This is a genomic window from Franconibacter helveticus LMG 23732 (genome assembly GCF_000463115.2).
Classification (GTDB): Bacteria; Pseudomonadota; Gammaproteobacteria; order Enterobacterales; family Enterobacteriaceae; genus Franconibacter; species Franconibacter helveticus.
Genome location: NZ_AWFX01000029.1, coordinates 1 through 56,395, shown reverse-complemented (window position 1 = coordinate 56,395; position 56,395 = coordinate 1). Strand labels below are relative to the sequence as shown.

Here is a 56,395-nt window from a genome sequence, read left to right as displayed (position 1 = left end):
GCTGGCGCGCGCTGGCGGGCTTATTTTTATCAATGGACTGATGCTGGCGCTGCCGCTGGTCACGCTTTTGTTAACGCTTAATCTCGCGCTTGGTTTATTAAACCGCATGTCGCCGCAGCTCTCTGTATTTGTGATTGGCTTTCCCGTTACGCTTTCTGTAGGGATGATGGTCATTATTGCGCTTATGCCGCTTATCGCGCCATTTTGCGAACATTTATTCGGTGAAGTATTCAATTTACTTTCCGAAATTGTCAGCGAAATACCCGCCAATAATTAACCATGAAAACTAAATGGCCTTTTGAGGATAATCCTAAAAAGGAAAATATATTTTCCCGCTGAGCTAAAGCGCAGCGGGGAATTAAAGATTCTACTCCGCTCACAACTCGCAACATTTACTTTACTTTAAGAACAATCCTGGCAAATTATACCTAACTTTACGGGATAGTGGGTCCGCCTGAATGACTTCCCTGACGCTGTTCCAGGTCGTCCGGCCTGCTTACCGAATGTTGCTTATGCACTTTTTATCTCGTAATTGCTGGTCTTCTTTGAACGGCGGTCGTTCTCAGGCTGGTGGTAAAGCAATCGTTGTGCTTTAACGGATAACGCGTTTAGTGAGGGTATGCTATGTCAACGATTATTATGGATTTATGCAGCTACACGCGGCTTGGTCTAACCGGCTACCTTGCCAGCCGGGGCGTCAGGAAGCGGCAAGTGTGCCATGTCGAAACGGTTGAAGCGCTGGAAGAAGCGTGCCAGAGCAGACAGCCTCATGTGGTATTTATTAACGAAGACTGTTTTATTCATGATGCGCCAAGCAGTCTGCAAATAAAGCAAATCATTAATCAAAATCCCGGTACGTTATTTATTGTGTTTATGGCGATTGCCAACCTGCATTTTGATGAATATCTCCGGGTGCGTAAAAATTTACTGATTAGTTCGAAGTCGATTAAACCAGAATCGCTGGACAGCATTCTTGGCGAATATCTGGCAAAAGATATGCAGTGCATCAGCCATATTAATTTGCCTACACTTTCGTTAAGCCGTACTGAATCAAGTATGTTACGAATGTGGATGTCGGGACAAGGTACGATACAAATTTCCGACCAGATGAATATTAAAGCAAAAACCGTTTCATCACATAAAGGCAATATCAAACGCAAAATCAAAACACATAATAAGCAAGTTATTTATCATGTCGTGCGTTTGACCGATAATGTGACAAACGGCATTTTCGTTAATATGCGCTAAACCGCTTCTGTACCCTACACGCTATTTTTCGCTCAGGCTCTGGCCTGGCACAACGCGACACGCTTGCAAGGGCTTACGCCCAACAGCAAACCGCCCTCCTGAGAGGGCAGCGTTGCTTAGTCCGCTTTTTCGACAAAGATGCCGTCCGGGTGGCCTTTTTCATTAAAGAACCAGATGCCCATCGGATAGTCCTCCAGCGATACCAGATACATCGTTCCTTCGTTGAATTCTTCAATCGCCAGCACAACACCCGGGCGACGCGGGCCCCCGTCCGTTTTCACCGTAACCCGATCGTTGATGTTCATACTTGCTCCTCTTGTTTCTCTTCGTGCCAGTTTAGAACAAAAAGCGCCGCCGGTGCGATATTTAGCCGCGCTGGCGAGCGTCTATACTTAACAGGATGCACAACCGGAGGGTGACGGCGATGAAAACGACGAAGCCAGAAAGCGACAGCGCGCATCGCGATGTCGGGGTGGATGTGGATGCGTTGCTGGCTGCCATCAATGAAATCAGTGAAAGCGAGGTAAAACGGGTAGATGGCAGCGATGACCCGCAACGCGTCAGCGTGGACGGGCGCGATTACCACACTTACACCGAGCTTGCCGAAGCGTTCGAACTTGATATCCAGGATTTCAGAGCCAGCGAACTAAACCGCTGAAATAAAAAATCCCGGCCTGGGGAGGCCGGGATAAACTTGCGAATGCAAGAAGCACGTAAAATTCGTTACACCAGGAAATCTGATGTCGGCCACCACCATATAGGCAATTTTTTTGCATGACAAGGATATATTTAGGCGGCAAATAGTTCGTTTCTACTATTCAGCATAGTGATTATCACGCCAGGCCTTGCCGCGGGCTGTTAGTCTGGAAACGATCCCAGACATTCAAAAAAATGCCTGCAAAAAATTTAAGACTATTCCTGGCAGGCGCGTTGTTTATGCTTAGCGGAGCGCTTTTAGCCAGATGCGCTTTCTCAACAATATAAGGAGCCGACATGCCGCAACTCTCGCTTAACGATGCCCTGCTGGTGGTCACCGACCTCGACGGCACGCTGCTTGACCCGCATACCCACGAATGGGAAGCCGCGCAGTCATGGCTGACGCAGTTGATTAAGCATCAGATCCCCGTCGTGCTTTCCAGCAGCAAAACATCAGCGGAAATTATCACTATGCAGCAAGAGATGGGGCTAACCGGCTTGCCTTTTATCGCTGAAAACGGCGCGGTCATTCAGCTGGATGAAAGCTGGAGCGATGCCCCTCACTTTCCGCGCATGCGGTGTGGAACCGATCATGAAGCGATACTTATCGTTATCGAGAAGTTACGGCAGCAACATGGCTACAAGCTGTTTAGCTTTGACGACGTGGATGATAAAAACATTGCGGACTGGACCGGCCTTAGCCCAAAAATGGCGGCGCTGGCGCGGCTTCTGGAAGCGTCGCAAACCCTTATCTGGCGAGATACTGACGAACGGCTTGCCGCGTTTGAAAAACAGCTTAACGAGACTGGCCTGGTGCTACAGGAAGGCGGTCGCTTCTGGCACGTGCTGGATGCCCAGTGCAGCAAAGGCGAAGCGATTAACTGGCTGAAATCGCAATACCAGCAGCGGGAAGGAAAACGGCGCGTGACGCTGGGCCTGGGCGATGGTCCTAACGACGCTTCGCTGCTGGATAATGTGGATTACGCCGTGGTCGTAAAAGGATTAAGCCGCCACGGCGTAATCCTTAAACACGATGATCCGCAGCGAGTTTACCGCACGCAGGCAGCGGGGCCAGAAGGCTGGCGCGAAGGGCTGGACCACTTCATCGGGCGTGAATGACATATTGTCATTCGTGGGCGCAAACGCGATTGCGTCCACTCTGCTTCGCCCGGTAAAGCCTGCCGTCTGCTACCGACTGCAACAGTTCGAAATCATAATTTCCCTCTTCTTTCGCGCCGCTAACGCCAAGCGAACCGCTTATGCGCAGCGTCTTGTTTTGCGCCACCAGAATTTCTCGGGCGTTGAGCCTTGCACGGATACGTTCGGCGACGCGCTCAGCCTCAGCAACGGTGGCGCCCGGCAGCATGATGCAAAACTCCTCGCCCCCTACCCTGCCGGCAATATCCTGCGCTCTGAGCGTCTGGCTCACCAGAACCGCCGCATGGGAGAGCACCCGGTCGCCCGCCTGATGGCCAAACCTGTCGTTAATACTTTTAAAGTTATCGAGATCGAGCTGAATAACGGCGTAGGGTTCATTTTGTTCGTGACAGCGCAGGGCCGCTTTCTTTGCCCGCTCAAAAAAAGCGCCCCGGTTGAAAAGCCGGGTCAGGGTATCGTACCAGGCGCGCCATTGCAGGTGATTTTGCATCTGGTACATGCTGCGCACCATCCGGCGGATAATCACCCATGAAAAAATCAGCATGCCGGTAAAAAGCAGCCACAGCAGCGCCAGCACCAGCGTGATTTTGCCAAACTCGCCTTTGGCGCTTTGCGACAGCGTATCCACCCGCACCAGCACCCCGTCGAAATAACGTAAACGCGCCCAGCTGATGAAACGGGTGCCCAGCCGGTAATCGCCTTCCGTCGCGTGTTTCATCATGCCGGCAAGCTTCGCTTTTTGTTCGGCGGTTAACAAATGCGCCCGGTTAACGGTGGAACGCGTGGCCGCAATCACCTGGAAGCGGGAATCATAAAGCACGACATCGGCATCGTGATCTTCCTGAAGCGACTCCAGTAAGAATTGCGTCATCGCATCGACGGTAAAATCCATCGCCAGCACGCCGTACCAGCGCTGTTCATAATCCAGCGGCACACTGGCGGTCAGCGAACGGGTGGCGTGATGAACAGGGGACTGACTGTGCGTCCAGCGCACCGCGCGAGAAGGGTTATTGCGTTTCGCATGAGCAGAAAAATAGGGATGGTTGACCAGGCGGTGATAGTGGCTGCGAATGCGCGCCTCTTCCTGCTCCTGCGCCCGCGGGCTTAAATAAAAACCGGCGCGGGAGGTATAAAAGAGATGGCGCTGCAACCCAGGGTCTGCGCTTGCGCTGTCCAAAAGATAGCTAAACTCGGAAGCCGCCGACAGTTCCCGGTTCAGCCAGGCATCTTCTCTTGTGAGAAAGGCGTTCTGCTCAACATAAGCGTCCGATACGCCGCGCAAAGGAACGCCGCGTTGGTTATTTACGTTGAGTAGCCAGCCCTCGTTGTTACGCTGCGTCGAAAAGGTTTGCAGCGCGTCATCGGAGGGTTTGATAACGGGCACCGCCAGCGCCTCTTCCATCGCGGCGCGGTAAAACAGCAATCTGTCGACGCCATACTGCAAATGCCTGTCGAGCGCGGCGGCGATAGTGTCGAGGCTATTGCGCTGGCTTGAGAGATACGCATTTTCCAGCACCGCCAGTTCGCGCCAGGTCAGGAGCGTGGAACAGAGCAGAACGATGGTGAAACAGAGGTTCACGACCCGAATGGGATGACGAAAGCGGACTGGACTGAATTTCTTTTCTGACACCAGCAGGCTCCCTGCATCGACAGGCTATTCCCGGTTCATGAGCTTTATCTGGCTTATTTTACCGGATAGCGCCCTCTTTGCATCCTGCCGCATGCGCAAACCTGACAATAACGCCCGGCGCTGACCGGGCGTTTTCGTTAACGGCGTTCTTCACGCATCCGCTTTTCACCAGGAATTAATTCCTCTTCGCGGAAAGCTTCCCGCTGCACGCCGTAGCCGTCATACCAGCGGCACTCTACCATGCCGCTGGAATAGCCGGTGACGACCATGCTCGGGCCGCCGTTTTTACGTTTTACTGCATCGCTGACCAAAAAGACCATACCTGCCTCCTTTTCAGGGGTGAAATCTTTTACAAGATAGTAAAAGAACGCAGGAATTGCCGGACGCGAAGCGTGTAAACCAGAAAATTCTCAGTGTGCCGTTTTACCCCGTAAGCGGTTAATCCCTTTTACCACGGCCAGAACCACCGCGCCGACGATAAAACCCAGCACCAGGTTCATCAGGGTAGGCACAATCGCAGCGGCAAGATCGCCGCCCTGTTCCGCCCAGTGTTCGATCGCGTGATGCACGGGCGTAAAGCCGTGCACCACAATGCCCCCGCCCACCAGAAACATCGCCAGCGTGCCCAGTACCGACAGCGCTTTCATCAGCCACGGCGCGGTCACCAGCAGCCCTTTGCCGATAGCCTGCGCAAGTGTTGATGTTTTATCGGAAAGCCAGTATCCCAGATCGTCAAGCTTTACAATAATGCCGACTATCCCATAGACGCCGACAGTCACCACAATGGCGATACCCGCCAGCACCAGCACCTGATTCATCAGCGGCGCTTGCGCCACGATGCCAAGGGTGATGGCGACAATCTCAGCCGAAAGAATAAAGTCGGTGCGAATCGCGCCTTTGACTTTGTCGCGCTCGAAGACTTTAGGATCCTGGCGCGAAATAGCTTCCAGCCTCTGCTGACGGGCTTCGGGCGTCTCCTTATGTTTGCGCGCTTCAATGCTGTGCAGCACTTTTTCCACGCCCTCATAACACAGAAACGCCCCGCCAACCATCAGCAGCGGCGTGATAGCCCAGGGGGCGAAGGCGCTGATAATGAGCGCCAGCGGCACCAGGATCAGCTTATTGAGAAACGATCCTTTCGCCACGCTCCAGACCACGGGCAATTCGCGGTTAGCGCGAACCCCGCTGACCTGTTGGGCATTCAAAGAAAGGTCATCGCCCAGCACACCGGCGGTCTTCTTTGCCGCCAGTTTACCCATCATTGAGATGTCATCCAGCAGCGTGGCGATATCATCCAGCAGCGTTAAAAGACTACTTCCAGCCAAAATAGTTATCCTTAGTTTTGCAATCGAAAAGGTAAGTATGGAACAAAAGCCTGAGCGCGGAAAATTCTCCATAAAATCAACAAAAAATTCACCAAAAATAAACAATTAAAAACCTCGCCTCGGCAATCGTTTTCGCGTTCACTATAAGGGTTCTTTATTAATGTCGTGAGGGAGTATGCGTTTCGCCAAAGTTCTGCCGCTACTGGGCGCGCTTTTTGCGCTTTATATCATCTGGGGTTCCACCTACTTTGCTATCGCTATCGGCGTGAAAAGCTGGCCGCCATTTATGATGGCCGGGGTCCGCTTTTTATCAGCAGGCGTTCTGCTTATGGCTTTTTTACTGCTGACCGGCCACAAGCTGCCCGCGCGTCGGCCATTGCTTAACGCGGCGCTGATCGGCGTGCTGCTGCTGGCGGTGGGAAACGGATTTGTTACCGTAGCGGAGCACCAGCACGTTCCTTCCGGCATCGCCGCCGTGATGGTGGCGACCGTGCCGCTGTTTACGCTGGTTTTCAGCCGCCTGTTTGGCCTGCCGACGCGCAAGCTGGAGTGGTTCGGCATCGCCATCGGCCTTGCGGGCATCGTGCTGCTGAACAGCGGCGGCAACCTGAATGGCAACCCCTGGGGAGCGCTGCTGATTTTAATCGGCTCGCTCAGCTGGGCGTTCGGCTCGGTCTATGGTTCGCGCATTGAACTTCCCACCGGCATGATGGCGGGCGCCGTTGAGATGCTTTCCGCAGGCATCGTGCTGATGGCCGCCTCTTTGCTGAGCGGTGAAAAGCTGACGGCGATGCCGGATCTCTCCGGTTTCCTCGCCGTGGGCTACCTGGCGATTTTTGGTTCGGTTATCGCCATCAACGCTTACATGTACCTTATTCGCAACGTTTCGCCCGCCATTGCCACAAGCTATGCCTACGTAAACCCGGTGGTCGCGGTATTGCTCGGAACCGGCTTTGGCGGCGAAAACCTCTCTCCGGTGGAGTGGCTGGCGCTGGGGATTATTATTCTGGCGGTACTGCTGGTTACCGTGGGGAAATATCTGCTGCCGGTAAAGCCGACAGTGGTGGCGTGTGAGGTGGAGAAATAGTCTCAGGCGGGCGGCGCTGGCCGCTCGCGCTCAAGGGCATGGATGCCAAGGGTATCGATTTCCGCCCGCAGGCCGCCGCTGCAAATCCACTCCTCCAGCCTTTCGCGAAGCGCGTCGTCCGCAAGCTTCGCCCGGCCCCGCAGGGCGCACTCCCAGACCACCAGCACCCGCCAGCCTTCATCGAGCAGCTGTGAAATGTCCCGCCGGTCGCGTTCCACGTTTTTGCCGATTTTGTCGAGCCAGAAATCAGTCCGGGTGGCGGGCACTTTGAAGAGATAGCAGTCGTGATGATGCCAGAAGCAGCCGTGGGTAAAGATAATGCAGCGGTATTCGTCAAGAATGAAATCGGGCTTGCCGGCAAGCGAGGCGTCCTGCACCCGAAAGGCAAAGCCCGCTTCGCCAAGCAGGCTGGCCAGACGCTTTTCAATGGCGGTGTCGCGCGTGGCGATGGCGCGCATGTTTTTACTGCGTATCGCTTTGCTGTGCACATCCGCCATAGGGTTACTCCTGTCGCTGTTTTACCGCCTGCAAAATACGGGGACGAAGCAGTTGCGCTACCGCCGCGAAAACAGGCACGACGACCGAATTGCCGAACTGGCGGTAAGCCTGTGTATCAGAAACCGGGATGCGAAAGCGGTGTTCATGCGGCTGTTCAAAACCCATCAGGCGCGCGCATTCGCGCGGCGTTAAGCGGCGCGGCCGACGCGCCTGGTTCTGCGGGTGATCAAACTCTTCTTCACCGAGCGGTTTATCCCAGCCCCGGTCGACAAGAATTTCCGCGCCATCTTTGTAATAGCGGGCGGAAAGCGTTCGCGCCACGCTCTGCGGATTAAGCGGGTCAACCAGGCCAAAACCAAAGCCATTGCCTTTCGCCTGATGCTTTTGCGCGTAACGATAAAGATATTTCCACAGCGTTGGCGTCAGCACATAGCGGGCATCGACGGTGGGGTCGAGCAGTTCGCCAAAAGCGGGGCGCCGGGCGGGATAAAAAGCAGGTAAATCGCGCAGACTAAAACCATCATGAAGATGCAAGTCGCGGCGAAAACCTACCAGCACAATGCGCTCACGGTGCTGCGGCAAAAAATGACGGCCATCGATGATTTTCGGGTCGCCCTTGCCCATCTCGTTTGCGTCCGCCACTTCATAACCCAGCTCATCCAGGGTTTCCATGATAATGCGGAAGGTTTTACCTTTATCGTGGCTCTTGAGGTTCTTCACGTTTTCCAGCACGAAGATGGCCGGACGCTTCGCGGCGATAATGCGCGCCACGTCAAAAAAAAGCGTGCCCTGGGTTTCACACGCGAAACCATGGGCGCGGCCCAGCGCGTTTTTCTTCGACACGCCCGCCAGCGAAAAGGGCTGGCAGGGAAAACCGGCCAGCAGCACGTCGTGGTCGGGCAAGGTGGCCTGAATATGCGCGGCGGCGTCATCATCATTAACATCAGCGCGGTGGCTTAATGTTACATCGCGAATATCTTCGTTGAACCGGTGCGCCTGAGGGTCGCAATACCAGTTCGCTTTATAGGTGCGAACGGCGTGTTTGTTCCATTCGCTGGTGAAAACGCACTGTCCGCCGATAGCTTCAAAACCGCTGCGAATGCCGCCGATGCCAGCAAAAAGATCGATAAAACGAAAAGCATAATCGGGGTGATGTTTCGGCGGCTGCGGCAGCAACGCTTCGAGCGAAGCCTGTTCGCGCGGCGTCAGGCGCGAACATTGCGCTTCGCGCGTAAGCTCGCGTTTCAGTATGGCCCGGCTCCAGGTCTTATCGCCGACCTCGTTGAGCCGCGCCACCAGCGTTTTGACGTCGTAAATCTCAAGTAATTGCGACAGCAAAGGATGCCTGACGAGGGAGAGATCGCCCTCGTCAATAACAAGTTGATTTTCCAGCATTGCGTTAGCCATACAGAACGAATATCTGACAGAGTAACACAAAACAGACCGCCGGGGCGGCCTGTGCGTCTTCAGGGCAACAGTCTGCTGAAGCGGCGCAAGACCTCGTCATCCAGCTGGCGATATTCGCCTTTCAGCTCGGCGCAAAGTTTCGCCATATAGTGTACGAGGAAATCGGCGTTGTAATGCGCAAGCGCCCTGCCCGCCTCGGTCTGCATGGTGTCCGGAAGGGTAAGCAGCTTTTTCTGGAAATGGTCGAGCGCCCACGTTACGTCGTCTAAGTCTCGGTGCATTGCCAGCGGATCGTCGCCATCGAACAGCGCGCGCCCTAAAGCGCCTGATGTATAAAAAACTCGTGCCAGACCTATCGCGCCTAACGATTCCAGCCGGTCCGCGTCCTGCACAATTTTCGCTTCCAGCGTCTGGGGGGCGATACCGGCGCTAAAACTGTGCGCCTGGACGGCATGAGCGACGCCGTCATAAAGCGCGTGCGGAAAATCAGGAAAATGTTCGGCCAGAATAGCCAGCGTTTGCTGGGCGGCGCGGGTAGAGGCCAGATGACGTTCAGGGTGATTTTTCGGCAGGTTCACAACATCATGAAAATAACAGGCGGCCAGCACGACCAGCCGGTCCGCCTCGCTTCCTTGCATGATCTGCTGCGCGGTTTTCCAGACGCGGCGAAAATGCGCCACGTCATGCGCTTTGTCATCCTGTAACCAGCTCTGGTTGAACCAGGCCTCGAACCGCTCTTGCCAGTGGGATAAGGTCATAAGTACTCCTGATTGCGCTGCGGGCCCGTTTACTATTTGTAACGCAGATCACAAGATTAGCAAGACGTAGCCTGCGCCCTTGCTTCGCCCGGCGCGACTATTGACATTCAACCAGCCGGGCCGCGTTCCGGTGCGAGCCCGGCCAGGGTATCAGAGACGCCTGCCGATCCTGAAGCAGTTTTGTTGCAATAGTGTTACCAACCGCAACGTTATTAAGCCTGTCGCGTTTGTACGCCTTCGCCGTTCCGGACAAGCAAGAAGACGAACCTATTTAGGGCAGTTGCCCTGTGTTGAGGACGCTACGCAGCAATCCGTTAAAGGCTAAAAAGCGATAAAAACTGCAAGCCGTGAATCTGTTTACGCTTGCGGCATAATAAATGCGAAGCTCAATAATAGATTCAATTAATGCTTAGATATATTAAATACAAAATTAATATATATTTTCTCCTAATTAACCATCGCTTCCATGCTGCCTCACAGAATCTTTTTCAGATACCCGCGCTTTTATGGATAGAATCTTTTCGGCATTTAATTGCCATGTTATTCATGAAATTTATGATTATAAGGATATTGATAATGAAAAGAAAAGTTCTGGCATTGCTCGTCCCCGCGTTATTAGTGGCTGGCGCTACTCACGCTGCTGAAATTTATAATAAAAACAGCAATAAACTGGATCTCTTTGGCAAAGTCGACGCGCGTCATACTTTCTCCGACAACCCGGGAGACGATGGCGACGGCACTTATATGGAGTTTGGTTTTAAAGGCGAAACGCAAATCTCCAGCGAACTGACCGGCTATGGTTTGTGGAATTACAAAATCATGGCCAATAATGTTGAGAACAACAACACGTCTTATAACAAGCTTGCTTACGCAGGCCTGAAATATGGCGAATACGGCTCCTTTGACTACGGCCGTAATTATGGCGTGATTTATGACGTTGAAGCCTGGACGGATATGCTGCCGGTCTTTGGCGGCGACTCTTACACGTATCATGATAACTACATGATTGGTCGCGGCAACGGTATGGCGACCTACCGCAACACCGATTTCTTCGGTCTGGTAGACGGCTGGAATTTCGCATTGCAGTACCAGGGCAACAACGAAAACGAAGGCAATGGCAACGAAGGTACCGGCAACGGCCATGACGACCTCGCCAACCAGAATGGCGACGGTTTCGGTCTTTCTACCTCTTATGATTTTGGTTCAGGCTTCGCGGCAACTGCGGCATACTCCACTGCCGACCGTACTACCGAGCAGGTTAATTCCAGCCGTAATAACGGTATTGTCGCAGGCGGCGAGCGCGCTGAAGCCTGGGCAACCGGTCTGAAATATGACGCCAATAATATCTACCTGGCGGCTACGTATGCCGAAACCCGTAATACGACGCCGTATGGCGACGCTGGCGGCATTGCCAACAAAACCCAGAACATTGAAATCGTTGCGCAGTATCAGTTCGATTTCGGCCTGCGTCCGTCACTCGCTTTCCTGCAATCTAAAGGCAATGACCTGCGTTACGGCGGCGAATATACCGATAAAGACCTGGTTAAATATGCTGACGTAGGCGCTTCCTGGTACCTGAATAAAAACTTCCTGACCTATGTTGATTACAAAATCAACCTGCTGGATGAAGACGATAACTTCTACCGCAACAACGGCATGGCGACCGATGACATTCTTGGCGTCGGCATGGTTTATCAGTTCTGATTTACTCTGCGTTTTTTCAAGCCCGCTTTATGCGGGCTTTTTTATTGCCGGTAAAACCAGATGGTTAGCCAGGCGCTAATCGTGACGCAGAATGTTTTCCGCTGCCGGTAAATATCTCAGCGAGAAATAAAAACGGTCTTTGGCGCAGGGCGAGTGCATTTTCAGCAGCGACTCAATTTGCCTGCGCGGTTTTGGCCGCGCGCTGAAAACGCGGCCAGGGTTCGCTGTAAAAATCTCATAGACAATACCGCTGGCAGACGCTGTTGCTTCACACCCGGCGCTGCGGTTTATGTAAATCTCGCGCTGCGCCGCACTCAGCTTGCCGGTACCGCCGCCATCCTGCACCAGAACCTTAACGCCGGTGTTTTTGATCCCGGCGAGTAGCTGGTTATATCCCTCCGGCGACATGTTGCCGGCAAAAAAGCTGCTGATATATACCGGCTTATCCGCAACGGAGGTAAGCAAGCGATGGGCGTCACGCAGCCATGTCAGCATCGGCACGCGGGCGGCCTGCTCACGCCAGTTATGATCGTCGATTTCGGCGCTGATGTACCAGCCGTCGGGCTTAAAACCAGGCTGTTGCGTCCACAGCTTTGCCTGCGCCAGATCCTGCGCCAGCAGACGGTTCAGGTAATTGGCCAGCGCCGCTGGCGGCTGCTTCTGACGGTTAAAAAAATCGGGGTCAGCATACAATCCCAGAATGACTTTCAGGCCAGCCTGCTGCGCCGCCTGCGCTTTTTTAACTAAGGGCGCGCGCGCTTTCTCATCCTGGAACGCCTCGCCATAGCGCGTCCACTGGATAACCACTGTGTCAAACTGCTGCTGGCGCAGCGTCTGCATTAATGACAGCCACTGCGCGTCGCTGACCGCATTATCACGAAGCTGCGGCTGCCAGAAAATGCCCTGCATCGCGAAGGATGGCGCGCTAAACAGGATAAGCGCGAGTAAACAAGAGAATAGCCGGATCATTTACCAGTGGACTCCCAGAGTAATGAAGGCATTGTTACGCTCGCCTGCATGCTGGTTAACGGTTTTCAGGGTGCGCTGATATTCAAGCCCCAGGCTGATTTTGTGCGGCCAGGCGTCATAACCTGTTTCGCCGGTCCAGATATTCCAGCGCACGCCCACGCCGCCGGTTTGCGCGCCCCGCGTTTCGCCGTCACGATAGCCATTGGCTTGCAGGTGCCCATAAGGCTCCAGCGTCTGCCCGTGCGCTACCTTCTGGTGCCAGCTGATGCGGTAATCCGCAGTCCACGCCTGAATGTCCTGACGGACATACTGCGCGCCATCGAGATAAAGGTTATTCGCGAACCAGCCAGCACCGGCCGGGTGCCATTCATCGCTAAAACGGCCATTATTGAAAAAAGAGGCGCTGGCGCGCAGCAATGTATCCGCTTCGCCGTGATGCTTATCGAGCGGCGCCTGCTGTTCAACGGCGAGGAAGAAAACGGTGTCGCGTAAGGGCTTCCAGCGCACGCCTGCGCCGAGCATCGGATTTTTCACCGGCATTGCCACGCCAGAACCTGCCGTGTCGGCAAAGAGGCGGCTGTAGACCGAAAGTAAATCTCCCTCGATCAACTGATTCCGCCCAAGCCTGTACTCGGCTTCAAACTGGCCATAGCTGCGATAACTTTTTCCCGGTGATGCGCCATTAACCGCGTTATTCGCTGAATTTACGGCGCCCGACCGCAGCCCGAGCGTGCTGTCAAAGCTAAAGCTCCAGCGGCGGGCGATATCTTCATGCAACCGTCGGAAAGCGAATCGCTGTTGGGTTTGCTCAGCCGACAGTGGTCTAATTTCCGCTTCGTTATCGATGTCATCCACCGCCTGGCGGGCGTAATGCCTGGTTGCGGCTACATCATCCAGCCGCTGGCTGACATAAGCAAGCTGGCGGATAAGCGCCGGGTCGTCCGGCATCGCTTTCAGCGCCAGCTCAAGCTCTACGCGCGATGCCTCTGCCTCACCCTCATCCCACAATGCATACCCGAGCGCAGCCCGGCTTGTGGCGTTGTGCGGGTTGATCGCCAGCGCCTGGCGTAAATCGTCCACCGCCGCAGGCGTGTTGCCCGTCTCACGGTAGAGCTGCGCGCGCAAAACATAAGCGCGCTCAGAGGGCGCAATCGCCAGCGCGCGGTTTACATCAGCAAGCGCCTTTTCCGGCTCTTGCGGCAAATAACGCTGCGCATGCAGCCACCAGTAATTTTCACTGTTATCCATTCCGCGTTTTTGCGCCTCCTGTAGCCACGAAGCGACGCTCTGGCTCTCGCCTGCCGCCTGCGCTGTATTGGCGGCGGCGATCAGGTCTTCGTTGCGCATCTCCACAAGGGGAAGTGTTTTCCAGGCGCGCATGGCGGCGGCGTAATCCTGGGCCTGGTAAGCCTGATACGCGACGGCCCGATGGCGCCAGCTATCCGGCGCACGCGCCTGCGCCTGCTGCGCGGCATAAAGCGCCATACCGGGCACGTCGTCACGGTAACAGGCGGCAAGCTGGCTCCACGCGGCGGCATCATACGAAGGCGATAAATCCCCCAGAAGCTTGCGCACCGACGCGCAGTTTTCAGCAAGCCAGGGCAGCTGGCTTTGCAGTTGCCGCTGGCGAAAAGAGGCTAACGGCTGCGACAGCTTCGCCTTTTGCGCTGCCGTCGCCCAGTTCGGGTGAGCCCGCAGCAAGCCGATAAGCCGCCCTGTTAACGCCTCAGCCGCTTCTTCATCGCCCGGGAAAGGGTAAGCCTGCACTAAAATATGCGCCGCTTCCTGGTCTTGCCCCGCTTTGATTAGCTGCCAGCTAAGCGTATCCAGACGCTGCAAATTCTGCGGCTGGCTGGCGTAGAGCTGTCGCGCCAGCCGCAGCGTTTCCGGCGTATTGTGGGTTGCCAGGCTCAGCGAATAACGCGCCTGCGGCAAGGCGTTTTCCGGCACGCCGGCGAGCAACTGCCGCGCCGTGCCATACTCTCCCCGCCTGATTAAGCCGGGCAGCGTTTCCCCGGCGATGAAGAGGCGGTTTTCGTTAAACCGCGCGCTGTACTGCGCTAACGCTTTTTCAGGCTGAGCGCTGTAGCGCGACAGCAAATAAAGCCAGCGTTTTTCTTCTTCTGGCGTCTGAAAAACAGGCTGGTGTTGCGCGAGATAGTCTTGCAGGCGCGCGCGCTCTCCTCTTTGCTCAAGCGTGGTCGCGTAAGCAAGGGAATATTCGGGGCTGGTGAATAAGCCCTGCGCTTGACGCGCCTGAAGGCGCTCATCGTTTTTCCCGGCAAGCAATACAGTAAACCATTGCTGCTGCTCTGCCGCGCTTAAGCCGTGCTGCTGCTCGCGCTCGCTGAAAAGCGCATCCGCCACCTCCCACTGGCGCAGGTAGATAGCACGTTGCAAAATAGCGTTTCGCAGCGTTTCACCTTGCGGTGCAGATGCAAATGCCGGGTCCGTAAGCTGCGCCTGCGCCACTTTCAGCTCCCCCAGACGCAGGGCGTTTTGCCCCACCTCGCTGCGACAGCGAACGTCAGGGGCGGCATCGCATTGCTGAAGCTGGGCGTGCAATGCCTTCACCGTCGTGACCGCCATGGGCTCAACCGGTATCGCCGCCAGGCTTTCTTCAAGGCGCTTATCGCCAGGGTGATGTTTTAGCTGTTCCGTCAGTACAGCGTAGGCTTGTTTGTTGTGCCCAAAATGACGAAGCGCTTGCGCCTGATAAAGCGTAAGCGCAACGTTATGCGGCTCGCGCCGGCGCACCTCTGCAAACTCACGCAGCGCGGTTTGCTCATCATTGTTTTTCTGCGCCCTGATCGCCTTTTCAAGGTGCGGATAAATCACAAAATGGCGATAGTCGCTTAGCCCAAGCGCTTCGGCGCTAGTTTCGGTGATCGTCGCCTGCGCCAGCGCGCCGCCGCTTAACGCCGAAGCGATAACCAGGCTCAGCAGGCCGGGCATAAAGATTTTTTTCTTCATGATGCCTGCTCCAGCGCTGCCAGTTGCCGGGCCGTCAGGCCCGCTTCGCCAAGCAGCGCCTGCATTGACAGCTGCAACTCCTGCTGGCGGGTTAGCACGCGCTCCAGCGTTTCCTGGCTTATCACCCCTTCCCTGACCAGAAATGCGCCCAGCGGCAACTCGCTGCGTTCGTGGCGCAGCAGCAATGCATTGATGGCGGAACTGTTGATATGGCCAAGCGTGGTCAGCACTTCAGCAAACAGAAACTGATGAGGCACGAAGCGGCGCCAGATAGCTTCGGATTGCGCCTCGCTCAACCATCCTTTCTTCACCGCTGCCTGCAACAGGCTGCGATCGTCCTGCCCCCGGCGACGGGCGTACCAGTGACGCAAACCGGTGACGACCTGCCCTCTTGGCACAATCACATATTCCACATCACACTTCAGCTTGCGAGAGAGCGCCGCCAGAGAGACGGGATCAATGCCTTGTTCGCTGGCCACCACCATCACGCCCCGCGTTTTTCTCAGCGGCAATATGGCGTAACGCAATGCCACGGTCGCAGGCACGCTTGCGATCAGCGATTCAGGAATGTCCCACGCATCGATGGACTCAGCGCGCACGCCATTCTGTTCCGCCAGCGCTTGCGCCAGCTGGGTTGCGGTAATATAGCCTTGCAGCATGAGCGAGCCGCCAAGATGCAGCCCCGGAATACGGTCGGTCAGGGCCTGCTCAAGCTGCGTTTCCGTGAGGATCTGGCGCGCAATAAGGATCTGGCCCAACGGACGCAGGGCGCGAGTCTCGCCGGTAACGCTTGGAAAATCATGCGTGGTTTTATCCCAGGCGACGCGTCTTGGGTCGCCATGCTGAATAACCTGTCTGATGGCGCGCCAGTTGGCCATAAAGTTGACCAGATTGCCCCAGAAAAGCCGCACGATGGAAAGTAAACCCTGTCCCAGGCCGTAATAGATCGTCACGAAGATAACGCGTTGAATAATGCGGTTCGCCATCAGGGCGAAGTTCACCCACAGCAGCGTGACCAGCCACGGCCCGCCGGTAAAAATAGAGAGGAATTGCCACGCGTCCGGCCAAAGCCGCTGATAGAGCCACAGCGCAACCAGCTGGATCATGATTATCATCGCGGCAAAGCTCAGGAAATTGCTGATAGCGCCTTTTCTGTCGCGCCAGAGGAAATAGTTAAGCGTTGGGCTGTCGCTCCACTTATGGGTTTTGAAGCCCTGAAAAACGATGCCGATTATCCAGCGCGATTTCTGGCGCACGGCAGTGGTGAAAGTGTCCGGGAAATATTCACGCACGCAGATAACGTTTGAAGAGCGTCTGCGTTGCAGAAAACGGCGCGCAGAGTTGTGTTGCGCCTCGTTAACCACAGGAAAGCGAACGAAAATTTCCGTCATGCCCTTCGCCTTGAGGCGAAAGCCGATATCGTAATCTTCCGTAAGGCTCTGAACGTCAAAAGCAATGCCGTCACCATCCGCCAGCAGCGCCATGACGGCGCGACGGCTAAAGCAAGTCCCGACTCCCGCGCTCGGCACCTGCCCGGCAATAGCTTCCCGCACCGGCACGTCTTTACCATGCAGTTCAGCAAACTCATCGATATAAGACATGCTGGTAAAATGATGCCACTCGCGCTCAAACGGATAAACGGGGATCTGAATGAGATCTTTACGTTCGACCAGATAGTTAAAAAGGCGTAATTCAAGCGGTGAAATAACATCTTCCGCATCATGCAAAATAAAACCTGAAAAGGTGAATTTCGCGCTGCGCTCAAACTGCGTTATCGCATCAAGAATATTATTCAGGCAATCCGCTTTACTGGTCGGCCCCGGACGGGCGCAAACCACTTTATGAATATTGGGAAAACGCGCGCAAACTTCATCCACATCCCGCTGGGTATCAGGATCATTAGGATAAGTGCCGACGAAGATATGGTAATTTTCATAATCCAGCGTGGTTGCCGCAAGCTCCGCCATATTGCCAATCACGCCAGTTTCATTCCAGGCGGGCACCATAATAGCCAACGGCTTTTCATCCGGGGAGTAAAGTTCCTGATAACTCATCGGTTTATGGCGGCGATACACCGTAAGGGCGCGGCGCGCTTTGCGAAGCCAGTAAACAATATCGATAAAAATATCGTCCAGGCCGCTGATAAGCATCATTATCGCCAGCGCGATGGCAATATACTTAAGGCCATAAAGGTAGGTAGCAAAAATATCAACCAGACCATTCATAGCGCCGCCATCGTTTTATTCATGCGCTGATGCCTGATGTTGCCCTGGCTGTTTGTTATATTGCAGCTATTCATTATTTGTTAATTCACATTATTGGTTTATTTATGCGGTTAGCATTAACCGTATAAATAATCTGTTTCGCGCTTAACTGTACATGCATTTCCCGGATCAAAATCCGTTTTAAGAATGTGCGCGCCGCAGGGTGCCGCTTTCATTAGGGGATTATTTCCCCCGTAACTAAAAGCGTGCTTATAACCTTCCCTCTTGTCCGAAATAATACACCTGTTAGCACTTTAGTACTAGATTTGAACAAGGACGGCATACCGTGTAGGGGTAAAAAGGTAAACAACGTGGCACCTGGCTGCGGAACGATGCGGCAACGCACAGCGTCAAAACATAAATCTGGTTGATTGAAACGTATACAAAAGCGGCATAAGGTAAGCCAGCATGAAAAGCCTGCGAGGCGTAAAAGGCGTCGGGGAAGTGTCGCGGTTTCTCTCAACGAGAGTTTTATCACTGAAAAAACAGGCGGTAAGTGTTTGAATAGTGGCGGAGAGAGGGGGATTTGAACCCCCGGTAGAGTTGCCCCTACTCCGGTTTTCGAGACCGGTCCGTTCAGCCGCTCCGGCATCTCTCCGTTTTGATGGTTGCCATGATGCCAGGTAATTTGGCATTTTAACAGACCTCGCCCCTTCGATTTTGTTCAAGTGACGACTTTGCGAGCAGATAAGATGATTAAGTGGCCCTGGAAAGCAAACGACGATGCGCAGAATGACCCGATGCCATGGGAGCAAGCGCTCGCCATCCCCCTGCTGGCTGGTTTAACGGCGGATGAACAAAACAAACTGGTGCGGCTCGCCGAACGTTTTATTCAACAAAAACGGCTGGTGCCGCTACAGGGTTTTGAACTCGACTCGCTGAAAACCGCACGTATTTCTCTGCTCTTTTGCCTGCCGGTACTGGAATTGGGCCTGGAATGGCTCGACGGATTCCACGAAGTGCTGATCTATCCGGCGCCTTTTATTGTGGATGATGAGTGGGAAGATGATATCGGCCTTGTCCACAGCCAGCGCGTGGTGCACTCGGGCCAAAGCTGGCAGCAGGGGCCGATTGTCCTTAACTGGCTGGACGTGCAGGATTCCTTCGACGCTTCCGGTTTTAATCTGGTCATCCATGAAGTGGCGCACAAGCTCGATGCCCGCAATGGCGACCGGGCAAGCGGCATTCCTTTTATACCGCTGCGCGAAGTAGCCGGATGGGAACACGATTTACACGCCGCGATGGATAATATTCAGGATGAGATAGATCTGGTGGGTGAAAACGCCGCCAGCATCGACGCTTATGCGGCAACCGATCCGGCGGAATGCTTTGCCGTTCTCTCGGAATACTTCTTCAGCGCCCCCGAGCTTTTCGCGCCGCGTTTTCCCTCACTCTGGCAGCGCTTTACCCAGTTTTACGGCCAGGATCCGCTTCGCCGGCTGCGGCTTTGCGAAACCAGCGGCGAACATGTCCGGCGCCAGATGCATTAAGCTGCAAACTGGCTCATTAATAACCAGTTGAATCAACGCGTTAAATTTTGCGTTGACACTGCGAAGGGGCGCTATTACTATGCGCCCCGTTCACACGATTCCTCTGTAGTTCAGTCGGTAGAACGGCGGACTGTTAATCCGTATGTCACTGGTTCGAGTCCAGTCAGAGGAGCCAAATTCAGAAAAGCCCGCTTAATGCGGGCTTTTTGCTTTTCTTGCCCTGTCCCCCGGTGGATTGCCGCCTGTTTTATCTCTCCTCCTGTCTGGCCCAGACCCGAACTGCGCTGTAAGCCCTCTGCTCTTGCTTTAAAAATCTTATTCGCTAATACAACGAATGCTATTTTTTCGCAGAATAAGATCGGTATGATCAGGGCAGCGCTCCACATCAATACAAAAGGATTTGTTGAAAATGCGTGGCATACAACGCACTCTGATAATTTATACCAGCCGAAAGCCCTTTTATAACCGCTGTGCAGAAGATATGAAATGTGGCGATCTGGATGAAAAAACACTCAAAGAACGCTTCGGGCTATTACAGGTTTCTGAACGCGTCAATGGTTATTCTTTCCAGAAACTGGCTTATAAATCTTTTTTTACCAACATGGAAGCACGTATCACTATCACTGGAGAGGCCAATGCGTAAGCCACTGATTTTATGGTCAACATTAGCCTTTGCTATTATAGTAGCTGGTTTTACTTTTTGGTCACCACAGCATAAAACAGTAATCGAGCGGGCAGAAGATGGAACGCTATTTGTGTCAAATTTTCCAGACTCTGATAAGTTAGCGTTAGACTGGTGGAAAAGAAATAAACTCACGTTGCAGCAACGATACAATTTAATCCCGACAAAAGGATATTTTTCTTTAACCATAATGGATTTTGGAAAAGGTTATGTCGAACTGCCTGCGGAAGATTTTATTGCCGGGATTTCTCAGGGCGATTATCTCTGCTTTGATTCAATAAAAAATAAAAAAAGATGCCTGGAAAAAGAGGTAATGGCGTCAATGGCAGGTGACATTACCAAAAAAGTATTCATTTATATTGGTGAAACTGAATATATTCAGTATCCAGACGGGATTATAGAGAAAGCGAAATAAATGATGCACGCAAGCGCACGTAATCATTCACTGAAAATGATCATCTGCATTTGCTGTTAATATACCAGGACAACCACATAAGCCCGCGTTGCGCGGGCTTTTGCTTTTTTCCGGTTAAATCTGGAAATCAATGACCGGTTCGGCGGTTTCCAGCGCCTGTCGCTTTATCTCATCAACCGAAAGGCCAGGGTTGCAAAGCTCGATAAAGCGCCAGACGTAATTACGCTGCAACTGCCCGCGCTTCAGGCCCAGCCAGACGGTGTTAGCGTCAAAAAGGTGTCGCGTATCCAGGCGCACCAGTTGTCCTGCTTCGCCGCTCGCCTGCTCTGCCACCAGCCCAATGCCAAGCCCCAGCTCAACGTAAGTTTTGATAACGTCGGAATCCTGGGCGCTCAGCACAATGTCTGCCGTCAGCCCCTTGCGGGCGAAAGCCTCATCAATGCGCGAACGCCCGGTAATGCCCTGTCGGTAAGTAATAAGCGGCCAGCGGCTAATATCCTCCAGCGTCAGCGGGTTTGCCTGCAACAGCGGATGCTCCTGCGGCACCAGCAAGCTGTGATACCAGCGAAACCAGGGATAAGCCACAAGCGTCGGATCAGTGCTCAGGCGCTCACTGGCGATGCCGATGTCCGCCGTCCCGCTTTGCAGTAATGCGTCAATTTCCTGCGGCGTACCCTGAATCAGCTCCAGGCGAACCTCAGGGAAGAGCGCGCGGAACTCTTTAATGACAGAAGGCAGGCTGTAACGCGCCTGCGTATGGGTGGTGGCGATAGTCAGCACGCCGGACGTATCGTTCGTGAACAAGTCGGCAAGCCTGCGCACGTTGCTGGCTTCGTCGAGAATACGCTCGGCGATCACCAGCAACGCTTTGCCCGGCTCCGTCATCCCCAGCAGGCGCTTGCCGCGGCGGATGAAAATTTCGATACCCAGCTCTTCTTCCAGTTCACGGATATGGCGGCTAACGCCGGACTGGGAGGTATAGAGCATATTAGCGACTTCGGTCAGGTTGTAATCCCGCCTTGCCGCTTCGCGGATAATTTTAAGCTGCTGGAAATTCACGTCGCCCCCGGGAGACAGTCAACATGACGCTATTGTTAAAGTCACCCGACGGGCAGAACAAATAATAAAAACCCGCAATTTATTCCTTAATGGAATAAACGTTAGCCGACCAGCATCAGCTCGCGGTTTTCCAGCGCCGGGCGTGTTACCAGCGACAGTAAAATTTCTTTTACCGCCTGCGCCTGTGGAGAGAGCGGCAGCGTGGAAGAGAGATTAAGCGACAGCGGCAAGCTCATGGAAGGGGCGGTAATGCGCGCCATCCAGCCGTTAGCGGACCCCGCCAGCGCCCGCGCCGCCGACTCCGGCAAAACCGTCACCCCCATGCCGCTGGCGATAGCTGCCGTGAGGGTGGCGATAGATTCAATTTCGCCGATGATTTTGGCGGTTAAGCGGCGCAGCGAGAACGCTTCATCCACGCGTTTACGCACCGCGCTGTAGTCGCGCGGCAAAAATAGATTCATTTCCGCCACGGCGGCGAGATCGATGCTCTGGCCGGGGCAGTCGCGCGTGCCCACCACGTAGAGATCTTCTTTCAGCAGCGGCTGGCTGCTCAGCCCCGCTGTGGCCGAGCGGTCGTAAAGCACGGCCATGTCGAGCTGGCCATTGAGCACTTTCTCATTCAGTACCGAGCCGCTGTTTTCATGCAGATAAACCAGCACATCGGGCAATTCCGCCCTTACGGCCTGCAACAAAGGCATGGTGATGGAAGACGCCGCGGTGCCCGGCGCAAGGCCGATGGAGACCTGCCCGCTCAACGTCTGGCCGACGTTATTTACCGCCAGCTGCGCCTGCTCGCACTGGCGCAGAATAGTGCGCGCATGCGCATAGAGAATTTTTCCGGCTTCCGTTGGCGTAACGCCTCGCTTGGTGCGGATCAACAGTTGCTGGTTCATCTCCCCTTCCAGGGTTGCAACCTGTTGGCTAAGGGCGGGTTGCGCAATGTGCAGCACTTCAGCGGCCTGCGTCAGGCTCCCGATATCGACGATTTTTACAAAGTACTTCAGTCGTCTTAAGTTCATTTTGCCTCCTGTACGGAATGCCGGTAGAAAAGCCAGCAAGATAGTCTTCAGGAGAGTTGCAAGATGCTTGCCAGTTTTCAGAATGCTCTGACCAGACGGCTTAAGCGGCTGGATAATAAGAGAAACTAATCACAAAGCGTATATCCATTACTGAAACAGCGTTTTTATACTGCCCTGTTCCGAACAGCGCTTGCACCAGAAGAGTGCGTAACAGCGCGTTACGCCAGCCAGGCGTCCGGAGCGGCTACTTTCTCAGCAAACAAATCGTTAACGGCTATTCCCCCTTTGACAATCCTGGCCAGCGTCGTTAGTATGCGCCCCGTTCACACGATTCCTCTGTAGTTCAGTCGGTAGAACGGCGGACTGTTAATCCGTATGTCACTGGTTCGAGTCCAGTCAGAGGAGCCAGATTTAAAGAAGCCTGCTTTTTAGCAGGCTTTTTGCTTTTCAGCGTTTCCACTTTCCTTCACCGCGCTTTCTTTTTCCTGTGACATACTATCGGCATGGCTAACACCCGCCTGCCGTGCGGGATAAGGAGAAAAGATGTATAACGAAGCCGGAACTCACCTGACGCCAGAACAAGCGCTCGATAAGCTTGAAGCTATGTACGACGCGGCGGTTAACGCCCTGCGCGAGGCTATCGCCGCTTTTATCGATAATGGCGAAACGCCGGAAGAGGCGCGTCGCGCGCAGGGGCTGTTTGTTTATCCGCAGTTGCAGGTAAGCTGGGACGGCAACGCGCGTAACGCCCAAAAGACCCGCGCCTATGGCCGCTTTACTCACCCGGGCTGCTACACCACGACCATTACCCGCCCTTCGCTTTTTCGCCCTTACCTGGCGGAACAGCTTACGCTGCTGTATGAAGATTACGGCGCAACGATAGAGGTTTCCCCTTCGCAGCATGAGATCCCCTACCCTTATGTGATAGACGGCTCGACGCTGACGCTGGACCGTTCCATGAGCGCCGGCCTCGCCCGCCACTTTCCCACTACCGAACTGGCGCAAATTGGCGATGAAACTGCCGACGGCATTTTCCACCCCACCGAGTTTTATCCGCTTTCGCATTTCGATGCCCGCCGGGTAGATTTCTCACTGGCGCGCCTGCGTCATTATACCGGCACCCCCGCAGAGCATTTTCAGCCGTTCGTCCTGTTTACCAATTACACGCGCTATGTGGATGAATTTGTACGCTGGGGATGCAGCCAAATCCTCGACCCGGAAAGCCCTTACGTTGCGCTCTCCTGCGCAGGTGGCGTGTGGATCACCGCGGATACCGAAGGGCCGGAAGAGGTCATTTCCGATCTCGCCTGGAAAAAACATCAAATGCCCGCCTGGCACTTGATCACTGCCGACGGCCAGGGCATTACGTTGATCAACATCGGCGTCGGGCCTTCGAATGCGAAAACTATCTGCGACCACCTCGCCGTGCTGCGCCCCGACGTCTGGCTGATGATTGGTCACTGCGGCGGGCTGCGTGAAAGCCAGGCGATTGGCGATTACGTGCTGGCACACGCCTATCTGCGAGATGACCACGTGCTGGATGCGGTTCTGCCGCCCGATATCCCTATCCCGAGCATCGCCGAAGTGCAACGGGCGCTTTATGACGCCACCAAACTTGTGAGCGAAATGCCAGGCGAAGAGGTAAAACAGCGGCTGCGCACCGGCACTGTTGTGACCACAGACGACCGCAACTGGGAGCTGCGCTATTCCGCTTCTGCGTTGCGTTTCAACTTAAGCCGCGCGGTGGCGATTGACATGGAGAGCGCCACTATCGCCGCTCAGGGCTACCGTTTTCGCGTACCTTACGGCACGCTGCTTTGCGTATCCGACAAGCCGCTGCATGGCGAGATAAAACTGCCAGGCCAGGCGAACCGCTTCTACGAAGGCGCAATTTCCGAGCATTTGCAGATTGGCATTCGCGCAATCGACCTGCTGCGCGCCGAAGGCGAGCGCTTACACTCCCGTAAGCTTCGCACCTTTAACGAACCACCGTTCCGTTAATCATCCTGCCGATAAAATCGCGCCGCCGCGTAACCTTCGCGGCGGCGTTTCCAGCGCCCTGAAACGGGTTTATGTCTGAAAAGCATCAAAAAAAGCGCAACTTGCGGAATTTATCGGCAAACGACCTGTTTTTTTAAAAAGAGCTTTTGACATCCCCAAACCATCCCGTTACTATGCGCCCCGTTCACACGATTCCTCTGTAGTTCAGTCGGTAGAACGGCGGACTGTTAATCCGTATGTCACTGGTTCGAGTCCAGTCAGAGGAGCCAAATTCAGAAAAGCCCGCTTAAGGAAACTTAAGCGGGCTTTTTGTTTTGTCTGTTACTCGCATAAAGCGGACACAAATCTTCTTTTGTGCCCTTGTCAGCATAACGCAACAACCGTTATTCGTTGCCCCATTGATTGAGAAACGTCGCGATCTCATCAATACGCTTTTCGTCGATGCCGGCTTCATCCGCTATCTCTTTTTGCGCTTCTTCGCTGATCTCTTCGTTATTCATTAAACGGGTGATCAACAGCTGGAAATAGCGCGCCAGGGCATCACGTTCCGCTTCCGCTACCGGCGCTGCGGTTTCTGTCGAGTACTCATCCACGATGTCATAATATTTAAGGGGTATGTCGTTGCTCATAAGCCGCTCCCGTGATTATTGCCTGTCTCGTCAGGTCTGGAAAATTGCATTCGTATCTGGGTTGTTGCACTGCATTTTGTGACGCCCGGCAAAGGTCGCTAAGGTTTAGCTTAGCTGAGCGTCAAAACAGGCATTACCACATTAAATCGTCAGGCACTTTGAAATCCGCGTACAGATCGTCTTCATCCTGTTCGGCCTGGCTGAGCACGTTATTCAGCACAATGCTGTCTGCGTCTCGCTGGGCGATTTTATCGGCTACGGCTGCCGGGATAATCGCGTATTCACACTCTTCTTTATTAGCCACAACCAGGCGAGCAATAGCGAGACGGCCGCTAATCAGCTGCGCCTGGGTTGTCTTATCCACAGCCAGCTTTTTGATGACGTTATTATCAGTGAAATTAAAATCAACGGCGCCTTTCGACACGCTGATTCTGTTCATCTCAATGAGTTGCTTAACCTGCGCTTTATACTCTTTCGAGAGTGCGGCCTGCTTTTGCTGCTCGCTGAGCTGCTTATCACGCTCAAGCTGCGCTTTTTTATTTTCTTCCACCGCTTCTCTTGCCTCACGAGCCTGAACTCGTGATTTTTTCGCCGTCCGCTGGACCTTAGCCATTTTTTTGCTGGTGACTAACCCAGCTTTTAGCATCTGCTCTTGTAAGGTAAGTTTTGTCATCCTGGTTTCCAGACTTGCAAGGAATGTAAAGGTTAAGCTTCTGTGGTTTGAGTTTATACCTGATTACCCTGGCGGGCCGTTACGCAGCCGCGCAGGTTGCAGGCGTCAAAACCGGTACTCACTGCCGCAATATTGCGAAGACACGCAAGAACACGGCGCAAGCACGAAGCCGCTTATTTAAGCTTAAGCATTTTCACGGTGGCTTCTATATCGATCTCTTCTTCAGAGAAGATCAACGTCGTTCCCTGGAAGGTGGTGATAGCGAGTTTTTTAACCGAGCGCATTTCACCCGGCTTAGCGGCTGATTTCGGCCGGATGCTGCTCATCAGCGCGCCGACAGACAACACCGCATTTTCTTTATCGATACGGGTATCAGCGGGCACTTCTTCGCTGTAAACCAGAAAAGATTTGATAGAAGTAAGCTTAAGGCGCTCGCCTGCGATAAAGATATATTTGCTTTCCGGCAGCACTTTCACTGCATAGGCGGATAAACCTTTGTTATTGGTGCCTGGCTCGAAAGTCACCGCGGCATCTTTTTTTATCAGCTCCGGATTGGCGACTTTAATCACATGAAAATAGCGGTTTTCGCCGTTCTCATCTTTGATAAATCCAAAACCTTTATCTTTAAACCAGGTTGTGATCGTTCCGTTCATCGCCATTACCGTTTGCCTGCTCGTTAATCTACTGAATTTTTGCAGCGCGCAGTGTAAAGCACAACGTGCGCGCAGACTACAGCTTATAGCACTCTCTTTGCTTTCGCTGCCAGGCGGCGTTATTCGCGCCAGCCCATCGCCGGGGCGACGTGCTTAAGGATAGATTCAATCACATGCACGTTATAATCCACGCCCAGTTGGTTCGGCACGGTGAGCAGCAGCGTGTCCGCCTCGGCAATGGCTTCGTCCTGCTTTAGCTGCTCGATGAGCTTATCCGGCTCAGCGGCGTAGCTTCGCCCGAAGATGGCGCGGGTTTTCTCATCCAGATAACCGACTTTGTCGCTCTCATCGCGGCTACCGCCGAAGTAAGCGCGGTCGCGACCGTCCATCAGCGCGAAAATACTGCGGCTGACGGAGACGCGCGGCGTACGCGCATGCCCCGCTTGCGCCCAGGCCTCGCGGTAAGCGCGGATCTGCTGCGCCTGCTGAATATGGAACGGCTCGCCGGTTTCATCGTCTTTGAGCGTCGAGCTTTGCAGATTCATGCTAAGCTTCGCCGCCCAGACCGCAGTGGCATTCGAACCTGCGCCCCACCAGATACGCTCGCGCAGGCCTTCTGAGTAAGGTTCCAGGCGCAACATGCCCGGCGGGTTCGGGAACATCGGTTGCGGATTGGGTTTAGCGAACCCTTCGCCGCGTAGCGCATCCAGCAGCACCTCGGTATGACGGCGCGCCATATCAGATTCGTTTTCGCCCTCGGCAGGCTGATAACCAAAATAGCGCCAGCCATCGATCACCTGCTCCGGCGAACCACGGCTGATGCCAAGCTGCAAACGCCCGCCGGAAATTAAATCCGCTGCGCTGGCGCTCTCCGCCATATAGAGCGGGTTTTCATAACGCATATCGATAACGCCGGTGCCTATTTCAATATGACGGGTCCTGGCGCCGATGGCGGCAAGCAAGGGAAAAGGCGAGGCGAGCTGGCGAGCAAAGTGATGCACCCTGAAATAAGCGCCGTCCGCGCCCAGTTCTTCTGCTGCGACGGCCAGATCGATGGATTGCAACAGCGCGTCAGCGGCCGTACGGGTGCCAGACTGCGGCGAAGGCGTCCAGTGACCAAATGACAAAAACCCGATCTTTTTCATGACCTTTTTCCTTATCTACAGGGAATAAATCGGCAGGCGGTTTCTCCGGCAGCGAAGTAAGCCTGAAACGTTCTGCCTTGCGTAACAGCTACTTTACGCATTCCCGGAGTCGAATAAATGCCATTTGTTTAACATACAGCGTCAAATTAATTGACCAAACGAATAAAAGCCCGCTGCCGCCGGGCTTTTCCGCCGACCGCTTATGCCTGCGCATCCATGCCCGGCACGTCATCCGGATGAGTGAAAATAGTCAGCCCCAGCGCCTGGCCGATGCGTACATCGTTATCAGCGCCGCGGGACGCGCCCTCCAGCCGCAAAATAGCGTCGCAATGCCCGATAAGCCGGTGCGCCACCGGGTATAAATAGAGTTCGCTTACCGCATCGCCAATGCGCGTTGATCCTGCCGCCTGCGCCAGCGGTAAAGCCAGCCATTCGCCGATAACCGGCACATGCCCCTTATGCCAGACCGCCAGCGCCGCCTGTTGTAACCGTTCGAGATTGGCTTCGATCCGTTCGGGTTGATCGTCCGTGCCGCTTCTGACCGGGCCGGCAATTAAAATTTGTAAGGTTTTCATCGTTTTTCCTCAAAAGTAGCGCTCAGGGCGAGGTGTTGAAGCAGCATGATGGTTTTCCCGTCCTGAATCTCTCCGGTGCTGATAGCCTCCAGCGCGCGGGGAAAAGGCCATTCCAGCACCTCGATGTCCTCCCCCTCTTCCGCTACTCCGCCGCCGTTACCGCTGCGGTCCGGCTCCGCGTATTCGGCAATGAAAAAAAAGAGCTTCTCCGTTACCGAACCCGGGCTCATATAAGCTTCAAAAACTTTTTCGATGTGCGTCACGCGAAAACCTGTCTCTTCCTGCGCTTCCGCTTTGATGCGCTCTTCAGGCGAAAGGTTGTCGAGCAGCCCCGCCGCCGCCTCAATCAACATGCCGTGATGTCCGGTGATGTAGACGGGAAAACGGAACTGGCGGGTCAGCACCACCGTTTGCCTGGCTTTGTTGTAGAGCAGAATGACCGCGCCGTTTCCCCGGTCGTAGGCTTCACGCTCCTGTTGCTGCCAGGTGCCGTCCCGGCGCAGCAGTTCGAAGCGATATTTCTTCAGCGTGTACCAGTTGTCTGAGAGCAACGTTTCGTGAACGTTGCGTACGTGTTGTGATTGCGGAAGCATTTTTTGTCCTCCTGTAGTGACAAAAAAGACTCTGGCATGGATAATCGTGCACAGTCAAGCACAAACAGGAATAAAAACGCATGCTAGCCAGCCAGCGTAAGAAGCGCATTCTGGATATTTTAACCAACGAAAAGCAGGTGCTTTCCGGCGAATTGAGCCAGCGATTCGGCGTCTCTGAAGATTCAATACGCCGTGATTTAAGGGAGTTAGCCGCAGAAGGGTTGTTGCAAAGGGTGCACGGCGGCGCCCTGCCGGTTTCCGCCGCTCTTGCGCCTTTTGAAACCAGAAAAAGCGTGCAGCCCGATTCAAAACGTGCAGTTTCACGCAAAGCCGCCGCGCTTATCACGCCGGGCCAGGTGGTGATTATCGACGGCGGCACCACTACCGGAGAGCTCATCAAACAATTGCCTGACGATCTTCCCTTTACCGCGGTGACGCATAGCCCGGCTATTGCGGTCGGGTTAATCGATTACCCGCAGGTTGAAGTTATTCTTATCGGCGGCAAGCTTTATAAGCATTCGGTGGTAACCGTAGGCGCCTCTGTGCTGGAATCAATCAACCGCATCAATGCCGATCTCTTTTTTATGGGGGTGACCGGCGTGCACAAAAGCGCCGGGTTTACAACGGGCGATTACGAGGAGGCCTGCGTTAAACGGGCGCTTGCCGCGCGGGCGGCGGAAACCGTGGTCATGGCTTCACAGGAAAAACTCAATTCCGCTTCCGCTTTCGCCATTGGGCCGCTCTCGCTTGCCAGCACGCTGGTTGTTGAAGGCGAACCGGATGCAGAGCTGGCGGCGGTTTTGCAAAAACAGCGCGTTACCGTTCTCTGAATGGACATTAACATTGCAGGGTTTATCCCGGCGCTGCTGCCGGTGGCGCTTTCACCCGGCGCGAGCTTTACGCTTGCGATGAACAGCGCGTTGTCGCAGGGCCGCAAAGGGTTGTGGGTTACGCTAACGGGTACGGCGCTTGGGATCTACACCCATGCGCTATTGATTGGCCTTGGCGTCAGTTCTCTGCTGGCGGCCTCCCCTGCGCTATTCGGCCTGTTGAAAATCGCGGGCACCCTTTATCTGCTCTGGCTGGGCGCGCAGCTTATACGCAGCGGGCTGAGCGCGCGGGCGTTAACATTCAGTAAAGGGGAAAAGGTTATTACGCTCAAAGCCGCCTGGCTTGCCAACGTGCTGAACCCGAAAGCGATGCTTTTTTACCTGACGGTGGTCTCACAGTTTGCTGGCCACCACGGCGAGGTGAGCCATTACCTTCTTCTCGCGTCTGTGCATGTGGCGGTCATGGCAGTATGGCTCATTGCGCTCAGCCTGATGCTGATAACCTCAGCGCGCAAAATCAACACGCAGGCGCTTAAGCGAATTATCAACACCGGCGGCGGCGCGTTGTTAATTCTCTTCGCGCTGCTTAACGTGTTTCACTAGCGGGGCTGGCGACGTCGGCAGGCGCTTCAGCCCGCACTCGGGGGTATTTCTGCAACCACTTGCCGCTCGCCATACGCCAGTAAAAAAGCACGCCGCGCACCGCCCAGTCGAGGAACATGCCGAGCCAGACGCCCACCACGCCCCAGCCCAGCATAATTCCCAGCACATAGCCTGCAACCACCCTACAGCCCCACATGCCCAGCATGGAAACCCACATGGCGAAGCGGGCGTCGCGCGCCCCCTTGAGCCCGGCGGGCAATACCCAGGAAGCGGCCCAGATGGGCATAAAGGCGGCGTTGAGCCAGATAAGCACTTTCACCACCTCTTTTACATCCTGCTCATGGGTGTAAAACGAGGCCAGCAGCCCGGCGAAAGGCGCGCTCAGCCAGGCGATGGCGGTCAGCATCAGGGTGGAGAGCCAGAAGACGTGGCGCAGCTGCCGCTCTGCCTGGCCTATCTGCCCTTTTCCCAGCCGTTTGCCGGTAATGATGGTAGACGCGGAACCAAGGGCGTTGCCAGGCAGGTTGATCAGCGAAGCGATGGAAAACGCGATGAAGTTGCCGGCAATAACGTCGGTGCCCATGCCTGCAACGAACATTTGCGTCAGTAATTTGCCGCCGTTAAACAGCACGGATTCAATACTGGCAGGCAGGCCTATGCCCAGCACTTCCCAGAGAATGTTCAGCTTAAGCGGCGAAAAATAACTTTTAAGCGTGATGCGCAGCGCCGGGTTAAACCCAATCATGAGCACATAGATAATGGCGATGGCGCCGATATAGCGTGAAATGGTAAGCCCAAGGCCAGCGCCGACAAAGCCCATTCCATCCCAGGAAAAGAGCCCGTAAATCAGGAAGCTACTGATAATAATGTTAAGGATATTCATCCCGCCGTTAATCAACAGCGGAATTTTCGTGTTGCCGGCGCCGCGCAAGGCGCCGCTGCCGATAAGCGTGATAGCGGCGGCAGGATAACTCCAGGCGGTGAGTTCCAGATAGGTCAGGGCCAGATCTTTAACCTGCTGCGTCGCCTCTCCCGCCACGAAATCAATAATGTATTTACCGGTAAGGTGAATCAGCGCCGCGAGCAGTATTGAGACAATCGTCATCAACACCAGCGACTGCCGGGCGGCGGCGCGGGCGCGCCTGCGGTCGCGTTTGCCAAGGCTGAAGGCAACCACCACCGTGGTGCCAAGGTCAACGGCGGCAAAGAAAGAGAGCACCACCATGTTGAAGCTGTCGGCAAGGCCCACGCCCGCCATCGCCTCTTTGCCAAGCCAGCTGACCAGGAAGGTGCTCAGCACGCCCATCAGCAGCACACAGGTATTTTCCAGAAAAATAGGTACGGCGAGCGGCGTGATTTCACGCCATAAAAGTACCCGATAACTTTTTCTTCTGACATACCAGGGGGTGTTTTTCACCGTCTGGCTCAACCGGGTTGCTAAGCTCAAAATTGACCTTCATTAAAAGTTGAAACCCTATTTCAAATAATGGGTTAGTTCGTAAACAACTGCAAAGATTTTCCCGCGAATTGCCAGAAATCAGGGGAAGGTGGTTGGTTTTAGCGCAATTGAACAGGCAATCGCGAAATCATGTTTGACAAATTTTGCGGCGACGCTAAGATTAGCCTCCACAATTCCTCTGTAGTTCAGTCGGTAGAACGGCGGACTGTTAATCCGTATGTCACTGGTTCGAGTCCAGTCAGAGGAGCCAGATTTGAAAAGCCCGCCTTGTGCGGGCTTTTTTTATAGCTCGTTGATGCCCGTTGTCGCGAAACCAATCTGCACCGGCATGCCCGATCTTCTCTCCAGCGCTTCAGTTACCGTTGCCGCATTCACGCTCCCCTCCTGCATGGCTTTGTTTAGCACCGGTTGTACCGGCAGCGGCACGCGCTTGGTGGATTCGAACTCCAGCCGGTTACGGGATAAAGGCTCGTGAACTTCCAGCCAGCGCGAGCCATCTGGCTCGGTAGTGAACTTCACCGGCCGGTCGATAATCTGTACGCGGGTGCCGACAGGCACGGTATCAAAGAGGTATTTGATGTCAGCGTCACGCAAACGGATGCAGCCCTGGCTCACCCGCAGGCCGATGCCAAAACGCGCATTCGTACCGTGAATGGCATACAGCCTGCCGATATATATCGCATACAACCCCATGGGGTTTTCCGGGCCTGGCGGCACCATCGCCGGCAGCGTTTCGCCGCAGCTTTCGTACTCACGCCGGGTGTTGGCGGTAGGCACCCAGGCAGGCGCCTCCTGCTTACGCTCAACGCGAGTGACCCAGTTTCTTGGCGTTTCGCGGCCAGCCTGGCCGATGCCGATGGGCAGCACTTCAACCGTATTGGTATCAGGCGGGTAGTAGTAGAGCCGCATCTCCGCCACGTTGATAACAATGCCCTCGCGACGGGTATCGGGCAGGATCAGCTGTTGAGGAATAACTAAGGTTGTGCCCGCAGCGGGAAGGAAAGGATCGACCCCCGGATTCGCTTCCAGCATATTACTCAGCCCCTGGCTATGCGCGGCGGCGAAGGTCTCCAGCGGCTCGGTATTACCCTGCGGCACCGCCACGCTAAAACTGTTGCCAACCAGGCGGCTGCCTTCCGGCGGCAGCGCGTAAGTTACCGCCAGCGCGGCGCGCGTGGCGACAACCATCAGCAGAACGGTAAGCCCAATCACTCTGACCATAATGTTCCTTGCATTCAGGTGAAGCTGATGACGTTATTACCCGCGCCCTCTGACGAAGCAATCATGCAACAGTGCGCTTTTGGCGCTCAGCAGGCTAAGGCGAAACAACGGCTTCTGGTGAGAATGGTTGAATTTTAGCACAGGCGGGCTGCGGCTCCCGCGAGGGAAAACCAGAAGCGAAGGCAAGCGCAGCCGGGTAAGCGTTCGCGCTACGGCGCCGGGTTGCAGAACAGAGGCGTAAAAAAACCGCCCGCAGGCGGCTTTTTCGCTTACTCGCCTTTCGGCTCGTGGGCTTTCAGCTCGCCCATGGCTTTCAGCTTTTTGGAAATTTCACGACGCTCTTTGGAGATTTCCGCATTCTTGATGATGTAATCATCCACGCGGTCTTCGTAGTCGCTTTTCATGCTGGCGATGATGCCCTGAATGGCTTCCACGCTCATACCCGGCTTGATGTAGTCGCTCAGGTTGTCGAGCAGCAGCACGCGCTTCTGGTTGTCACGGATCTTTTTCTCAACGTCCTGAATTTCACGCTGAAGTTTGTTTTTACGACGGAACAAGCGGACAAACTCAAGCACGTCCTGAAATGAAGGTTTGCTGTTTTCCATTTTTACACCCCTGCTAATTTTGAAACTCGGATTCGTTAAACAACCGCGACCTGGTTAACCATAGCCTTTCAGCCCCGCGGATGACAATGGCTTGCGCCGGATAAATAACCTGTCGGTATCATAACCTTAAAAACCGCTGAATCGAAACAACCTGCCAGCGCGCCTGCGCTGTCTGTCTCTTATTTGCGCAATGCCCGGCAGATAAGCTGCGATAACCGCTCAAGCTGGCGCGCCAGTTCCATGCTTAACCAGACGTAGCCATGGATAGAGGTTTCCACCAGCTCGCCATACTGTTCGTCGCGCATCAGCGTGCGCAGCTCCTGCACAATATCCGCAAGCTTTTCGTTATTCGCCAGCGCCGGCGAAGGGTTGCCCTCGCGCAAGGCCTGGGAGATAGCCTCAAAGGTGCGCTGCGTCATCTGCTGAACGTCGCGCAGCGTGCGGGCGTTAATCAGCAGAAAATGGCTCTCGCGCGAGGCCCAGTATGCGTTGATTTGCATCTCCAGCGTGCAGACCATGTTGCGGCTGGTGGTCTGAATCGCCTCGTAAATGGCTTTTTGAATATGCGTTTCCTTGCTGGCTGGCGTGATAAGCGCGCGCATTTTAACGACATCGTTTAGCACCTTTTGCAGAGGCTTATCGAGCCGCGGCCGCTCCACCAGGTTCGGCGAAAAGCCCGCCTGATAAATACGGTTAAAATCGCCCATCAGCTTCGCCATCTGGATGCGCCAGTGGATGAATGCCCGCTGCGGCAGGATGCTGGTAAAAAGCATCGCCAGCAAAGAGCCGAAAATCACGTCGCCGCTTCGCCACAGCGCCACTTCCATATCGCCGGTCGGCGACCCTACCACCACCGAGAGCGTAATGCCTATCAACAGCGCCTGGTAAGGACGTTTGCCAAGCGTCAGATAACCGCAGAGAAACATCGCCAGCGCACACCAGATGAGCATTAACGGCAGGGAAAAAAGCTCAAGCTTAAGCGCCACTAACCCCAGCGCGGCGCCCAGAATCGTACCGCCGATGCGCTCAAAGGCGCGGGGCACCACGTTGCCCCAGAAGGAGATGGGCCCCATGACCACCACCAGCGTAATAAGCGGCCAGGTGCCTTCGGGCACCTGCACCAGGCGCACAATCAAAAAAGTAAGAATGAAAGCCAGTGCGATGCGCACGCCATGCACAATGCGGTAATGACGATAAATGCGCACCTCGAAAGGCGTTAAGGACTTGTCGGGACGCACACCCGTTCTCCGTTGGCCAAAAGATTGATTGTACCTGTTTGTGCGACTTTCGGGCCACATAACCCTGTTTTCTGTCGCGTTATTTGGCCCTTTTTCAGGAACTGTACTACTTTCCCTCTAGTGTAAAAAAATACAGAAATACATATTTCTTAACATTTCTGACATTTCATTACAGGAGATAAACCTTTTCTTAACAATGCAAAGCGAGCTACCCTTTAAATACTTCGCTGCGTAATCATTTCACGCGGTGGTTTTTTTATGCACATCTAAGGAAGCAATAATGCGCAAGCCACAAAAAACGCTGCCTGGGGTCACCCGACGGCAGGTTCTTAAATGGTCTGGCGCGGCGCTTACCCTGGGTGCCGGTTCCGCAAAAGCAATCACGTTAACTGGTACACCCGGCTGGCAGCCGTTCGCCGACAACCCTCCCGAAACATTTGACTCACAGGGCTGGCTGTTCCTCACCGCTGATGAAGCGGCCACGCTTGAAGCCATCGTCGACCGCCTGATCCCGGCGGATAACCTGAGCCCCGGCGGCAAAGAGATGGGCTGCGCGGTCTTTATCGACCGTCAGCTTCACGGTTTTTACGGCAATTTCGAGCGTCTTTACATGGAAGGCCCCTTTCAGGAAGGCACCCCTGAGCAGGGCGACCAGTCTGAGCTGACGCCCCGCCAGCGCTACCGCGTGGGCCTCGCCTCGCTGAACAAGTACACGCAGCAGCAGTTTCAGAAACCTTTCCGCGAGCTTTCCGGCGATGACCAGGACAAGGTACTGGCAGGCCTTGAGAAAGGCGACATTGAGCTGGAAGGCATCGTGGGTTCGCTTTTCTTCGCCCAGGTGCTCAGCAACACCACCGAAGGCTTCTTCGCCGACCCGGTCTATGGCGGCAACCGCGATATGGCTGCCTGGAAAATGCTCGGTTTTCCCGGCGCACGCTACGACTACCGCGATTTCATTGAGAAACACAACGTAGAACTGAAATTCCCGCCGGTCAGCATTCAGGGCGGCCCTCAATGGAACAAGAAGGCATAAAGCATGGCGAAGAAATTACCAAAAACCGACGTGGTCGTGGTGGGCCTCGGCTGGGCAGGCTCGATCATCGCCAAAGAGCTGGCGGATGAAGGCCTTAACGTGGTCGGCATCGAGCGCGGCCCGTGGCGCGACACCGCGCGCGATTTCAACATCAACACCGTTACCGACGAATTACGCTACGTGCAGCGCCAGGAGCTGATGCTGCGCACCCGGCAAAACACCTGCACCATGCGCAACAACCCCTCGCAGACGGCGTTGCCGATGCGCAGCTGGGGCTCGTTTCACCCGGGCAACGGCACCGGCGGCGCGGGCAACCACTGGGCGGGCATTACCTTCCGCTTCCAGCCGGAAGAGTTTCGCTTAAAAAGCCACCTGCTTGAGCGCTACGGCAGCATCCCTGACGAACTGGTATTACAGGACTGGGGCACCACCTGGGAAGAGATGGAGCCGCACTATATGGCGTTCGAACGCGTGGCGGGCACTTCAGGCAAGGCGGGCGTGCTGAACGGCCAGCGCCAGGAAGGCGGCAACCCGTTCGAAGGCACCCGCAGCGGCGAATACCCGACGCCTCCGCTGCGCCAGCCCTACGGCCCGGTTCTCTTCGCCGAGGCGGCGAAAAACATGGGTTATACCCCCTTCCCGGTGCCGTCATCGCTGGTTTCTGAGGCTTACACCAACCAGTACGGCGTAACCATGGGGCCGTGTACGTTCTGCGGCTTTTGCACCAACTACGGCTGCGCCAACTACTCCAAAGCCAGCGCCATCGTCAACGTGTTGCCCGCGCTGCTGCGCCAGGACAACTTCGAAGCGCGCACGTTCTGTGAAGTGTTGCAGGTCAATACCGACAACACCGGCAAGCAGGCGACAGGCGTGACCTATATCGACTCCTCCGGCGATGAATGGGAGCAGCCTGCGGATCTGGTGATCGTCGCGGCGTTTACCTTCGAGAACGTGCGTCTGATGCTGCTTTCCGGCATCGGCAAGGCTTACGATCCGGTGACCAACTCCGGCACCACCGGGCGCAACTACGCCTATCAGACCGCCAACGGCGTGACCCTGTTCTTCGATGATAAAAAGTTCAACCCGTTCATCGGCGCAGGCGCAGTGGGCATGGGCATCGACGATTTCAATAACGATAACTTCGACCACAGCGGCCTGGGCTTCTTCGGCGGCGGCAGTATCCGCGTAACGCCTATCGGCGGCGCGCCGATCAACTATCACCCTACCCCGCCAGGCTCCCCGAAATGGGGCAAGGGCTGGAAAGAGGCGATGGTGAAAAACTACCAGAGCACCATGTCGATTGGCTGCGAGGCGAGCAGTTACACCACCCGCACCAACTATCTGTCGCTCGATCCAAACTACAAAGATCATCTGGGTCGCCCGCTGCTGCGGATCACCTTCGACTTCCCGGAGAACGATCTGAAAATGGCGCAGTACTGCACCGGCAAAGTTGCGGAGATAGCCAAAGCGATGGGGCCGCGCGAAATGGTCGCCAAGCCGACCACTGGTCACTGGAACAGCGTGCCGTACCAGTCCTCGCACGTGGTTGGCGGGTTTATCATGGGCGCCGATCCTTCCACCAGCTCGGTGAACAAACACCTCCAGGTCTGGGATGTGCCGAATCTGTTCGTGGTGGGCGCTTCCGCCTTCCCGCAAAACCCGGGTTACAACCCTACCGGCACCGTGGGCGCGCTGGCATTCAAAGCAGCGTATGCCATCCGCAACTTCTATCTGAAAAACCCGGGGGAGATGATAAGCGCATGAAACGTTTAGCAGCTTTATCACTGCTGGCCCTTTCAGGCCTCGCCTCGTTCTGCGCGCAGGCGCAGCCGGAGTTTGACCAGGTTGAGAAAGGGCGTTATCTGGCGACGGTGGGCGACTGTACCGCCTGCCACACCAGCGACCCGCAAAAACCGTTCGCAGGCGGCGTGGAGATAAGCACGCCTTTCGGCAAGCTGGTGGGGGCGAACATTACCCCCGATAGCGAAACCGGCATCGGCAACTGGACTTACGATGACTTTAAACGCGCCATGTCCGAAGGGATCGGCCACGGCGGCAAGCGCTTGTATGGCGCCATGCCGTTTACGGCGTATACCAAAGTCACCGACGAGGATAACCGGGCAATCTGGGCCTATCTGCAAACGCTTGAGCCCATCCATAACCCGGTTGAGACCAACCTGCTGCCCTTCCCGTTCAACATCCGCACCAGTCTTATCGGCTGGAACTGGCTGAACTTCGATAAGGGCGTTTACAAGCCGGATATGTCGAAATCCGCCGAATGGAACCGCGGCGCGTATCTGGTGCAGGGCCTTGGTCACTGCGGCACCTGCCACACGCCGAAGAACATGATCGGCGGCGATAAAAATGACAATTTCCTTGAGGGAACGGAAATTGAAAACTGGTGGGCGCCGAATATTACCGCCGCCAACCATCAGGGCATTGGCCGCTGGAGCGAGCAGGATATTAAAGATTACCTGCGCACCGGCGTGAACCGTTATGACATCGCCTCCGGGCCGATGGCTGAGCAGGTGAAAAACTCTTCCCAGTTCTGGAAAGAGGAAGACTTGCAGGCGGTGGCGGTTTACCTGAAGTCGCTCGGCGTGAAGGATGAAAACGTGCCGCAGCCGATTAAAGGCGATGACAAGCAGATGCTCGCAGGACGCCACATCTACTTTGACCGCTGCTCCGCTTGCCATGGCTCTACCGGCAAAGGCGAGAAGAATATCTTCCCGCAGCTGGCGAACAATGCGCTGATCAACGCGCCTGAGCCGGTTTCGCTGGCGCATGTGGTGCTGGCAGGCAGCCGCGGCGTGGATACCGATGCCCGTCCGACGGCGCCGGCTATGCCCTCTTTTGCGGACATCATGACCGACGAAGAGATTGCCAACGTGCTGACCTATATCCGCAACAGCTGGGGCAACTCGGCGCCGGCGGTGAAAGAAAGCGACGTGAAGAAAATGCGCGAGCGCTTAACGCCGTAAGGCCGGAAAGCGCGCAAAACAAAGGCCACCCATTGGGTGGCCTTTTTTATGAGCGACGGCGTTATTCCGTGGCGTTCGGCCCAACAGGAATATACATCGCAATATCCCAGTGGCCGTCGCTCTGCCCGTCGTTCAGGTAGATCTCAAAGCACGGCTTATCCGCTACCCGGTTTTTCCCGTCGTTATGCAGGGTAACGAAAAAATCGTCCCAGGCGGAGGCGAAGTCCTGATTCACTACTTTGGTTTTCGCTACCGCATATTCGCCGCCCGGCAGCGTCGTTAAGATCACCCCTTCGCTGTTTTCCGGCAAGCTGAAACCTTCCGGTACGGAAACTACGACATCCGCCCGCAGTTTTTCCGCCGGTACTTTTTCCGGGTTATCGTAATAAACCGCAATCCACTCGTTGGGCTGAATCGCTTTACTGTCCACCCACATCGTTAACTGCTCGAACCCCTGCGGCACCGTCTGCTCCCAGGGGCCAACCAGATGAAAACCTGCAATCGCGCGTTCGGCTACCTGCTCAATGGTGTAATTCATGGTCTCTCCTCACGGTGTAAATAACCGAGTATAGATACTTCTCACCAACAAGCCGTGCGATAACCTTTACAGTTTCTGATGCAGATAGTCGCTCAGGCGCGAAAACAGGCCGCCCTTTTCAATGTTATCCAGCGTGACCAGCGGCCAGTGCGCCACAACCTTGTCGCGGTCGTAGAGCTGAATTTCGCCAATGCGCGTATTGGCCGCCAGCGGCGCGTCCAGCTCAGGCTTTTCCAGCACGTAGCGCGCTTTGATGTTGGCCACTTCAGACTTTGGCAGCGTCAACCAGAAGTCCTGATCGGTTCCCACCCTGACCTGCTCTTTGTCGCCGTACCAGACGCGCTCGGCGCCCACTTTTTTACCTTTGTGCAGGATTTGCACGGTATCGAAATTTTGCTGGCCCCAGTGCAGCAGCTTGCGCGCCTGCTCCTCACGTCCTTTTGGGCTTTCCCCGCCCATGATCACCGCAATCAGGCGACGGTTGCCGTCCACGCTGGAGGCGATAATGTTAAAACCGGCGCCGGAAGTGTGGCCCGTTTTCAGCCCGTCCACGTTCAGGCTTTTATCCCACAGCAGGCCGTTGCGGTTCTGCTGGGTAATACCGTTCCACGTCAGGCTCTTCTCGCTGTACATATGATAAAACGACGGCTCGCCGTGGATAATGGCGCGGGAAAGCACCGCCAGATCGTAAGCAGAGCTGTGCTGGCCGGGGGCATCCAGCCCGTGCACCGTTTCAAAATGGGTATCCGCCAGATGCAGCTTTTGCGCATAGTTGTTCATCATGGCGACAAACTGCTGTTCGCCTCCCGCCACATAATCCGCCAGCGCGACGCAGGCGTCATTGCCGGAATCGACTATTAACCCACGGCTGAGATCGCGTACCGTCACGCGGTCGCCAGCTTTAAGAAACATCAACGAAGAACCTTCAAAGACCGGATTGTCTTTCGCCCAGGCGTCGCGCCCCACGGTCACGACATCATCGGCAGTAATACGGTGGCTGTCGATGGCGCGATCGACCACATAGCCGGTCATCAGCTTGGTCAGGCTTGCCGGGTTACGCTGCTGGTGTTCGTTATTTGCCGTCAGGATCTGGCCCGTGGTGTAATCCATTAATACCCAGGCGCCAGCCTGGATCTGCGGCGCAACGGGCGAACCGATAATGGGCGTGGCGGCAAAAGCGGGGCCGCCGAGAAAAACGAACAAAGAAGCGGCAAATAAAGGGCGAAGTTTCAACAGCATATCCTCAATAACATATTTTTCGCCGCTTGTTTTACGGCAGTTCTTATTTCGTTGCGCGGGCAAATTGCAAGGAAATATTTCTCAAATGCTCGCGCCGGGTAATTTCATCCGGCCTGCGGTAAATCTGATAATGAAACATTCTCGCGCTGTTCCGATTGCCCAGGTAGCTTTTTTCCTGGTTTCATGCACCCTTATTTTCAGACAGAGGAAAAGGTTATGGCGCAGGGCAAAAACTGGTCGCCGGAGCTGGAAGGGTTAAGAGGCATCGCCTCATTGTGGGTCTTATTCGGGCATATCTGCCTGCTGGTGCAGTGCCGTATTCCGCTGCTTTATGACCCTGGCATGGGGGTTGATCTGTTTATTTTGTTATCAGGTTATCTGATGGCGAAAAATTATCAGGACCGGCGGGAAAAAGCGCCGTGGAATAGCCTGACGACGATCAGAGAGTTCTGGCTACGACGCTTTTTCAGGATCGCTCCGCTCTATTATTTACTGCTTATCGTCGCGCTTATTTTTGGCGGCCTGTTCGGCGAGTGTCGCGATATTATCGCCAGCGCCTGGAGTTCAACCCAAACCGACGCCAGCCGTTACGCCGATCGCTCCTTTATCAACATTATTACCCATCTGAGCTTTATTTTCGGCGCGCTGCCGGAATACTCCTTCCGTACCGTATTGCCGGACTGGAGTATTGGCCTTGAAATGCAGTTCTATCTGCTTTTTCCGTTCATCATGCTGATGGTCATGCGCTGGGGCTTTATGCTGAGCGCGCTGGTGGTGATGGTGGTGTGCCTCGCGGCGCGTTTTTTGCTGGCGGATTATTTCGACGCTTTTCCCATGCCGTCGATGATCCTGATTAAGCTGCCGCTGTTTGTCGCAGGCATGGTAATGGCGCAGGCGGTTCGCGAAAGCAGCCTGCGCTTATGGCTGGTGGCGTTGCTTGCGCCGCTGTGCGCCGCCTGGATGGGCATTGCCGTCACGCCAGTGCGCCTTGCCGCGCAGTGGGTCATGATTATCGGCATGACCGCGCTATTGTGGCAGGCGGCGGAAGGTTCGCGCCTTCAGCGCGCCATGCGGCTGCCTAAACGCCTGCTGACGCTGCGCATAAGCCAGTTCCTTGGCGATGTCTCCTATTCTGTCTACCTGCTGCATCTGATGATTGTCATCCCCACCATCGCGCTGCTTGTCAACTACAGCAACTTTGAGCATCTCCCCTCGCCCGTGCGCATGCTGATGGTGGCGGCGCTCTGCACGCCAGTGGTCTATCTGTGCGCCTGGGGTCTTTTTCACCGCGTGGAAAAGCCTGGCATTGCCCTGGGCAGACGTATTATTACCGGCAGGAATGTGCGACCGGAGCAGGTGTTACCCTGATAAATGGGCGCGTCAGCGCCCTTTTTCTTCTGCTTGCCGGGGGGATGGTTTACCATTAAAGACAGTGTATTACTGACTGGAAGAATCCCCGTGTCTGAGCCTGCGGCGCAACCCACTTTTCTGTTTCACGATTATGAGACGTTCGGCACCAGCCCGTCGCTCGACCGGCCCGCGCAGTTCGCCGCGTTGCGAACCGACGAAAATTTTAATGTTCTCGGCGAACCGGAAGTCTTTTACTGCAAACCGGCGGATGATTATTTGCCGCAGCCTGAAGCGGTGCTGATAACCGGCATTACGCCGCAGGAAGCGCTGGCCAAAGGCGAGAACGAAGCGGAGTTCGCCCGACGCATCCACAGTCTCTTCACCGTGCCGAAAACCTGCGTGGTGGGCTACAACAATGTCCGTTTCGACGACGAAGTGACGCGCAATATCTTCTACCGCAACTTCTACGATCCCTACGCCTGGAGCTGGCAGAACGATAACTCGCGCTGGGATCTGCTGGACGTAATGCGCGCCTGCTATGCGCTACGCCCCGAGGGCATTGTCTGGCCGGAGAACGACGACGGTCTGCCGAGCTTCCGTCTGGAGCATCTTACCGCCGTCAACGGCATTGAGCACAGCAACGCGCACGACGCGATGGCGGACGTCTACGCCACTATCGCCATGGCGCAGCTGGTAAAAACCCGCCAGCCGCGGTTGTTTGAGTATCTCTATAGCTTTCGCGGCAAGCAGAAGCTGATGACGCTCATTGATATTCCGCAAATGAAGCCGCTGGTGCACGTTTCCGGCATGTTCGGCGCCTGGCGCGGCAACACCAGCTGGGTCGCCCCGCTCGCCTGGCACCCTGAAAACCGCAACGCGGTGATTGTGGCGGATCTGGCGGGGGATATCAGCCCGCTGCTGGAACTCGACAGCGACGCGCTGCGCGAGCGGCTCTATACGCCGAAGGCGAACCTTGGCGATGACCCCGCCGCGCCCATCAAGCTTATCCATCTGAATAAATGCCCGGTGCTGGCCCAGGCGAACACGCTGCGCCCGGAAGACGCGGAGCGTTTAGGCATAGACCGCCAGCAGTGTCTGGCGAACCTCAAGCTGCTGCGCGAAGCGCCGCAGGTGCGCGAGAAAGTGGTGGCGCTGTTTGCCGAAGCGCCGCCCTTCCCGCCGAGCGATAATGTGGATGCGCAGCTGTATGACGGCTTTTTCAGCGACGCTGACCGCGCAGGCATGCGCATTGTCCTGCAAACGCCGCCGCAAAACCTGCCGGCGCTGGATATCACTTTCGCCGACAAGCGCATTGAGAAGTTGCTGTTTAACTTCCGCGCCCGCAATTTCCCCGGCACGCTGGATGAAGCGGAACAGCAGCGCTGGCTACAGTACCGCCGCGACCGTTTCTCCCCGGAGTTTTTGCAGGCCTATGCCCAGGAGCTGGAGATGCTTTACAACCAGTATGAAGGGGATAAAGAGAAGATTGCGCTGATTAAAGCGCTGTATCAGTACGCGCAGGAAGTGGTGGGCTGACCATGACCGGGCGGTCGCTTCTCCTGCCATCCATGCAGGCGAGGAGACCGCTATAGCCGCCGAAACATGGCGCTTTCGTCAGTCTGGTTACCCCTCTTGCTGCGACACCAACAAAAAAGGCTCCTTACCAGGAGCCTTTTTCTTTTCGCCTGAATCAGGCGATATCTTCGTTGTACTGCGGAACCGGGTTACGGAAGCTGCGGGTTACGCACGCCAGATAAACCACACCGATACCGCCCCAGATGAGGCCCAGCACCATAGAGCTCTCTTCCAGGTTCAGCCACAGCGCGCCTACCGTCAACGCGCCGCAAATCGGCAGGATCAGGTAAGTGAAGTGGTCTTTCAGCGTCTTGTTGCGCTTCTCGCGGATCCAGAACTGTGAAATCACAGAGAGGTTCACGAAGGTAAACGCCACCAGCGCGCCGAAGTTAATGAGCGCGGTCGCCATCACCAGGTCGAAGTTAATCGCCATCAGCGCAATCGCGCCTACCAGCACCACGTTCAGCGCCGGGGTACGCCACTGCGGATGAACGTAGCCGAAGAAGCGGTTCGGGAACACGCCATCGCGGCCCATAACGTACATCAGGCGCGCAACGCCTGCATGCGCCGCCATACCGGAAGCCAGCACGGTAATGGTGGAGAAGATCAGCGCGCCCACCTGGAAGGCTTTACCTGCTACATAGAGCATGATTTCCGGCTGTGACGCATCTGGATCTTTAAAGCGCGAGATATCCGGGAAATAGAGCTGGATAAAGTAAGTCGCGAAAATAAAGATAAGCCCGCCAATCAGCGCCGTCAGGAAAATAGCGCGCGGAATAACGCGGCCTGCGTCTTTTGTCTCTTCAGACAGGTTGCTGATGCCGTCAAAACCGGTGAATGAGAAGCACAGGATAGTCGCCCCGGTGATCATCGGAATGACATGCGCGTTTTCAGACCAGAAAGGACGGGAACTCACCAGCGTGCCCGCGCCTTCGCCCTGGGAAACGCCATAAATCACCATGCCCAGAATAACGGCGATAAGCACGACTTGCAGCACCACGATAATGGTATTGAAGTTCGCTACGCCTTTCAGGGTACGCATGTTAAAGACGGTCATAAAGGCGACCAGCGCAATAACGAAGATCCACGATGGAATGCCAGGCACCAGCGCTTCAAAATAGATTTTCGCCAGCAGGATGTTGATCATCGGCGCGAACAGATAGTCGAGCAGCGAAGACCAGCCCACCATAAAGCCCACGGTGGGGTTAATCGCTTTCTGGGCGTAAGTGTAGGCGGAGCCAGCGGACGGGAAACGGCGCACCAGCTTACCGTAGCTCAGCGCGGTAAAGAGAATCGCTACCAGCGCGAAGGCGTAAGCGGTTGGTACGTGGCCATCCGTCAGGCCGGAGACAATACCAAACGTATCGAACAGCGTCATAGGTTGCATATAGGCAAGGCCCATCATTACAACCGGAATCAACGTAAGTGTTTTACGTAACTCCACGCGAGAGGTTTTACCGGTGGTGACGTTATGCGACATGGTTATTTCCCCCTACGGCGAAAGCCATCGCAAAAGCAATAAATTGCCCCATCTTATTTTCTTCCTCAGCGACACGACTGTCGATTTTTAGTAAGTATCTATCCGGTACGAAGCCCGGCCTCTTGAATTTAATTACGATGCCTGCCTGCAAAAAAATAACCGACGCGTTTAACGTCGGTTACTTATCTCATTTTGCAGGGCGCGTATTTTGCACCACTTTGAGGCTCGATGACAAGATGTTGAGGCCCTCATCAATAATTTCTTTTTCCGCCGTTAGCGGAATAAGAAAACGAATGACGTTGGCGCGCACGCCGCAGGAGAGTAAAACCAGCCCCTGGCGCCCCGCTTCCTGCACCAGCAGTTGGGTGAGCGCTTTGTCAGGACGATGGCTGTCGCGGTTTTCGACTAACTCCATCGCCACCATCGCGCCAAGCCCGCGCACGTCGCCGATGCAGTCAAACTCCTCAGCCAGCGATGTCAGACGGCTGATAAGCCATTCGCCCTGCGCCTGGGCGCGCGCGTTAAGCTGCTCTTTTTCGATAAGCTCAGTAACCGCAAGGGCCGCGGCGATACTCACAGGCGAACCGGCATAGGTGCCGCCAAGACCGCCCGGCAGCGCTTTATCGAACAGCGCTTTTTTGCCCACCAGCGCCGCCAATGGAAAACCGCCCGCAAGACTTTTCGCCATCGTCACGAGATCCGGCTCCACCTCTGAATGTTCAATAGCAAAGGTTTTACCGGTGCGGCAAAAACCGCTCTGGATCTCATCGACAATCAGCACGATGCCGTGCTTATCGCACAGCGCGCGAAGCTGCTTCATAAACTCCGGCGAGGCGGCGTAAAACCCGCCCTCACCCTGTACCGGCTCGATAATAATCGCCGCCACTTCGTCAGGCGCGACGTCGGCGGCGAATATGCCCGCCAGCGACGCCAGCGCCTGGGTGTCGCTCACGCCAAGGTAAGCGGCGGGATAAGGCGCATGGTAAATCCCTGCCGGAAACGGCCCGTAGCCTTTTTTATAGGGTTGCACTTTGCCGGTCAGCGCCATGCCAAGCAGCGTGCGGCCATGGAACGCGCCGCGAAACGCAATGACGGCCGAGCGGCCTGTCGCAATGCGCGCGACTTTAATCGCATTTTCAACCGCCTCCGCGCCCGTGGTGAGAAACAGCGTCTGGCATGGCTCGCTTATCGGCGCCAGTTGATTAAGGCGCTCCGCCAGCTCAATGTAGTTGCCATAGGGCGTGACCTGAAAACAGGGGTGGGTGAAGTGCTCCAGCTGCGCCCTGGCGGCTTCAATCACCGCCGGGTGATTGTGTCCGGTATTCAGCACCGCAATGCCTGAAGCGAAATCAATATAGCGCCGCCCTTCCACATCCCAGAGTTCCGCATTTTTTGCCCGCTCAATGTAAACCGGCAGCGCGTTGCCCACCCCCTGCGGCACGGCGTCGACGCGCCGTTGCTGCCATTGCTGGTTAGTCTGACTCATACAACCTCCTTGCGCATAAAACCCCTGCGTTAAAAACACAGTGGTGAAAGTAAAAACGTTTCTGGCAGGGATCTGCCTGTTTTAAACATAGACGAGCGCAAGAAAGTCAAAGTATGAAATTTACTCAGCCTCCGTCATGCGGCGCGGGCGCAGAATACAGCTCGGCAATTTCGCTGTTGTTGAGGATTTGATCGCGCCACCATGCGCAGGCAAGCCCGGTGGTTTGCTCATTCCAGCCAATCCAGACCGGTTCGTAAGAGACGTGCGAAGCCACCTCTTTTTCCACCAGCGCGCCGCTGTTGAGATAGGTCTGCGCAAGGTAGCGTGGGAGCCAGCCGCAGCCAATGCCGCGCAGCTGCAACTCAAGCTTGGTTTTGAAATCAAACACGGTGACCGCGTCCTGGTCGTCCAGCACGCCGGATGCGAAGGAAAGATGCGAACTTGCCGGGTCAGCGACCGCCACGGCGCGGTAACGCTTGATAAGACGCCGTGAAAGCGGCTCCTGCGCCTGCGCGAGAGGATGCTGAGGCGCAACGGCGAAGACGCTTGCCAGATGGCCAAGCAGCGTAAAAGCAAAGCCGCTTAGCGGCGGCGGCGCGCGCATGGCGCCGATGACAATGTCCACGCGCCCCTGCGTCAGCGCCTCCCAGGAGCCGCCCAGCACGCCGTTGATAAATTTCAGCCTCGTCATCTCATGCTGCTGCAAAAAAGCCTCGATATGCGGAAAAAGAAGCGAAAAGGGAAAGGTATCGTCAATGCCAATCACCAGTTCATTTTCCCATCCCTGATGCAGTTTAACCGCCTGCTTTTCCAGATCGCTTACCGTTTGCAGTACTTCGCGGCCTTTTTCCAGCAGCATGGAGCCTGTAGGCGTAAAGCGGGCGCGGTGCCCGCTGCGATCGAGCACCTGAATATTCAGGTCGCTTTCTAATTTGTGAACGGTATAGCTGAGAGCGGAAGGAGTTTTGTAAAGCCGGGAAGCGGCAGCGGCGAAGCTGCCTTCTTTGTCTAATGCATCAAGGATCATTAATACATCAAGCAATGCTTTCATTGTCGCCTCTTGCGCTGTACAGCACGTTTATAGGCGTCAGGAACGGCAGCTATTCCATTGGCATCACTAACGGATCGGGGTAGAGATATTCAAAACCAAGTTCATTGCAAATGCGGTTGCCGTCTATCAGTTTACCTTCTCCACCCGCAGCCGCTTCGCTGAAGCGAGGCGGTTCAAGCCCAAGCAAACGCGCCATATGCGGGTAAAATATGGCGCGCGCCGGATGTTGAGGAGCACAAATATTATATATATGACCGCCTTTCGGCGCCTGCAAAAGTAATTGTATTGCGCCGATCACATCGTCGAGATGCACAAGGTTAACGCCATGCTGGCCGTCCGGCGCGATTTTGCCGGCAAAAAAACGCCCGGGGTGCCTGCCCGGCCCCACTAATCCCGCCAGGCGAAGAATATCTACCGAGGTGCCAGGCAGATTATGCAGCCAGTCCTCCAGCTCCCTGAGCGTTTTGCCGCTTTCTGTTACAGGATTGCGCGGCGACGTTTCTTTCATCATGCCGCTGCCATTGCCATAAACCGAGGTTGAGCTGGTGAAAATAATGCGCTTCACGTTGTGAGCCAGCGCGCTGTCGACAATCTCCTGCACCGCCTGCATATAGAACTCGCCGTTGCCGCCGGTTCGGCGGGCGGGCAGCGTTAATACCAGCGCGTCAACATTTAACAGCGCATCCAGGTCGTCGCTGTCGCAAACCAGCTCCGGTTGCAGCACCAGAGGGTAACTCTCGATGCCGCACATGCGCGCCGCCTCAACGCCATCCTGCGTGGTTTTACTGCCGGTGACGCGCCACCCTCTTGCTGAAAGCGACAGCGCGAGCGGCATGCCTAACCACCCTAACCCCACAATTGCGACCTTTTTCATCCTTTCACCTCTCCTGCGGCTGCTTGCTAACTTACTCAGTTTAGGCTACGCCAGCGGCGTCTGGCTGACAATTCACAGCGGCAATATGATGATTTTTAATGATGAAAAAAAGCGCTTGCATTCTTCGGCTCGTATGGTTTACGGTTAAAGCCAGTTAATGAATAGTCATTCAGACGAGAAATTCACAATGCGCGTTCAGTTTAAAAACCACCACCATCACCATCATCCTGATTAGTCTTTCAGGCGATGTGTGCTGGAAGACGATTGGCTCTTCCAGTGGTGCATGAACGCAGAAAAAGCCCCCGGAAGATCCACTTCCGGGGGCTTTTTTTATGGACCGATTACAGACAGGATCACGAGGACACCAAGATGACCGATAACACCCGCTTGCGCATAGCTATGCAGAAATCTGGCCGTTTAAGCGACGACTCACGGGAACTGCTCGCCCGTTGCGGCATAAAAATCAATCTTCACACCCAGCGTCTGATTGCGCTGGCGGAGAATATGCCAATAGACATTCTGCGTGTGCGTGACGACGATATTCCGGGCCTGGTGATGGATGGCGTGGTGGACCTCGGCATCATTGGTGAAAATGTGCTGGAAGAAGAGCTGCTCACGCGCCGCGCTCAGGGTGAAGACCCGCGTTATTTCACGCTGCGTCGGCTTGATTTTGGCGGTTGCCGCCTGTCGCTCGCTACCGCCGTGGACGAACCCTGGGATGGCCCGGCCTGCCTGAACGGCAAACGCATCGCCACCTCTTATCCGCACCTGCTCAAACGCTACCTCGACCAGAAAGGCGTGCAGTTTAAATCGTGCCTGCTGAACGGTTCCGTGGAAGTTGCCCCGCGCGCGGGCCTCGCCGACGCTATCTGCGACCTCGTCTCTACCGGCGCAACGCTTGAGGCCAACGGCCTGCGCGAAGTGGAAGTTATCTATCGCTCCAAAGCCTGCCTGATTCAGCGCGACGGCGAAATGCCGGAAATGAAGCAGAAGCTTATCGACAAACTGCTGGTGCGCATTCAGGGCGTGATCCAGGCCCGGGAATCCAAATACATCATGATGCACGCGCCGACCGAACGCCTGGAAGAAGTCATTGCCCTGTTGCCGGGCGCCGAGCGCCCTACCATCCTGCCGCTGGCGGGCGACCAGCAGCGCGTGGCGATGCACATGGTAAGTAGCGAAACCCTGTTCTGGGAAACAATGGAAAAACTTAAAGCCCTCGGCGCCAGCTCTATCCTCGTGCTGCCGATTGAGAAGATGATGGAGTAAGCGCCATGACCTTTAACACGCTTATTGACTGGAACCGCTGCGATACGGCACAGCAGCGCGCATTGCTGACGCGCCCGGCGGTGGCTGCGTCTGACAGCGTTACCCGCACCGTCGCTGATATTCTCGATAACGTTAAAGCCCGGGGCGATGCGGCGCTGCGCGAATACAGCGCGAAATTTGATAAAACCGACGTGACGGCGCTGAAGGTCACGGCTGAAGAAATTGATGCGGCAGCAGCGCGGCTTGGCGATGAAATAAAAGAGGCGATGGCGGTGGCTGTCGCCAATATTGAGCGCTTTCATCTCGCCCAGCGCCTGGCGACGGTGGATATTGAAACCATGCCGGGCGTGCGCTGCCAGCAGGTCACGCGTCCTGTCGCCTCGGTGGGCCTGTATATTCCCGGCGGCTCAGCCCCGCTGTTTTCCACTGTGCTGATGCTGGCGACGCCTGCGCGGCTGGCGGGCTGCGGCAACGTCGTGCTCTGTTCGCCGCCGCCGATTGCCGATGAAATCCTTTACGCGGCGAAACTGTGCGGCGTGCAGGACGTCTTTAAAGCGGGCGGCGCCCAGGCTATCGCCGCGCTGGCTTTCGGCAGCGAAACGGTGCCTAAAGTGGACAAAATCTTCGGCCCGGGCAATGCGTATGTGACAGAGGCGAAGCGCCAGGTCAGCCAGCGCCTTGACGGCGCCGCCATTGACATGCCGGCGGGGCCTTCTGAAGTGCTGGTCATTGCCGACAGCGGCGCCACGCCCGACTTTGTCGCTTCCGACCTGCTTTCCCAGGCGGAGCACGGCCCGGATTCGCAAGTGATTTTACTCACGCCGGATAACGCCATGGCGCAGGCCGTGTCTGAAGCGGTAGAACGCCAGCTGGCGGCGCTGCCGCGCGCGGAAACGGCGCGCAAAGCGCTTTCCGCCAGCCGCATTATCATCGCCCGCGATCTGGCCCAGTGCGTGGAGATATCCAATCAGTACGGACCGGAGCACCTGATAATCCAGACCCGCAACGCCCGTGAACTGGTGGATAGCATTACCAGCGCAGGCTCGGTATTCCTGGGCGACTGGTCGCCGGAATCCGCTGGCGATTACGCTTCGGGTACTAACCACGTGCTGCCGACTTACGGTTATACCTCAACTTACTCAAGCCTCGGTCTGGCGGATTTCCAGAAGCGCATGACCGTGCAGGAGCTGTCGAAACAGGGCTTCGCGAGCCTTGCGAAAACCATTGAGACCCTGGCGGCGGCTGAACAGCTTACCGCCCATAAAAACGCCGTCACGCTGCGTGTCGCTGCCCTTAAGGAGATGGAATGAGCATTGAAGAACTGGCCCGCGCCAACGTGCGCGCGCTGACGCCTTATCAGTCTGCCCGTCGTCTGGGCGGCAGCGGCGACGTCTGGCTGAACGCGAATGAATATCCGGTGCCGGTTGAGTTTCAGCTTACCCGGCAAAACCTCAACCGTTACCCCGAATGCCAGCCAAAGCAGGTGATCGAGCGCTACGCCGCTTATGCAGGCGTGCAGCCGGAGCAGGTGCTGGTAAGCCGCGGCGCCGATGAAGGGATCGAGCTGTTAATCCGCGCGTTCTGCGAGCCGGGACAGGATGCCGTGCTTTACTGCCCGCCCACCTATGGCATGTACAGCGTCAGCGCAGAGGCTTTCGGCGTGGAGTACCGCACGGTTGCGGCGCGGGAAGACTGGCAGCTCGATTTGCCCGCAATTGAGGCGCAACTCGACGGCGTGAAGGTGGTGTTTGTTTGCAGCCCCAATAACCCGACCGGCCAGATTATCCATCCGCAAGATTTGCGCGCGCTGCTGGAAATGACCCGCGGCAAGGCGCTGGTGGTGGCGGATGAAGCCTATATCGAATTTTGTCCGCAGGCGACTGTGGCTGGCTGGCTTACTGAATACCCGCACCTGGTCGTGCTGCGCACGCTTTCAAAAGCCTTCGCGCTGGCGGGCTTGCGCTGCGGCTTTACGATTGCCGGCGAAGAGATTATCAACCTGTTGCTGAAAGTGATCGCCCCCTACCCGCTTTCCACACCGGTCGCGGATATCGCCGCCCAGGCGCTTAGCCCGCAGGGCATTACGCAAATGCGCGAGCGAGTGGCGGAAATCAAGCTGAATCGCCAGTACCTGGTGTCGGCACTGAAAGAGGTGCCGTGCGTCGAGCAGGTTTTCGACAGTGAAACCAATTACGTGCTGGCGCGCATTACCGCCTCCAGCGCGGTGTTTAAATCGTTATGGGATCAGGGCATTATTTTACGCGACCAGAACAAACAGCCTTCGCTGAGCGGTTGCCTGCGCATCAGCATCGGCACCCGCGAAGAGTGTCGGCGCGTGATTGATGCCCTGCGTGAACAACCCGGCCTTGCGGCCATGGAGCGTGTATGAGCCAGAAGATTCTCTTTATTGACCGGGACGGAACGCTTATTGCCGAACCGCCGACAGATTTTCAGGTGGATCGTTTCGATAAGCTGGCGTTTGAGCCGGATGCGATCCCCACTCTGCTGAAGCTGCAAAAAGCGGGCTTTAAGCTTGTGATGATCACAAACCAGGATGGCCTTGGCACCGGGAGTTTCCCGCAGGCGGATTTTGACGGCCCGCATAACCTGATGATGCAGATCTTCACCTCCCAGGGCGTAGTTTTCGATGAGGTGTTGATCTGCCCGCATCTTCCTGCCGACGCCTGCGACTGCCGTAAGCCGAAAATCCTGCTGGTTCAGGGTTACCTGGAAGAAGGCGTGCTGGACAAAGCCAACAGCTACGTGATTGGCGACCGCGCCACTGACATCGAACTTGCGCAGAACATGGGTATCCAGGGGCTGCGCTATAACCGCGCTGAGCTTAACTGGGCCGCTATCGGCGAGAAGCTGACGAAGCGCGACCGTTTCGCGCAGGTTTCCCGCAACACTAAAGAGACGCAAATTGACGTTAAGGTGTGGCTCGACCAGGAAGGCGGCAGCAAAATCAACACCGGCGTCGGCTTCTTCGACCACATGCTCGACCAGATTGCCACTCACGGCGGCTTTCGCATGGAGATTGCGGTTAAAGGCGACCTCTACATTGACGACCACCACACGGTGGAAGACACCGGGCTGGCCCTCGGCGAAGCGCTGAAGCTGGCGCTTGGCGACAAACGCGGCATTAACCGTTTTGGCTTCGTGCTGCCGATGGATGAATGCCTGGCGCGCTGCGCGCTGGATATCTCTGGCCGTCCGCATCTGGAATATAAAGCGGAGTTTACCTACCAGCGCGTGGGCGATCTCAGCACGGAAATGGTGGAACACTTTTTCCGTTCGCTCTCCTACACCATGGGCGTGACGCTGCACCTGAAAACCAAAGGCAAAAACGATCATCACCGGGTGGAAAGCCTGTTTAAAGCCTTTGGCCGCACGCTGCGCCAGGCGATACGCGTGGAAGGCGACACCCTTCCCTCTTCCAAAGGGGTGCTGTAATGAACGTGGTGATCCTGGACACTGGCTGCGCCAACCTCTCTTCCGTTAAATGGGCTATCCAGCGGCTGGGTTACGAGCCGCGGGTAAGCCGTGAGCCTGATATTGTGCTGCGCGCCGACAAGCTTTTTCTGCCCGGCGTCGGCACCGCGCAGGCGGCGATGGACCAGCTACGCGAGCGCGATCTTATCGATCTGATCAAAGCCTGCACCCAGCCGGTGCTGGGGATTTGCCTCGGCATGCAGTTGCTGGGGTCGCGCAGCGAAGAGAATAACGGCGTGGAAACGCTCGGCATTATTGATGAAGCGGTGCCGCACATGACCGACGTTGGCCTGCCGCTGCCGCATATGGGCTGGAACCGCGTCTATGCGAAAGCGGGCGACCGGCTGTTTCGCGGCATTGAAGACGGCGCCTGGTTCTACTTCGTCCATAGCTATGCGATGCCGGTGAACCCGAGCACCATCGCGCAGTGTCATTACGGCGAGCCGTTTACCGCCGCCGTACAGAAAGATAACTTCTGGGGCGTGCAGTTCCACCCGGAACGTTCGGGCGCCGCGGGCGCGCAGCTGCTGAAAAATTTCCTGGAGATGTAAATGATTATTCCGGCACTGGATTTGATTGACGGAAAAGTGGTGCGTCTCCATCAGGGAGATTACGGCCAGCAGCGCGACTATGGCAGCGACCCGTTGCCGCGCTTGCAGGATTACGAAGCGCAGGGCGCGCAGGTGCTGCATCTGGTGGATTTAACCGGCGCGAAAGAGCCGGCGAAACGGCAGATCCCGCTGCTGAAAACACTGCTGGCGGGCGTGAGCGTGCCGGTGCAGGTTGGCGGCGGCGTGCGTACCGAAGATGACGTTGCCGCGCTGCTCGAGGCGGGCGCCAGCCGCGTGGTGGTGGGTTCCACCGCGGTGAAATCGCCGCAAACGGTGCAACAGTGGTTCGAACGTTTCGGCGCGGATGCGCTGGTGCTGGCGCTGGACGTGCGTATTGATGAAGCAGGCCGCAAGCAGGTGGCCGTCAGCGGCTGGCAGGAGAACTCCGGCGTAACGCTGGAGGCGCTGGTAGAGAGTTATTTGCCCTTTGGCCTGAAGCATGTGCTCTGTACGGATATTTCCCGCGACGGCACGCTTTCCGGCTCCAACGTCGCGCTGTATGAAGAAGTGTGCGCCCGCTATCCGCAAGTGGCGTTTCAGTCTTCCGGCGGCATCGGCGGGCTGGATGACATTCGCGCGCTGCGCGGCTGCGGGGTGAAAGGCGTGATTGTCGGACGCGCGCTGCTTGAAGGTAAATTCACTGTAACGGAGGCGATTCAATGCTGGCAAAACGGATAATTCCTTGCCTGGACGTGCGCGACGGCCAGGTGGTTAAAGGCGTGCAGTTCCGTAATCACGAAATCATCGGCGATATCGTGCCGCTGGCGAAACGCTACGCCCAGGAAGGCGCCGATGAACTCGTCTTTTATGATATTACCGCTTCGAGCGATGGCCGCGTGGTGGATAAAAGCTGGGTGTCTCGCGTGGCGGAGGTTATCGATATTCCTTTTTGCGTGGCGGGCGGCATTAAAACGCTGGATGACGCGGCGCAGATCCTTTCCTTCGGCGCCGACAAAATTTCTATTAACTCCCCTGCTCTGGCGGACCCGGAGCTTATCACCCGCCTTGCGGATCGCTTTGGCGTGCAGTGTATCGTGATTGGCATTGATACCTGGTTTGACAGCGAGACGGGTAAATATCATGTGAATCAATATACAGGCGATGAGAGCCGCACCCGGGTTACCGAATGGGAAACGCTCGACTGGGTACAGGAAGTGCAAAAGCGCGGCGCCGGAGAGATTGTGCTTAACATGATGAACCAGGATGGCGTGCGCAATGGCTATGACCTGACGCAGCTTAAAAAGGTGCGCGACGTTTGCCACGTACCGCTGATTGCCTCAGGCGGCGCGGGCACGATGGAACACTTCCTGGAAGCGTTTCGCGATGTGAATGTGGATGGTGCGCTGGCGGCATCGGTGTTTCACAAACAGATTATTAATATTGGCGAACTGAAAGCGTTTCTGATTCAGCAAGGCGTGGAGATTCGAGCGTGTTAACAGAACAACAGCGGGCCCAACTGGACTGGGCAAAAACCGACGGGCTGCTGCCGGTCGTGGTGCAGCATGCGGTTTCCGGCGAAGTGTTAATGCTGGGATATATGAACGAAGAGGCGCTGCGCCAGACGGAAGAAAGCGGAAAAGTGACGTTTTTCTCGCGCACCAAACAGCGGCTGTGGACCAAAGGCGAAACCTCAGGCCATTTCCTGAATGTCGTCACTATTACGCCAGACTGCGATAACGACACGTTACTGATACTGGCGAACCCCATCGGACCCACGTGCCATCTCGGCACCTCCAGCTGCTTTGGCGAGGCGCATCACCAGTGGCACTTCCTTTATCAGCTTGAAGAATTGCTCGCCGCGCGTAAAACCGCCTCGCCTGAGAGTTCGTATACCGCAAAGCTTTACGCCAGCGGCACCAAGCGTATTGCACAAAAAGTGGGAGAAGAAGGCGTGGAAACCGCGCTGGCCGCAACGGTACGCGACAAAGACGAGTTGGTTAACGAAGCGTCTGACCTGGTATATCACCTGCTGGTGCTGTTGCAGGATCAGGAGTTGGATTTAAGCGCGGTGATAGAGAACTTGCGGGGCAGGCACTAAAAATAAAATTTATTCAAACTAGCTGCTCCTTGTAGATAGCCTAATGATCAATGATGAGCAGCTTTTTTAAATATCAACAATTAGCAAATGCCATTATTTAATGCAAAAACTAAAAAAATTGTTTTGTGTATATGAGCGATATAATAAATTTTCACATTACGCTTTCGGCTTTTCTTAATGAAACGATTTTGCAAAAAACGTAAGGCCGTACACTAGCATTTGAGCTGAAAACACGTAGTTTCAATGGCATTTAAAATTAGAACGTAATTGTGCAATTTTGTGCAAACAGTAAAAAAACATTGTCGTTTTGCTAAAAGTAAGATTTAATAATCTTACTTTTAGCAAACTATATCTAAACAAGGCAATACTATGTCTTTAGAAGTAAAACCCATGCCTACTCTCACGAGAGATCCTGTCTTTTTCTCGTATATGATTAGGTTAATTTCGTTTTTTGCCGTTGTGCTATTTCATTTTAATGTAGCGGTTACGCAATTTTATCCCAACTCAATGCTTATCGGAAAGTTGAGTTACGCTAACCAAACAGTTGGTGACATGGCAATTTCTCTTTTTATTATAACCTCTGGATTTTCTCTCGAAATGAGCACAAGAGGACACTTTAATATAAAGAAATACTTAGCTAAGCGCTTTATCTCAATTTATCCAGCATTCTGGGTGTGCTATATATTAGTGGGCTTATTTGGTGATGCTGCCAACTTACTGATTTAGTGTATGATGGTGTTTTTGAGGTGCTCCGGTGGCTTCTGTTTCTAT

Annotated in this window: 55 protein-coding genes, 5 tRNA genes and 1 other annotated feature (1 of these 61 cut by a window edge); of the genes, 31 read left to right on the top strand and 29 right to left on the bottom strand. The window is 55.4% G+C overall.

Features of this window, described 5'->3' with window-relative positions; translation table 11 throughout:
- Together fliR and rcsA are read left to right on the top strand one after the other, a co-directional pair.
- A protein-coding gene (fliR, locus tag DW56_RS08760; RefSeq protein WP_024553749.1) for a flagellar biosynthetic protein FliR crosses the window boundary here: on the top strand, positions 1-277 show its end. The gene continues 512 nt to the left of window position 1, outside the view; 277 of the gene's 789 nt are visible here — the last part of the coding sequence; the start codon falls outside the window, past its left edge; it ends in the stop codon at positions 275-277.
- A gap of 347 nt (positions 278-624) precedes the next feature.
- On the top strand, positions 625-1,248 hold the full coding sequence (gene rcsA / locus DW56_RS08755; protein ID WP_024553748.1) for a transcriptional regulator RcsA: 624 nt from the start codon (positions 625-627) through the stop codon (positions 1,246-1,248).
- A gap of 116 nt (positions 1,249-1,364) precedes the next feature.
- On the opposite strand, the gene dsrB is transcribed toward rcsA, so the two are convergent.
- Complete coding sequence (dsrB, locus tag DW56_RS08750) at positions 1,365-1,553, bottom strand: protein DsrB (RefSeq protein WP_024553747.1); 189 nt, start codon at positions 1,551-1,553, stop codon at positions 1,365-1,367.
- A gap of 119 nt (positions 1,554-1,672) precedes the next feature.
- On the opposite strand from dsrB, the gene yodD reads away from it, so the two are divergent.
- On the top strand, positions 1,673-1,906 hold the full coding sequence (gene yodD, locus DW56_RS08745) for a YodD family peroxide/acid resistance protein (protein WP_024553746.1): 234 nt from the start codon (positions 1,673-1,675) through the stop codon (positions 1,904-1,906).
- Between the two features lie 335 nt (positions 1,907-2,241).
- Positions 2,242-3,063 carry a mannosyl-3-phosphoglycerate phosphatase-related protein gene (locus DW56_RS08740; RefSeq protein WP_024553745.1) on the top strand — a complete coding sequence of 274 codons (822 nt, stop codon included), beginning with the start codon at positions 2,242-2,244 and terminating at the stop codon, positions 3,061-3,063.
- Between the two features lie 7 nt (positions 3,064-3,070).
- On the opposite strand, the gene dgcQ is transcribed toward DW56_RS08740, so the two are convergent.
- The 3 genes from dgcQ to DW56_RS08725 all read right to left on the bottom strand — a co-directional run bounded on the left by dgcQ (position 3,071) and on the right by DW56_RS08725 (position 6,057).
- The gene (gene dgcQ, locus DW56_RS08735) at positions 3,071-4,732 is read right to left on the bottom strand and encodes a cellulose biosynthesis regulator diguanylate cyclase DgcQ (RefSeq protein ID WP_029697264.1); all 1,662 of its coding nucleotides are present in this window, start codon (positions 4,730-4,732) and stop codon (positions 3,071-3,073) included.
- Between the two features lie 137 nt (positions 4,733-4,869).
- Positions 4,870-5,052, bottom strand: coding sequence for a YodC family protein (locus DW56_RS08730; RefSeq protein WP_024553743.1), 183 nt, complete (start codon positions 5,050-5,052; stop codon positions 4,870-4,872).
- A 90-nt stretch (positions 5,053-5,142) separates the two neighbouring features.
- Complete coding sequence (locus tag DW56_RS08725) at positions 5,143-6,057, bottom strand: DUF808 domain-containing protein (RefSeq protein ID WP_024553742.1); 915 nt, start codon at positions 6,055-6,057, stop codon at positions 5,143-5,145.
- A gap of 175 nt (positions 6,058-6,232) precedes the next feature.
- Between DW56_RS08725 and yedA the strand changes: the two genes are divergently transcribed.
- The gene (yedA, locus tag DW56_RS08720; RefSeq protein WP_024553741.1) at positions 6,233-7,144 is read left to right on the top strand and encodes a drug/metabolite exporter YedA; all 912 of its coding nucleotides are present in this window, start codon (positions 6,233-6,235) and stop codon (positions 7,142-7,144) included.
- Between the two features lie 2 nt (positions 7,145-7,146).
- Here yedA and DW56_RS08715 read toward each other — a convergent pair whose 3' ends face one another.
- The 3 genes from DW56_RS08715 to DW56_RS08705 are packed head-to-tail and all read right to left on the bottom strand — an operon-like array spanning position 7,147 to position 9,807.
- The gene (locus DW56_RS08715) at positions 7,147-7,641 is read right to left on the bottom strand and encodes a very short patch repair endonuclease (protein ID WP_024553740.1); all 495 of its coding nucleotides are present in this window, start codon (positions 7,639-7,641) and stop codon (positions 7,147-7,149) included.
- A gap of 4 nt (positions 7,642-7,645) precedes the next feature.
- Positions 7,646-9,049: a DNA cytosine methyltransferase gene (locus tag DW56_RS08710; RefSeq protein WP_035889768.1), complete on the bottom strand. Its 1,404-nt coding sequence runs from the start codon at positions 9,047-9,049 to the stop codon at positions 7,646-7,648.
- Positions 9,050-9,108: 59 nt separating this feature from the next.
- Entirely contained in the window at positions 9,109-9,807 is a 699-nt protein-coding gene (locus DW56_RS08705; protein ID WP_024553739.1) for a phosphohydrolase, read from the bottom strand.
- A 576-nt stretch (positions 9,808-10,383) separates the two neighbouring features.
- Between DW56_RS08705 and ompC the strand changes: the two genes are divergently transcribed.
- On the top strand, positions 10,384-11,511 hold the full coding sequence (gene ompC, locus DW56_RS08700; protein ID WP_024553738.1) for a porin OmpC: 1,128 nt from the start codon (positions 10,384-10,386) through the stop codon (positions 11,509-11,511).
- A 75-nt stretch (positions 11,512-11,586) separates the two neighbouring features.
- On the opposite strand, the gene DW56_RS08695 is transcribed toward ompC, so the two are convergent.
- The 4 genes from DW56_RS08695 to DW56_RS08680 all read right to left on the bottom strand — a co-directional run bounded on the left by DW56_RS08695 (position 11,587) and on the right by DW56_RS08680 (position 18,315).
- Positions 11,587-12,480: a DUF4434 family protein gene (locus DW56_RS08695; protein WP_029697262.1), complete on the bottom strand. Its 894-nt coding sequence runs from the start codon at positions 12,478-12,480 to the stop codon at positions 11,587-11,589.
- On the bottom strand, positions 12,481-15,453 hold the full coding sequence (locus DW56_RS08690) for a phage receptor (protein WP_024553736.1): 2,973 nt from the start codon (positions 15,451-15,453) through the stop codon (positions 12,481-12,483).
- Entirely contained in the window at positions 15,450-17,678 is a 2,229-nt protein-coding gene (gene nfrB / locus DW56_RS08685) for a cyclic di-3',5'-guanylate-activated glycosyltransferase NfrB (protein ID WP_024553735.1), read from the bottom strand. The genes DW56_RS08690 and nfrB overlap by 4 nt, the downstream gene beginning before the upstream one ends.
- 547 nt (positions 17,679-18,225) lie before the next feature.
- Positions 18,226-18,315, bottom strand: a tRNA-Ser gene (locus tag DW56_RS08680).
- A 94-nt stretch (positions 18,316-18,409) separates the two neighbouring features.
- On the opposite strand from DW56_RS08680, the gene mtfA reads away from it, so the two are divergent.
- The 4 genes from mtfA to DW56_RS21515 all read left to right on the top strand — a co-directional run bounded on the left by mtfA (position 18,410) and on the right by DW56_RS21515 (position 20,304).
- Positions 18,410-19,207 carry a DgsA anti-repressor MtfA gene (mtfA, locus tag DW56_RS08675; protein ID WP_024553734.1) on the top strand — a complete coding sequence of 266 codons (798 nt, stop codon included), beginning with the start codon at positions 18,410-18,412 and terminating at the stop codon, positions 19,205-19,207.
- A gap of 99 nt (positions 19,208-19,306) precedes the next feature.
- A tRNA-Asn gene (locus DW56_RS08670) sits at positions 19,307-19,382 on the top strand.
- A 234-nt stretch (positions 19,383-19,616) separates the two neighbouring features.
- The gene (locus DW56_RS08665; protein ID WP_024553733.1) at positions 19,617-19,850 is read left to right on the top strand and encodes a DUF3289 family protein; all 234 of its coding nucleotides are present in this window, start codon (positions 19,617-19,619) and stop codon (positions 19,848-19,850) included.
- Entirely contained in the window at positions 19,843-20,304 is a 462-nt protein-coding gene (locus tag DW56_RS21515) for a DUF943 family protein (protein WP_024553732.1), read from the top strand. The genes DW56_RS08665 and DW56_RS21515 overlap by 8 nt, the downstream gene beginning before the upstream one ends.
- 114 nt (positions 20,305-20,418) lie before the next feature.
- Here the strand turns inward: DW56_RS21515 and cbl are convergent, their stop codons facing one another.
- Complete coding sequence (cbl, locus tag DW56_RS08655; RefSeq protein ID WP_024553731.1) at positions 20,419-21,363, bottom strand: HTH-type transcriptional regulator Cbl; 945 nt, start codon at positions 21,361-21,363, stop codon at positions 20,419-20,421.
- 101 nt (positions 21,364-21,464) lie between these two features.
- Positions 21,465-22,382, bottom strand: coding sequence for a nitrogen assimilation transcriptional regulator NAC (gene nac, locus DW56_RS08650; RefSeq protein WP_024553730.1), 918 nt, complete (start codon positions 22,380-22,382; stop codon positions 21,465-21,467).
- A 332-nt stretch (positions 22,383-22,714) separates the two neighbouring features.
- Between nac and DW56_RS08645 the strand changes: the two genes are divergently transcribed.
- The 3 genes from DW56_RS08645 to DW56_RS08635 all read left to right on the top strand — a co-directional run bounded on the left by DW56_RS08645 (position 22,715) and on the right by DW56_RS08635 (position 24,652).
- Positions 22,715-22,790: transfer RNA gene (locus tag DW56_RS08645), tRNA-Asn, on the top strand.
- 135 nt (positions 22,791-22,925) lie between these two features.
- Positions 22,926-24,383, top strand: a complete 1,458-nt coding sequence (locus DW56_RS08640) for an AMP nucleosidase (protein ID WP_024553729.1) — start codon at positions 22,926-22,928, stop codon at positions 24,381-24,383.
- Positions 24,384-24,576: 193 nt separating this feature from the next.
- Positions 24,577-24,652: transfer RNA gene (locus tag DW56_RS08635), tRNA-Asn, on the top strand.
- A 114-nt stretch (positions 24,653-24,766) separates the two neighbouring features.
- On the opposite strand, the gene DW56_RS08630 is transcribed toward DW56_RS08635, so the two are convergent.
- From DW56_RS08630 to DW56_RS08605, 6 genes are all read right to left on the bottom strand, one after another.
- The gene (locus DW56_RS08630) at positions 24,767-25,012 is read right to left on the bottom strand and encodes a YmjA family protein (protein ID WP_024553728.1); all 246 of its coding nucleotides are present in this window, start codon (positions 25,010-25,012) and stop codon (positions 24,767-24,769) included.
- Positions 25,013-25,145: 133 nt separating this feature from the next.
- Complete coding sequence (locus DW56_RS08625; RefSeq protein WP_024561991.1) at positions 25,146-25,685, bottom strand: DUF2058 domain-containing protein; 540 nt, start codon at positions 25,683-25,685, stop codon at positions 25,146-25,148.
- A gap of 173 nt (positions 25,686-25,858) precedes the next feature.
- On the bottom strand, positions 25,859-26,344 hold the full coding sequence (locus DW56_RS08620; protein WP_024554276.1) for a cold-shock protein: 486 nt from the start codon (positions 26,342-26,344) through the stop codon (positions 25,859-25,861).
- Between the two features lie 113 nt (positions 26,345-26,457).
- A complete protein-coding gene (locus DW56_RS08615) occupies positions 26,458-27,483 on the bottom strand; it encodes an LLM class flavin-dependent oxidoreductase (protein ID WP_024554275.1) in 1,026 nt (341 codons plus the stop codon).
- A 200-nt stretch (positions 27,484-27,683) separates the two neighbouring features.
- Entirely contained in the window at positions 27,684-28,058 is a 375-nt protein-coding gene (locus DW56_RS08610; RefSeq protein WP_024554274.1) for an NUDIX hydrolase, read from the bottom strand.
- A complete protein-coding gene (locus DW56_RS08605) occupies positions 28,055-28,651 on the bottom strand; it encodes an NUDIX domain-containing protein (RefSeq protein ID WP_024554273.1) in 597 nt (198 codons plus the stop codon). Before DW56_RS08605 ends, DW56_RS08610 begins: the two co-directional genes overlap by 4 nt.
- 80 nt (positions 28,652-28,731) lie before the next feature.
- Between DW56_RS08605 and DW56_RS08600 the strand changes: the two genes are divergently transcribed.
- Both DW56_RS08600 and DW56_RS08595 read left to right on the top strand, forming a co-directional pair.
- Positions 28,732-29,481: a DeoR/GlpR family DNA-binding transcription regulator gene (locus DW56_RS08600; RefSeq protein ID WP_024554272.1), complete on the top strand. Its 750-nt coding sequence runs from the start codon at positions 28,732-28,734 to the stop codon at positions 29,479-29,481.
- Positions 29,482-30,084: a LysE family translocator gene (locus DW56_RS08595; RefSeq protein WP_024554271.1), complete on the top strand. Its 603-nt coding sequence runs from the start codon at positions 29,482-29,484 to the stop codon at positions 30,082-30,084.
- Here DW56_RS08595 and DW56_RS08590 read toward each other — a convergent pair.
- Positions 30,068-31,531 carry an EmmdR/YeeO family multidrug/toxin efflux MATE transporter gene (locus DW56_RS08590; protein ID WP_024561990.1) on the bottom strand — a complete coding sequence of 488 codons (1,464 nt, stop codon included), beginning with the start codon at positions 31,529-31,531 and terminating at the stop codon, positions 30,068-30,070. The genes DW56_RS08595 and DW56_RS08590 overlap by 17 nt on opposite strands.
- A gap of 186 nt (positions 31,532-31,717) precedes the next feature.
- Here DW56_RS08590 and DW56_RS08585 point away from each other — a divergent pair.
- A tRNA-Asn gene (locus tag DW56_RS08585) sits at positions 31,718-31,793 on the top strand.
- Between the two features lie 32 nt (positions 31,794-31,825).
- Here DW56_RS08585 and ldtA read toward each other — a convergent pair.
- The 3 genes from ldtA to DW56_RS08570 all read right to left on the bottom strand — a co-directional run bounded on the left by ldtA (position 31,826) and on the right by DW56_RS08570 (position 34,607).
- Positions 31,826-32,764, bottom strand: a complete 939-nt coding sequence (gene ldtA / locus DW56_RS08580) for a L,D-transpeptidase (RefSeq protein ID WP_029589760.1) — start codon at positions 32,762-32,764, stop codon at positions 31,826-31,828.
- 269 nt (positions 32,765-33,033) lie between these two features.
- Positions 33,034-33,369, bottom strand: coding sequence for a DUF496 family protein (locus DW56_RS08575; protein ID WP_024552600.1), 336 nt, complete (start codon positions 33,367-33,369; stop codon positions 33,034-33,036).
- A gap of 179 nt (positions 33,370-33,548) precedes the next feature.
- A complete protein-coding gene (locus DW56_RS08570; RefSeq protein ID WP_024552601.1) occupies positions 33,549-34,607 on the bottom strand; it encodes an FUSC family protein in 1,059 nt (352 codons plus the stop codon).
- A gap of 280 nt (positions 34,608-34,887) precedes the next feature.
- On the opposite strand from DW56_RS08570, the gene DW56_RS08565 reads away from it, so the two are divergent.
- The 3 genes from DW56_RS08565 to DW56_RS08555 are packed head-to-tail and all read left to right on the top strand — an operon-like array spanning position 34,888 to position 38,621.
- The gene (locus DW56_RS08565) at positions 34,888-35,640 is read left to right on the top strand and encodes a gluconate 2-dehydrogenase subunit 3 family protein (RefSeq protein ID WP_024552602.1); all 753 of its coding nucleotides are present in this window, start codon (positions 34,888-34,890) and stop codon (positions 35,638-35,640) included.
- Positions 35,641-35,643: 3 nt separating this feature from the next.
- Positions 35,644-37,404, top strand: a complete 1,761-nt coding sequence (locus tag DW56_RS08560) for a GMC family oxidoreductase (RefSeq protein ID WP_024552603.1) — start codon at positions 35,644-35,646, stop codon at positions 37,402-37,404.
- Positions 37,401-38,621, top strand: coding sequence for a cytochrome c (locus DW56_RS08555; protein WP_024552604.1), 1,221 nt, complete (start codon positions 37,401-37,403; stop codon positions 38,619-38,621). Before DW56_RS08560 ends, DW56_RS08555 begins: the two co-directional genes overlap by 4 nt.
- Before the next feature lie 61 nt (positions 38,622-38,682).
- Here the strand turns inward: DW56_RS08555 and sbmC are convergent, their stop codons facing one another.
- The gene (gene sbmC, locus DW56_RS08550) at positions 38,683-39,159 is read right to left on the bottom strand and encodes a DNA gyrase inhibitor SbmC (RefSeq protein WP_024552605.1); all 477 of its coding nucleotides are present in this window, start codon (positions 39,157-39,159) and stop codon (positions 38,683-38,685) included.
- Positions 39,160-39,225: 66 nt separating this feature from the next.
- Positions 39,226-40,398 carry a serine-type D-Ala-D-Ala carboxypeptidase DacD gene (gene dacD, locus DW56_RS08545; RefSeq protein WP_024552606.1) on the bottom strand — a complete coding sequence of 391 codons (1,173 nt, stop codon included), beginning with the start codon at positions 40,396-40,398 and terminating at the stop codon, positions 39,226-39,228.
- A gap of 216 nt (positions 40,399-40,614) precedes the next feature.
- On the opposite strand from dacD, the gene DW56_RS08540 reads away from it, so the two are divergent.
- A complete protein-coding gene (locus DW56_RS08540) occupies positions 40,615-41,766 on the top strand; it encodes an acyltransferase family protein (RefSeq protein ID WP_024552607.1) in 1,152 nt (383 codons plus the stop codon).
- 90 nt (positions 41,767-41,856) lie between these two features.
- Entirely contained in the window at positions 41,857-43,284 is a 1,428-nt protein-coding gene (gene sbcB / locus DW56_RS08535) for an exodeoxyribonuclease I (RefSeq protein ID WP_029589759.1), read from the top strand.
- A 154-nt stretch (positions 43,285-43,438) separates the two neighbouring features.
- Here the strand turns inward: sbcB and DW56_RS08530 are convergent, their stop codons facing one another.
- The 4 genes from DW56_RS08530 to DW56_RS08515 form a co-directional block, all read right to left on the bottom strand.
- Positions 43,439-44,803, bottom strand: coding sequence for an APC family permease (locus tag DW56_RS08530; protein WP_024552609.1), 1,365 nt, complete (start codon positions 44,801-44,803; stop codon positions 43,439-43,441).
- A 187-nt stretch (positions 44,804-44,990) separates the two neighbouring features.
- Positions 44,991-46,289, bottom strand: coding sequence for a 4-aminobutyrate--2-oxoglutarate transaminase (gene gabT / locus DW56_RS08525; RefSeq protein WP_024552610.1), 1,299 nt, complete (start codon positions 46,287-46,289; stop codon positions 44,991-44,993).
- 124 nt (positions 46,290-46,413) lie between these two features.
- Complete coding sequence (locus tag DW56_RS08520) at positions 46,414-47,340, bottom strand: LysR substrate-binding domain-containing protein (protein WP_024552611.1); 927 nt, start codon at positions 47,338-47,340, stop codon at positions 46,414-46,416.
- Between the two features lie 49 nt (positions 47,341-47,389).
- Positions 47,390-48,214 carry an SDR family oxidoreductase gene (locus DW56_RS08515; RefSeq protein WP_024552612.1) on the bottom strand — a complete coding sequence of 275 codons (825 nt, stop codon included), beginning with the start codon at positions 48,212-48,214 and terminating at the stop codon, positions 47,390-47,392.
- Positions 48,215-48,401: 187 nt separating this feature from the next.
- On the opposite strand from DW56_RS08515, the gene hisL reads away from it, so the two are divergent.
- The 10 genes from hisL (at position 48,402) to DW56_RS08470 (ending at position 56,350) form a co-directional block, all read left to right on the top strand.
- Positions 48,402-48,449, top strand: a complete 48-nt coding sequence (gene hisL / locus DW56_RS22365) for a his operon leader peptide (RefSeq protein ID WP_110877335.1) — start codon at positions 48,402-48,404, stop codon at positions 48,447-48,449.
- Positions 48,425-48,546, top strand: a sequence feature (His leader region). (Overlaps the previous gene by 25 nt.)
- Before the next feature lie 37 nt (positions 48,547-48,583).
- Entirely contained in the window at positions 48,584-49,483 is a 900-nt protein-coding gene (hisG, locus tag DW56_RS08510) for an ATP phosphoribosyltransferase (protein ID WP_024552613.1), read from the top strand.
- 5 nt (positions 49,484-49,488) lie between these two features.
- Positions 49,489-50,793, top strand: a complete 1,305-nt coding sequence (hisD, locus tag DW56_RS08505; protein WP_024552614.1) for a histidinol dehydrogenase — start codon at positions 49,489-49,491, stop codon at positions 50,791-50,793.
- On the top strand, positions 50,790-51,872 hold the full coding sequence (hisC, locus tag DW56_RS08500) for a histidinol-phosphate transaminase (RefSeq protein ID WP_024552615.1): 1,083 nt from the start codon (positions 50,790-50,792) through the stop codon (positions 51,870-51,872). Before hisD ends, hisC begins: the two co-directional genes overlap by 4 nt.
- On the top strand, positions 51,869-52,936 hold the full coding sequence (gene hisB, locus DW56_RS08495) for a bifunctional histidinol-phosphatase/imidazoleglycerol-phosphate dehydratase HisB (protein WP_024552616.1): 1,068 nt from the start codon (positions 51,869-51,871) through the stop codon (positions 52,934-52,936). The genes hisC and hisB overlap by 4 nt, the downstream gene beginning before the upstream one ends.
- A complete protein-coding gene (hisH, locus tag DW56_RS08490) occupies positions 52,936-53,526 on the top strand; it encodes an imidazole glycerol phosphate synthase subunit HisH (RefSeq protein WP_024552617.1) in 591 nt (196 codons plus the stop codon). Before hisB ends, hisH begins: the two co-directional genes overlap by 1 nt.
- Complete coding sequence (hisA, locus tag DW56_RS08485; RefSeq protein ID WP_024552618.1) at positions 53,527-54,264, top strand: 1-(5-phosphoribosyl)-5-[(5-phosphoribosylamino)methylideneamino]imidazole-4-carboxamide isomerase; 738 nt, start codon at positions 53,527-53,529, stop codon at positions 54,262-54,264. It begins immediately after the preceding gene.
- Complete coding sequence (gene hisF / locus DW56_RS08480; protein WP_024552619.1) at positions 54,246-55,022, top strand: imidazole glycerol phosphate synthase subunit HisF; 777 nt, start codon at positions 54,246-54,248, stop codon at positions 55,020-55,022. The genes hisA and hisF overlap by 19 nt, the downstream gene beginning before the upstream one ends.
- Complete coding sequence (gene hisIE / locus DW56_RS08475) at positions 55,016-55,624, top strand: bifunctional phosphoribosyl-AMP cyclohydrolase/phosphoribosyl-ATP diphosphatase HisIE (RefSeq protein WP_024552620.1); 609 nt, start codon at positions 55,016-55,018, stop codon at positions 55,622-55,624. The genes hisF and hisIE overlap by 7 nt, the downstream gene beginning before the upstream one ends.
- A 369-nt stretch (positions 55,625-55,993) precedes the next feature.
- On the top strand, positions 55,994-56,350 hold the full coding sequence (locus DW56_RS08470) for an acyltransferase family protein (protein ID WP_029589758.1): 357 nt from the start codon (positions 55,994-55,996) through the stop codon (positions 56,348-56,350).
- Positions 56,351-56,395 lie beyond the last annotated feature (45 nt).

Bases quoted from the DNA above. Each gene is read 5' to 3' on its own strand.
- rcsA (WP_024553748.1), top strand. From the start codon at position 625: ATGTCAACGATTATTATGGATTTATGCAGCTACACGCGGCTTGGTCTA.
- dsrB (WP_024553747.1), bottom strand. From the start codon at position 1,553: ATGAACATCAACGATCGGGTTACGGTGAAAACGGACGGGGGCCCGCGT.
- yodD (WP_024553746.1), top strand. From the start codon at position 1,673: ATGAAAACGACGAAGCCAGAAAGCGACAGCGCGCATCGCGATGTCGGG.
- DW56_RS08740 (WP_024553745.1), top strand. From the start codon at position 2,242: ATGCCGCAACTCTCGCTTAACGATGCCCTGCTGGTGGTCACCGACCTC.
- DW56_RS08730 (WP_024553743.1), bottom strand. From the start codon at position 5,052: ATGGTCTTTTTGGTCAGCGATGCAGTAAAACGTAAAAACGGCGGCCCG.
- yedA (WP_024553741.1), top strand. From the start codon at position 6,233: ATGCGTTTCGCCAAAGTTCTGCCGCTACTGGGCGCGCTTTTTGCGCTT.
- DW56_RS08715 (WP_024553740.1), bottom strand. From the start codon at position 7,641: ATGGCGGATGTGCACAGCAAAGCGATACGCAGTAAAAACATGCGCGCC.
- DW56_RS08710 (WP_035889768.1), bottom strand. From the start codon at position 9,049: ATGGCTAACGCAATGCTGGAAAATCAACTTGTTATTGACGAGGGCGAT.
- DW56_RS08705 (WP_024553739.1), bottom strand. From the start codon at position 9,807: ATGACCTTATCCCACTGGCAAGAGCGGTTCGAGGCCTGGTTCAACCAG.
- ompC (WP_024553738.1), top strand. From the start codon at position 10,384: ATGAAAAGAAAAGTTCTGGCATTGCTCGTCCCCGCGTTATTAGTGGCT.
- DW56_RS08695 (WP_029697262.1), bottom strand. From the start codon at position 12,480: ATGATCCGGCTATTCTCTTGTTTACTCGCGCTTATCCTGTTTAGCGCG.
- DW56_RS08690 (WP_024553736.1), bottom strand. From the start codon at position 15,453: ATGAAGAAAAAAATCTTTATGCCCGGCCTGCTGAGCCTGGTTATCGCT.
- nfrB (WP_024553735.1), bottom strand. From the start codon at position 17,678: ATGAATGGTCTGGTTGATATTTTTGCTACCTACCTTTATGGCCTTAAG.
- mtfA (WP_024553734.1), top strand. From the start codon at position 18,410: ATGATTAAGTGGCCCTGGAAAGCAAACGACGATGCGCAGAATGACCCG.
- DW56_RS08665 (WP_024553733.1), top strand. From the start codon at position 19,617: ATGCGTGGCATACAACGCACTCTGATAATTTATACCAGCCGAAAGCCC.
- DW56_RS21515 (WP_024553732.1), top strand. From the start codon at position 19,843: ATGCGTAAGCCACTGATTTTATGGTCAACATTAGCCTTTGCTATTATA.
- nac (WP_024553730.1), bottom strand. From the start codon at position 22,382: ATGAACTTAAGACGACTGAAGTACTTTGTAAAAATCGTCGATATCGGG.
- DW56_RS08640 (WP_024553729.1), top strand. From the start codon at position 22,926: ATGTATAACGAAGCCGGAACTCACCTGACGCCAGAACAAGCGCTCGAT.
- DW56_RS08630 (WP_024553728.1), bottom strand. From the start codon at position 25,012: ATGAGCAACGACATACCCCTTAAATATTATGACATCGTGGATGAGTAC.
- DW56_RS08625 (WP_024561991.1), bottom strand. From the start codon at position 25,685: ATGACAAAACTTACCTTACAAGAGCAGATGCTAAAAGCTGGGTTAGTC.
- DW56_RS08620 (WP_024554276.1), bottom strand. From the start codon at position 26,344: ATGGCGATGAACGGAACGATCACAACCTGGTTTAAAGATAAAGGTTTT.
- DW56_RS08615 (WP_024554275.1), bottom strand. From the start codon at position 27,483: ATGAAAAAGATCGGGTTTTTGTCATTTGGTCACTGGACGCCTTCGCCG.
- DW56_RS08610 (WP_024554274.1), bottom strand. From the start codon at position 28,058: ATGAAAACCTTACAAATTTTAATTGCCGGCCCGGTCAGAAGCGGCACG.
- DW56_RS08605 (WP_024554273.1), bottom strand. From the start codon at position 28,651: ATGCTTCCGCAATCACAACACGTACGCAACGTTCACGAAACGTTGCTC.
- DW56_RS08600 (WP_024554272.1), top strand. From the start codon at position 28,732: ATGCTAGCCAGCCAGCGTAAGAAGCGCATTCTGGATATTTTAACCAAC.
- DW56_RS08595 (WP_024554271.1), top strand. From the start codon at position 29,482: ATGGACATTAACATTGCAGGGTTTATCCCGGCGCTGCTGCCGGTGGCG.
- ldtA (WP_029589760.1), bottom strand. From the start codon at position 32,764: ATGGTCAGAGTGATTGGGCTTACCGTTCTGCTGATGGTTGTCGCCACG.
- DW56_RS08575 (WP_024552600.1), bottom strand. From the start codon at position 33,369: ATGGAAAACAGCAAACCTTCATTTCAGGACGTGCTTGAGTTTGTCCGC.
- DW56_RS08565 (WP_024552602.1), top strand. From the start codon at position 34,888: ATGCGCAAGCCACAAAAAACGCTGCCTGGGGTCACCCGACGGCAGGTT.
- DW56_RS08560 (WP_024552603.1), top strand. From the start codon at position 35,644: ATGGCGAAGAAATTACCAAAAACCGACGTGGTCGTGGTGGGCCTCGGC.
- DW56_RS08555 (WP_024552604.1), top strand. From the start codon at position 37,401: ATGAAACGTTTAGCAGCTTTATCACTGCTGGCCCTTTCAGGCCTCGCC.
- sbmC (WP_024552605.1), bottom strand. From the start codon at position 39,159: ATGAATTACACCATTGAGCAGGTAGCCGAACGCGCGATTGCAGGTTTT.
- dacD (WP_024552606.1), bottom strand. From the start codon at position 40,398: ATGCTGTTGAAACTTCGCCCTTTATTTGCCGCTTCTTTGTTCGTTTTT.
- DW56_RS08540 (WP_024552607.1), top strand. From the start codon at position 40,615: ATGGCGCAGGGCAAAAACTGGTCGCCGGAGCTGGAAGGGTTAAGAGGC.
- DW56_RS08530 (WP_024552609.1), bottom strand. From the start codon at position 44,803: ATGTCGCATAACGTCACCACCGGTAAAACCTCTCGCGTGGAGTTACGT.
- gabT (WP_024552610.1), bottom strand. From the start codon at position 46,289: ATGAGTCAGACTAACCAGCAATGGCAGCAACGGCGCGTCGACGCCGTG.
- DW56_RS08520 (WP_024552611.1), bottom strand. From the start codon at position 47,340: ATGAAAGCATTGCTTGATGTATTAATGATCCTTGATGCATTAGACAAA.
- DW56_RS08515 (WP_024552612.1), bottom strand. From the start codon at position 48,214: ATGAAAAAGGTCGCAATTGTGGGGTTAGGGTGGTTAGGCATGCCGCTC.
- hisG (WP_024552613.1), top strand. From the start codon at position 48,584: ATGACCGATAACACCCGCTTGCGCATAGCTATGCAGAAATCTGGCCGT.
- hisD (WP_024552614.1), top strand. From the start codon at position 49,489: ATGACCTTTAACACGCTTATTGACTGGAACCGCTGCGATACGGCACAG.
- hisC (WP_024552615.1), top strand. From the start codon at position 50,790: ATGAGCATTGAAGAACTGGCCCGCGCCAACGTGCGCGCGCTGACGCCT.
- hisB (WP_024552616.1), top strand. From the start codon at position 51,869: ATGAGCCAGAAGATTCTCTTTATTGACCGGGACGGAACGCTTATTGCC.
- hisH (WP_024552617.1), top strand. From the start codon at position 52,936: ATGAACGTGGTGATCCTGGACACTGGCTGCGCCAACCTCTCTTCCGTT.
- hisA (WP_024552618.1), top strand. From the start codon at position 53,527: ATGATTATTCCGGCACTGGATTTGATTGACGGAAAAGTGGTGCGTCTC.
- hisF (WP_024552619.1), top strand. From the start codon at position 54,246: ATGCTGGCAAAACGGATAATTCCTTGCCTGGACGTGCGCGACGGCCAG.
- DW56_RS08470 (WP_029589758.1), top strand. From the start codon at position 55,994: ATGTCTTTAGAAGTAAAACCCATGCCTACTCTCACGAGAGATCCTGTC.